Below are 57278 nucleotides of genomic sequence, written 5' to 3'. Positions count from 1 at the left end.
TGCTTGAGCAGAACCGAATAGGCCCCATAGGTCATGATGGCCACGAACATCAGCAAATCGCCAAGATTGAAGGCAAGGCGTGCCAGAACCTCAAGACTGCCGCTTGAGGCGATGGTGGCGACCCCGACCAGTGTCAGCGCGAACCCCGCCAGTTGAAGTCCGGTGGTGCGCAAGCCGAACAGCAGGAAGTTCAGCAAAAACACGATCAGCGGCATGGCGGCCTGAATGATCGCCACGTTGATCGCCGTCGTGTAAATCAGCGACGAATACATCAGGTTGTTGAAGACCGTAAAACCAATGGCCCCGAGCAGGGCCAGAAACCAGATATTGCGGCGGATCGCAGGCAGATCGCGTTTAAGATGCGGCAGGGCAAACAAATAGACAATTGCCATGGCTGCCGCCCAGCGCAGCGCTGTCAGCAGAAACGGTGAGACATGGCCGACGGCGAGTTTTCCCGCCACCGCATTGCCGCCCCAGAACAGGGCGGTAAGCAGAAGCAGGATGTAGGGCTGGCCGTAAAGCCACTGGAACGGGCGCATCGAATTACGAAGGGTTGTGCTGAAGGTGGCAGGGTTTTGCAGAACCCTTGATGTTTGAACCAGTTTGAGACTAATAACAACCGCAATCCGGCGGGTGGCAGGTGACCGCCCGGTTTCCCGAGCATTGCAGATGGTATTCCGCAGCCCTCCCGGGCTGGCGGGATCGGCTGGCGGACTGCACAGGCCGCCGGTTTGTAATTTCATGCAAAGGAGCAATGGCATGGGAAATGTGGTGGTCGTCGGCTCGCAATGGGGGGACGAAGGCAAGGGCAAGATCGTTGACTGGCTGTCGGAGCGTGCCGATGTGGTGGTGCGTTTCCAGGGCGGGCACAATGCCGGGCACACGCTGGTCATCGATGGCGTCAGCTACAAGCTCAGCCTCTTGCCCTCCGGCGTGGTGCGGCCCGGCAAGCTGGCCATCATCGGCAATGGTGTTGTGGTTGATCCCCATGCGCTTGTTGCCGAAATCGAGCGGCTCGGCCAGCAGGGGGTGGAGGTTACTCCGCAAAACCTGCGCATTGCCGAGAATGCCACCCTTATTTTGTCTCTGCACCGGGAACTCGACGGGCTGCGCGAGGATGCTGCATCGAACTCCGGCACCAAGATCGGAACAACCAGGCGCGGCATCGGGCCGGCTTATGAGGACAAGGTGGGACGGCGTGCCATTCGCATGCTCGATCTCGCCAACAAGGAAACCCTGCCGGCGAAGATCGACCGCCTGCTCACCCATCACAATGCATTGCGCCGAGGCCTTGGCCAGCCGGAGGTTTCCCATGAGACGATCTTTGAGGAGCTGACCGCAGTTTCGGATATGCTCGTGCCGTTCATCGAACCGGTGTGGCGCCTGCTCGACCAGATGAAGCGGAAGGGAAAGCGTATTCTGTTCGAGGGTGCGCAGGGAACGCTGCTCGACATCGACCACGGCACCTATCCGTTTGTTACCTCTTCAAACACCGTTGCCGGACAGGCGGCTGCCGGTTCCGGCATGGGGCCGGGTGCAGTCGGTTATGTGCTGGGGATTACCAAGGCCTATACGACGCGGGTCGGTGAAGGGCCTTTCCCCACCGAACAGGACAATGAGGTCGGACAGTTTCTGGGCGAGAAGGGGCATGAATTCGGCACGGTAACGGGACGCCAGCGGCGCTGTGGCTGGTTTGACGCGGTGCTGGTGCGGCAGGCAGTTGCCGCCAACGGCATTACCGGCATTGCGCTGACCAAGCTCGACGTGCTGGACGGTCTGGACGAAATCAAGGTCTGTATCGGCTATGAGCTTGATGGAAAACGCATTGATTATCTGCCTGCCTCCCAGGGGGCACAGGCAAGGGTGGTGCCGGTGTACGAAACGCTGGAAGGCTGGAAAGACACGACCGTGGGCGCACGCCATTGGGGCGATCTGCCCGCCCAGGCCGTCAAATATGTCCGCCAGATCGAGGAACTGATCGAGGCGCCGGTGGCGCTGCTTTCCACGAGTCCGGAGCGTGAAGACACCATACTTGTTCAAGACCCGTTTCACGACTAAAAGGGTGGCGGTACTCTACATATCCCGAAGAGGGCAGTGAGGCCGAATACCGGAGGAGATGCGGGAAAGCTTCATGGCTGACTATGTTTCGATTATCGCCAAGGCGGTTTCAGCGCTGGCTGAAAACACCGCAGCAAACCGGGAGGTAATCTACCAAAAGGCCCGCGATACGATCGACCGCAAGCTCAGGGCCATGGACCCGGCGCCTGCGGAAACTGCCATTGCTGCACAATTGCAGCAGCTGGAAGCCGCCATTAAGCATGTGGAAGCGGGCGAACAGGCAGCCGCTGCAGCCATTGCCCCGGCCAGCGAGGAAATTCCGGCCTCTCCTTCACCAGCTGAATCGCAGCCCGCTGTACCGACGGCGCCGCAGGCCGGATTGTCTTCGGTGCTTCCCGAAGCCGCCGACACACCAATCCTGATCGACGGGATCGGCGACAAGACGCTGCAGCACCTTGAAGAAGAGGGCATCACCAAGCTTAGCCAGATTGCCGCCATGTCTGACGGTGAACTGGCAGTGCTGACGGAAAAGATGGGCATTCCGGGGTTTGAGAAAACCCAGGAATGGAAAGAGCAGGCAACAGCGCTGCTGGCCGGCAATCCACCACGGTCCAAGACGGATCAGGAGCGGTTGCGCAAGATGCTCGATGAAGCGGAAGGATCCGCAGGTGAAGCCGCGCCAGCCGGTGCAGTTGAAACAGCCGTCACTGCAGCGCCGGCGGAAATGCCCGCGCCCCAACAAGATACAGCGCCGGTTTCGCAGCCAGAGCCGGCAACGGTACCGCAGGAACCGGCACCGCCGTCCATACCGCCTTCCCCGCCTTCTCCTGCCCAGCCGGATACGCCGCTGGAGCCAGCACCTGTACCCCCGCTCGAAACGGACGCAGTCCGCAATGTCCCCTACCCGCCGGGCGAACCGGAAATGCCTGCTGCACCGCCGCAGCCGGATATTGCCAGTGCTCCGCAAGCGCCGGCTGAACCCGCGCCGCGGGCACCTGAACCTGCCGTGCCATCCGGCATGGCCGACAGACCGGCAGATACAGGAAGTGTCCCTCAGCCCGATTACGTCTCACAACTGGACAATGATCCGGCGCTCGAAAGTGAACCGCCGGTTTCCCGCCCGGTGCCACCGCCCCGGCGCAAGGCTGGTGCCGGCAAGGTTCTTGGCTGGCTTTTAACCATCCTGCTGATTGGCGGTGCAGGGGCTGGCGCCTATTATTATCAGGATGAACTGAAAGAGGCCGGCAGCAAGGCGGTCAACGCCGTATCTTCGATAATCGCGGACGTCACCAAAGACGGGCCGGGCGATGCCGCCGAAGCGCCTGCCGGGGAACAGTCTGCCGGGGGCGAGACCGGGGAAAATGCGACGGGGGAAAGCGAGCCCGAGAAGGATACCTCACGGCTTGGTGATGGCGGTTCTTCCCAGTCGAGCGAACCGGCAGTGTCCGACCAGGAAACCCAGGATACACCGTCCGAACAGACAGCGGTCAGGGACGTAACACCGCCTGAAACGGAAGAGGCTCCGGTGGTGGAAACCGATGAGCCGATCCAGCTTGTCGAACCTGCCGATGGCGGCAATGCCGCTTCACAGGAAAACTCCGGAGAGCAGGCCGCTGAAACCGGCGAGGCGGCCAGTGAAAGTGGTGAGCAGCAAGCAGCTGCCAGCGACACTGCCGAGCAACCGGTCGTTCTGGCAGGTGAAAAGGCATTTCTCTACGAAGAGGGCTTCGGCACCAACGGGGCAAGCCGCGATGATGGTGCGGTTTCCTGGACACTGGCAAATGAGGCTCCCGAAGAGGGTGCCGCCCCAGAGGCGGTGATCAAGGGGGTGATGGAGGTTCCCGCGCGGGGGCTTCAACTTAACCTGACGATCAAGCGCAATGTTGATGCAGCGCTTCCCGCCAGCCATATCATCGAACTGTTCTTCACCGTTCCGCCAGGCTTTTCCGGCGGCAATATCGACCAGGTTTCCCGCTTCGTCATGAAGTCCACCGAACAGGCGCGGGGAGAAAGTCTTGTTGGCGTTCCGGCGCGCATTGATGCGGGTTTTTTCCTGATCGCGCTTAACAATCTCGAACAGGCCCAGCAGACCAATCTCGGCCTGCTGGAGACCGCGAACTGGATTGATGTGCCCATCACCTATCTGACCGGGCGGCGTGGTCTGGTCACGCTCGAAAAAGGTGCGACCGGCAAAAAGATCTTCTCCGAAGCGCTGGCGGACTGGCGCAACCGCTGAGCTTTTGCAGTCTGCCGCGTTCCCACTTGCGCCGCCATTTTCCTTCCTGTATCCAGTTGGGAACTCCAAGGGGTGCTCTTACGGGCTGAGACAGTGGACGCTGAACCCTTGATCCCGGACCATGAAGGCACTTGCTGCCGGCCAGTTTCGGGATCGGAAACCTGATCCGGGTAATGCCGGCGAAGGGATGGAGATTCCGGGACTGGCCAGTTTTCCATCGTCCCCTCTCCCAGCGTCGCTGAGTTTTCTTCCCAAACAGCATCCGGAATAATTGCGTCGGCGCGTGCCGCGGCACGGTTCGATATGGCCCGGGACAAAGCAATGGAACCACGGCGGTCTGCCTTGTTTAGCCTGTTGCACGCCTTGAGCGTGCTGGCGCTGCTGCTGGCTGTCTGGCAGGGAGCCAAGTGGTTTTTCGGGCCGCCGGACTTTCTGCTTCCCGGCCCGTCCACCGTTGCAGGCGTGATGTATCACCAGTTCCAATATGTTGGCGTCAATGCGCTGATCACCGTTCAGGAAATGGTATTGGGGCTTCTCGCCGGCAGTCTGCTCGGCATGGGGGTTGCCATTGCCCTGGCGGGGTTTCCGGTTCTCGACCGCTATCTGATGCCGGTTGTTGTAACGACGCAAACGCTGCCGGTCTTCGCCATTGCACCCATTCTGGTAATCTGGTTTGGCCTGGGGCTCGGGTCAAAGATCGTCATGGCTGCACTGATTATCTTCTTCCCGATCGCTTCCGCGTTTTATGATGGCCTGAAACAGACTCCGGCAAGATGGCTTGATCTCGGCCACAGCTGGGGAGCAAACCGGATGCAGCTCTTTTATCACATGCGGCTGCCTGCCGCCCTGCCGCCGCTCATGACCGGCCTTAAGGTTGCGGCCACCATCGCGCCCATCGGTGCGGTTGTCGGCGAATGGGCGGGCGCTGCAGGCGGGCTTGGATTTGTCATGCTGCAGGCCAATGCGCGCACCCAGATGGATGTGGTGTTTGCAGCCCTCATCGTGCTCGCCGTGTGCGCCTGGCTACTGCGCTTTGCGGTGGTGAAGCTGTCCGATCGACTTATCTGGTGGGCACGTCACGCCCATGACTGAATTTTTCAAAAACACGGAGTATTTTGAATGTTGAGAATGCTGGTTCTCTCACTGGCTCTGGTCAGTGCATCGCTGCCTGCACATGCGGCAGACAAGCTAACCGTCCTGCTTGACTGGTTCGTTAATCCCGATCATGCGGCGCTCGTTGTGGCAAAACAAAGAGGCATGTTCGACGAAGCCGGCCTTGACGTGGAACTGGTCCCGCCTGCCGATCCGAGCGCGCCGCCGCGCCTGGTTGCCGCCGGTCAGGCTGATCTTGCGATTTCCTATCAGCCGCAACTGCATGTGCAGGTCGATGAGGGACTGCCGCTGCTACGCGTCGGCACGCTTGCTGAGACGCCGCTCAACTCGCTGGTCGTGCTGCAGTCGTCCGGCATTGACGCCATCGCCGATCTGAAAGGCAAGACGGTCGGCTTTTCCGTCGGTGGGTTTGAGGATGCGGTGCTGGGCGCCATGCTGAAAACCGCCGGCCTGTCCCTTGACGATGTCAAACTGGTCAACATCAACTTTGCGCTTTCCCCCTCGCTGATTACCGGAAATGTGGATGCAGTGATCGGCGCCTTCCGCAATTTCGAACTCAACCAGCTCGATATCGAAGGCCATCCGGGAAAGGCGTTTTATCCGGAGGAAAACGGTGTCCCCGTTTATGATGAACTGATCCTGGTTGCCCACAAGGACCGGGTGTCGGACAATCGTCTGCGGCAGTTTCTCGATGTTGTCGAAGAAGCAACGCTTTGGCTTACCAACCATCCAGGCGAAGCATGGGCATTGTTCATCAAGGCCCATCCCGATCTCGACAATGAGCTTAACCGCCGTGCCTGGGCAGACACGTTGCCCCGGCTTGCCAAGCGGCCGGCTGCGCTCGATGCGGCGCGCTATGCGCGGTTTGGGCGTTTCATGAAAGCATCGGGGCTGGTCAAGAAAACCGTGGCAGTGGAGAAGCTGGCAATAGAGCTTGCACCCGCTCAATAAAGCGCAAAAAAGCCCGGCTGGTGGGCCGGGCTTTCATAACATTCAGGTGGCGGTCAGCCGGCGTGGTTTTCCAGCGCCACGCGGTTTTCGTCCGCCATGTCGCGGGCTGCCTGCTTCATCGCCTTCTGCACTTTCTCGAAAGCGCGGACCTCGATCTGGCGTACGCGTTCCCTTGAGATATCGAACTCGCCGGACAATTCCTCCAGCGTAATCGGATTTTCCTCAAGCCGGCGGGCAAGAAAGATGCGCTTTTCGCGGTCGGTCAGCACATCGAGCGCATCGGCAAGCATGTCGCGCCGGGCTTCCAGCTCGTCCTGCTTGACGAGGATTTGCTCGGCATTTTCGGTATCATCGACCAGCCAGTCCTGCCATTCGCCGCTTTCGCCCTCGCTTGCCTTGATTGGGGCGTTGAGGGAGGCATCGCCGCCAAGACGGCGGTTCATGGAAACCACCTCTTCTTCGCTGACGCTTAGCTGTGTGGCGATCTGCTTGACCTGATCGGGATTGAGGTCGCCATCATCCAGCGCCTGGATTTTGCTTTTGGCCTTGCGCAAGTTGAAGAACAGCCGCTTCTGGTTGGCGGTCGTGCCCATTTTGACCAGGCTCCAGGAGCGCAGCACGTATTCCTGGATCGACGCCTTGATCCACCACATGGCATAGGTGGCGAGGCGGAAACCGCGTTCGGGATCAAACTTCTTGACGGCCTGCATCAGCCCGACATTGCCTTCGGAAACGACCTCGCCGATGGGCAGGCCGTAGCCGCGATAGCCCATGGCGATCTTGGCAACGAGGCGCAGATGGCTGGTCACCAGCTTGTGGGCAGCCTCCGGGTCGTCATATTCGTGATAACGTTTGGCAAGCATGTACTCTTCGTCGGGTTCCAGCATGGGGAACTTGCGAATTTCCTGCATGTAGCGTGAAAGCCCGCTATCGCCGGAAGCGACGCTGGGCAAGGTTGTGGTTGTGGCCTGGGCCATGGATTGCACCCTCCGTCTTGTTGTTCCGGCTCCCGTTCCGGCAAGCCGTACGGACGTGAAATTCACCGTCCGTAATGTCTTTATATAGGAAAAGTTGCGGCGGTTTCATGAAATTTCGGTAATAAACGATAAAGAAATTGTAACCGTCAGAAAATATCGTTTTATAGCAATTGGTTATATGGTTTTCAAAGCGTTTTTAAGGGAGCGAAAATCGTCCGGAGCCGGGGCTTCAAAGCGCAGGTGTTTGCCGGTTGCCGGGTGTTCGAAGCCGAGGACGGCAGCGTGCAGCGCCTGGCGGCCAAACGCCTTTACCACCGTTTTCGCCGGTTCTGGCAGCGCATCTGCCTTGGTGGCAAAATGCTTGCCATATACCGGGTCGCCGACAAGCGGGTGGCCAAGATGGGCCATGTGCACCCGTATCTGATGGGTGCGGCCCGTTTCGAGGCGGCATTCAAGCAGGGCGGCGAGGGGACGGTCGTCTGCTTTTCGAATAAACGTCTCCAGCACCTTGTAGTGGGTGACGGCATGGCGGGCGCCGGGGGTTGCCGCTTCGACAATGGCGCGCTTTGTCCGGTTGTTGGGCGCGCGGCCAAGCGGCGCGTCGACCGTTCCGGCGTTTGAAGCGGGAATGTCCCAGACCAGGGCAAGATAGGCACGCTCCAGCGGTCCGCTCCTGCCGTGATCGGCAAATTGCGCGGCAAGGCCCGCCATTGCTTCCTCGGTCTTGGCTGCGACCATGACGCCCGAGGTGTCCTTGTCGAGGCGGTGAACGATGCCGGGGCGCTTGACGCCGCCAATGCCGGCAAGCGAACTGCCGCAATGGTGCAGCAAGGCGTTGACCAGCGTGCCGTCCGGATTGCCGATGCCCGGATGCACCACCATGCCCACCGGTTTGTTGACGACGATGAGGTGATCATCCTCATGAAGAATGTCGAGGGTGATCTTCTGGGGCCGGGGGGCTGCCGGCTCGGGCGGAGGGACAAGCACCGCATAGGTTTCACCGGCTGCCACCTTTTTCTTGCCCGCCGTGGAGGGCCTTTCCCTGAACATGACCATGCCGTCGCGGATCAGCGCCGCGACGCGGTTGCGCGAGACGTGCGGCGGCATCCGGCCTGCAAGCCAGGCATCGAGCCGGCCGCCGGCCTCGCTCTCCTCCACGGTGAAGGCTTTTATTTCCGGGTCGTCTGCGCTACCAGACATCGCACTTTACTTCCATGGCAGCAGATGCGGGCCGCAACTGGCAAGGCAGACCATCCATGAACGCACAGCCGGAATTCAACGATGAGGAAAAACCGCTCGATCCGGCAACGGAGCGGGTGCGGCGCAAGCTGGCGCGTGTCGGCGCAATCTTCATGGGCATCAACATCGTAGCGCTTATGGCGGTCCTCGGTGCGGTTGTCTACAAGCTCGGTGGCTATGGCGAGGAGGATGGCGGGCAAACCGGGGGATCGGAGCTTGGGCAGCATGCGGTGGCGGGGGGGCAGTCCCCATCGAGCCGGGTTTCGACGCCATGGTGGACATTCCCGACGGCGCAAGGCTTGTCTCGGTCTCCGAGACCGGCGGGCGGGCCGTGCTGCACCTGCAGCTTTCCGATGGCGGGGCGGAGGTGTGGTTCTTCGACCTTTCCACCCGGCAGGTGGCCGGCAAGCTGCGGTTGCGCTAAGGCTTCAATTTACTAGAGCGTGTCCGGTTTAAATTAAAGCAGTTTGCATGGATGGATTTTTCGTTTCCGGCAAGGAGAACACCGCAGCGCGGTGCCTTGCCACCTTGCGAGGATTTCGGCGAAGCCAGAACGCAAAAGACACCACAGCCGGGCACTTAACATCATGAATGTACCGGGTTTTCTGCAATCGTTTGAACCTTGTTCCTTGCCCTTCGGGCAGCGCCGGAAAATACTGACAGTGCCTGCACTGCGCCGCATTTTCCTCCTTGCCGAAGACCAAACTCCCGGCGCTCAAACGATTCCATTTAAGCCGGACACGCTCTAGTATCGGTTTGCGAGCACTTTCCCGGCGCAGCAGCGGCGATGACGGTGTGATGATTGGCAGGGGCTGGCAGGAGGGTGAACGGGATGCTGGGGTTGTCCAAAATGGGTCTGATGGCGACCTGTCATGTAATCGCCATCGACCGGGAGGCTGTGCTCGATCCGGGCAAGGGCGCAACCCCCAAAAGCGCGACAATGGGCGACAAGATGCGCCAGGCCAAGACCTTCCTGCGGCTGTTAAAGGCGCTGAAGGCCTGGGCCAAGACCCGCGGCGCTGATCAGGTACTGATCCATGTGACGACGGGCACCAAAGAAGGTGGGTTCAACACCCGAACCACCGGCCGCCTGCTCGCCAAGGCAGGCGCAACAGCAATCGGAGGCGGGTATGTGGCGTAAAACATATAAGTGACTTAATAACCATTAGATGCGCTGCTGTGAAGGAAATTTCTTGATGAATTTGAAGACATTAGGCATGTGGTTTTTTATATTATTATGTTGCTCGTTAATATTAATCTCTTATTTTTATAACAATAATTACTCTTTTGATATTTATATATTTTGGGTTGCCTTGATAGTGGTTATGTTAATCAACATTGGCATAAAAAAAAGTTGAGCGAAAATCAATAAAAATAATAAGCGTATGAAAAAATGATGGGGTTCAAATGACGCTTTCTGTAAAATCCTTCGACATAAGTTTTGGATTTAAATCTCCGGGTACAATCCCGGGCACGACAACTAGAACTGAATACGGGGTTATTTCGGGCAAAGCAACTGCGACGCTGACTGTGACCGCTAGTGCATTACCAATGGTTGGCACTGCTCTTGAGAAGGTGCCTTTGGCGAGGAACATAGAACTGACCGGCTTTGTAGCCGATCCGACGAAACTGTTTTCTGCTGACCCTCTTCACGGTGTTAGCTCAAAAAAACCTGGAATTAAAGTAGACGTTTTTACACACGGAACTGCGGGTGTATTGGTCGGCGGCAGCATCTCAACTGAGGGCGAAGTCGGGGTGAGAACAGGTGTTGGGACCACAGACTATAATGCTTATGTAGAATTCAATGCTGATTTTGACTTTTCTCCTGGTGCAAATCCGAATGCTGGCAAGTACTACTCAGTAGACGCCGACCCAAAAGGAATATTTCGGGAAGGGTTCTCCCCGGTTCAAGGGGTCGAAACCATTCACGGATTCGACAAGCATTACGGTTACGACCCTCGTGGAGCCGACCCGGTAAACTGGGGATATGACAGCCCCGCTGTCAACCCGGGCCGGGGAAATTTGCCCGGTGGAAAAGTAATCGATTCAAATATCGGGTCCGCTAAAGTCGGTCAGGACCCAGATGGCTATGGTTCTCCCATCGGCGAGCGCGGCAAGGACTATGATTCATCGGTTGGTCCTGGACGGGGAACATCGCCCGGCGGGAAAACCGTCACGCCTGAAGCGGTGTCAGCCCCTTCGCCGATCTCAGTTTCCGGACCGGACAGGGTCAAAGACAGTGCCAAGAGATATGGCATTTCATCGACGCAGGTTGATGCTGCGCGTAGGGACATCGATGTCAATGGCCCAGAGCAGAAGGTCGTGGATCTCACTCCTGCCCCTCTGATTGATGGCTGGTATATCAACTATGTGAACTATGGCATCACTCCCACGACATATGGTTTTACGGGTATTGTAGAGCCGGACGGTTCCACCCGGAGTGGCTTTGATGCTGCCAGGGATGCCATCGCAAGAGGCGGGACCGTTAAAGATGCGAAGAGGGCTGCCTACAATAGCGGACTGAATTCCAGTGACATCAAGGATGTCGTTCGGGTTGAAGCCGCGATAAGAGACGCCGTTTCCAGTCGCGGTGGCGAGGGCAATGGTTCCGCCCGAGGCGGCACAAGCGAAAGGAGCGCTGCCGAAGCCAATGCGGGCTATTCGGATACCAGTATGGGAGGCCGGGGCGCAATGTCAGTGCCCGTCCTGCTCGATCTCGATGGCGACGGGATATCGATCACGGAGCTTACGCAGTCCACGGTCTTTGTGGATACCGACAATGACGGTTTGCAGAACCGCACCGCCTGGGCGGGTGCGGGCGATGCGGTGCTGTTCTATGACCCAGACGGTCACAATACCATCATCGAAAGCCGTCAGTTCATTTTCACCGAATGGGACCCGACGGCACAAGGCGATCTTGAGGCGATCCGCAGCGTTTTCGATAGTAACGGTGACGGAAAGCTGACGGCAGCTGATGCGGCCTTTGCCGATTTCAAGCTGATGGCTGCCTGACTCCAATTGGGCTTCCTGGCCCAAATTTGCTGATACGACCCTAATTGGCCTGCTTGAGGCGGGCGGTTTCCTGCAGGGCGCGGACGCGGTCGGCCAGGGTGTTGCCTTCGTCCCCGCTCTTGTGTCCTTCCTTTTCGGCGCGTTTGAGAATGTCGTGGATCGGCGACTCCTCGCCTTCCATGGCTGCCGTCATGGCGGTCACCTGGGCTGCAAGGTCGTTGATGCGCTCGCGCAGAACGGCATTTTCCTTGCGTTCGTTCTCCCACTCGGCGCTGTCTTTCAGGTTGGCGTCCGACACGCGCTTTTCGAGCGCGTCGCGCTCCCTGGTGGCAGCCTTGAGCTGTTTGCGCAATTCGGTCTTTTCCTTGTTGAGGACGGTCATTGCCTTTGAGACGTTTTCATTGGAAGCGTCCGACAGGAGCGCTTCCATGCGCAGGGTAGCCTTGGCAAGGTCGGCCTCCAGTCTCGTGGCCTTCTTGCGTTCTTCCATCAGCATGCGGGTCAGTTCGTTGCTGGAATCGTCTTCGGATTGGGAGGAGGAGCGCAGCTGCTGGACGTTGCGCTCGGTGCTTTGAAGGCGGTCCTCCAATTCCTTGTTGAGTTTGCTGGCGCGGGCCAGCCGGTCCTCGGTGTCGCGATAGCGTTTTTCGGCCGATGCGATCTCGCTTTCGAGCCTGGCAATGCCGGCGCGCAGGGCATCGGCTTCCTCTTGCAGCTGTGCCTTCTCGGCTTCCACAGAGCTGGCCTTGTCGGAAAACTCATCAAGATTGGTCTGTTTGGCGACCAGTTCGATGCGGCGGGAGTCGGCTTCTGCCTTGGCATCGTGGAACTTGCGCTGCATTTCCTCGAACTCATGCGCCTTGGCGTCGAGCTTTGCACGGGTCTGTTCCAGTTCTTCGGCCGTCCGGCTCAGCTGCTCCTCACGCTGGTTGAGTTTGTTGCGCAAATCGGCGCTGCGCGATTCCAGTTCTTCCACCATGCGGATCTTTGCGCGGCTTTCCTCGGCGAGCTTTGCCAGTTCGTCCCGCTTGCGGTTGATTTCGATGACCTGCCGGTCTGCCTTGTCCTGCAGTTCCTCAATGGACATTTCGAGGCGCCGCGTGCTCATGGCAAATTCAGCACGCAACTGGTCCTTGTCAGCCTGCACCTCGTTGAGGGTGAGGGGAACCGAACTTTCGATGCGCCGTTTGGTCAGCACCACGGCCCGGTTCCAGATGGCGGGGGAAATCATGAGCGCGATCAGCGCAGAGGCCAGAAAGCCGAGAATGAAATAGAGGACACCTTCAAACACGTGTGCAGCCCTTAAACGGTTACGCGGGAACTTCGATCATGATGACATGAATGCCCGCCGCTTTCCACGTTAAGCCATCGTTAACCCTCAAAAATGACGTTTTTGGGTTAATTCCCAAGCCCGCAGGAGGACCGGAAAACAAGCGCCGAACGGCAACAAAAAAAGAGGCCCGCAGGCCTCTTTAAAGGTTTTCAGCGTGTGTTCCCTCAGAAAGGGTTGATCATCGGCCGGGTGGAAAGCTTCAGATAGCCGACATTGGCGCCAAGGCGCACCCCAAGACCGGTGCGGATCGGAACCAGGTGTACGCCACGATTGGTCAGGGCAGTAACCCCGACGCCGCCAACCAGATAGGCGGAACCCGAAACGCCGAAATAGCGCCGGTAAAGGGTCGGCACATCGGGCAGGTTATAGACCAGCATCATGGTACGGTTACCGTCAATGCCATAGTCCCAGCCAATCGAGGGTCCCTGCCAGAACACCTTGTGGTCGCCGGCATTCTTTGTGTAGAGCACGCCTTCGCCATAGCGCAGTCCGCCGATAAAGGCGCCGCCAGCCTCTTCACCGAGAATATAGCCGTTGGGCATGCCGCGTTCGGCGAAAGTGCGCTCAATGGCGGAGGCAAGTGCACCGGAGGTCTTGCCGAAGAAATTATGGCCGGCGTCAACGATCTCCTGTGCCGAGTAGTGCTGGCTGGCCTGGGCGTTGGCCGGTTTGGCATTTGCCAGCAAGACGGAAAATACAGCCACGAAAAACGCAACCTGCAGGATGAAACCGAGAATCCTGCGGCCGAGGGGTGCTGTGGCGGCATTTCCCGAGCCCGGCGCATTCCAGATAAGTTCTGACATGAAAAACTCCTTCCCGCGTTGAAGGGGTGTGCATTGCGGTTTGGTGAAAAAACTATGAACGCAATTGCTTGCCAGAAGGTGAATCAAATGTGGCAAAGCAATGAAGTTTGACGGCCGAAGGCCTGTTTGCGGGATTTCGGCGTGGGTGGCGGTGTTGAGATGCTTTAACGCAGCCGGTTCATTGTGTAACCCTAGGTCAGCATTCAACATGTGATTCGGGGCGGCCTCGCACGGATGCTGCGGTTTTGAATGCAGGACAATGGCCGGAACCTGGGGAAGGAACCGGTGATTGCCATCAATGGCGCTGTTGCAGCCTCCTCCGGGTTGAGCTGCCAAGCCGGATTGCCGATCAATGGGGCCTGCCCGTAACAGGGCAACAAGACGGGGAAACCAATGCCAGCCTTGCCAGACATATCCGCAATGGATCTTGCCGCACTTTTGTGCAGCCGCGTGTGCCATGACATCATTTCGCCGGTCGGAGCGATCGCCAACGGGCTTGAACTGCTGGATGATGACAGCGATGCCGAAACCAAGGAGATCGCAATGGGGCTGATCCGTTCCTCGGCCACCAACGCCTCGTCCAAACTGCAGTTTGCGCGTATCGCCTTTGGAGCGGCAGGTTCAGCCGGTGCCGACATCGATACCGGCGATGCCCAGGCCGTTGCCCAGGGATATTTCGCCAATGAAAAAAAGACCGAACTGGAATGGTCAGGTGAGCGGGCGCTGATGCGCAAGAACAAGGTGAAGCTGTTGCTTAACCTGCTGCTGGTTGCCTTGCATGCGATTCCCCGCGGCGGCAAGATTTCCGCGAGTTTTGAAGACCCGAACGGCAAGCCGAGCTTCAAGGTTGTCGCAAACGGTACCAATGCCCGCGTGCCGCCGGTATTCCTCGACCTGTTGAACGGTTCCCATGACGAACCGCTCGATGCCCATGGCGTTCAGCCGCTCTACACGCTGAAACTTGCCCAAAGCGAGGGCATGGAAGTCAGCGCCAGTCTGGACGGCGAAAATGTGGTGTTCGAAGCCAAGGCAGGCTGAAGAAAAGCCCGTTAAAAAAAGCAAAGCCGCCAGCCCCGAAGGGCTGACGGCCGCCATTGCGTTATGGTCATCGGATGTTCTGGGGCGTTATTATCCTCAGGCCTCCCGCAATCTCCAGTTTCTTGCCGTTCTTACGAAACGGAAGAAGATTGTGATGTGTATTTTGTCACACTGGAGGCTGCCCCGAAGCGCTGCTGCGTCTTTACTGCCCGTTAACGCTAAAGCATGCTGATCGTCCGGTTCAGCGGTGCCGGCAAGCCCGTTTACCGAATCTTTTTCCACCTTCGATAGGATGTGCCCCACCTGGCACTGCAGAAATGCGCGGGCGGGAAGCCGCTGCCGAGTATAGGTCAAGGAAGAATGCAATGAAGATTTTCATGATTGCCGACGATTCCCCGGTCATCCGCAAAGTTGCCAAGCGGATTATCGAGGACCTCGGTTTTGTTGTGGTTGAGGCTGCCGACGGTCTCCAGGCCCAGGCGATGTGCGCCGACAACATGCCGGACGGCATTCTGATCGATTGGGACATGCCGGGAATGGACGGCCTTGAGCTGGTTCAGTGGCTTGGCGCCTATCCCAAGGCGGACAAGCTGAAAATACTGTTTTGTACCAGCGAGGTGAACGTACCGTTGTTGACCCGGGCAAAGCGGGCCGGGGCCGGCGGATTTCTGCTGAAGCCGTTTAACCGGCAGATGATTGCAAAGAAGTTCGGTGAAGTGGGCCTGCTTGAAGAGCCACCGGTGGCAGCATAGAATCTGAGCAAAAAAAACCCGCCGTTACGGCGGGTTTTTTTTCGATTGCTTTTGCAGTTGTCAGACAGCTTCGGCCATTTCGCTGGTTTCGGGCTCGCGCAGCACATAGCCGCGGCCCCATACCGTTTCGATGTAGTTGAGGCCGCCTGCCGCTGCTGCAAGTTTCTTGCGCAGCTTGCAGATGAACACGTCAATGATCTTCAGTTCGGGCTCATCCATGCCGCCATAAAGATGGTTGAGGAACATTTCCTTGGTGAGCGTCGTTCCCTTGCGGAGGGAAAGAAGCTCCAGCATCTGGTATTCCTTGCCGGTGAGATGCACCCGGGTGCCGGCAACTTCCACGGTCTTCGCATCCAGGTTGACGACCAGGTCACCGGTGGTGATCACAGACTGGGCGTGGCCTTTCGAGCGGCGTACGATGGCATGAATGCGGGCGACCAGCTCGTCCTTGTGGAAGGGCTTGGTCATGTAATCGTCGGCGCCAAAGCCCAGTCCGCGGACCTTGTCTTCAATGCCGGCGAGGCCGGAAAGAATCAGAATGGGTGTCTTTACCTTGGAAAGACGGAGTGTGCGAAGCACCTCGTAACCGGACATGTCCGGCAGGTTGAGATCCAGCAATATGATGTCGTAGTCATATAGCTTGCCGAGATCGACGCCCTCTTCACCGAGATCGGTGGTGTACACGTTGAAACTTTCGGATTTAAGCATCAGCTCAATGCTCTGAGCCGTAGCGCTGTCATCCTCAATCAGCAGAACTCGCATTCTGGATCCCCTTCTTTAATGGCCGCATCCATCCGGTGTTCCAATCATTGCCTCGTCGCCGAAACACCGTACGCATCTGAATTGGTTTCAGAATACTGATGGCAAATGGTTAACAAAATGTGATTCTTTAGCGCAAGAGCAAAAGCCTGACTCCAGAAATAATTCTTAACCGACTGATTTTTAATGAAAAAATATTATGTTCAGAAATTAACAAGACACCTTAACAAATTGCTTCAGTGACAGTTTTCCAGAAGATCAAGCAAAAACGAATCTTTTTCACAGGTTTTTGGAGTGTGTTTTCGGGCGGGTTTACCGGCTCTTAAGAGAAGCGGTTTATGCTTAAAGGAGCGGGTAAACGATCCGTTATCGAAGATGGAACGAGCCGTGATTGCACAGTAGTCCGTATTGCGGGCTGTGGGGCAGCAAACATAGTGCCAGCCGGTGGTGTTTTGTACCGGTCAGGGCAGTTTGAGGGGATTTCAAGGAGTACTGAGTATGAAATCGCGCGACAACCTGCTTCGATTGAAGCATTTCCAGGTGCAGGAAAAGACACGCCAGCTTGCCCAGATCGACATGATGCTGGCCGAGTTCGAGCGCATGGCCGCCGATCTGCAGGCTCAGATCGATGTCGAGGAAAAGAAAGCCGGCATCACCGATGTTTCGCACTTTGCCTATCCGACCTTTGCCAAGGCAGCCAGAAGCCGGGTGGAGAACCTGGAAACCTCGATTCGCGAATTGAAGGAAAAGCGCAGCCCGGCGGAGGAGGCGCTCAAGGAGGCGGAGGAAGAATTGCGCAAGGCAGAGCTGAAGGAAGCGCGAGGCGGTGGCGCAGAGGCAGTTGATCCTGTCGTCGAAGACCAGATCGAGCGGCGCATGATGATCGGCTGATGGCTTGAATTCACCAATGGGTGCAAATCGGTACAAGGGCGGCTTTTAGCCGCCCTTTTTTGTGCTTCGTCCTCGCTGGCGGCGGGATGTTGTAATGAAGCACAAAATGCTTCAATGTCCACGGCGGAGGAAGCTTGAACCAACTTGCCATGTCCGCACTAGGGAGGATGTTTCATGGCTTCTGCAAAAAGCAAAGCTGCCGCCAAAAGCGGTTCAGCCAATCAAGCCGAGGGGCGCCGGCCACCGCCGCAGGCGCTTCAAAGTCAGCGGCTGGAAATCGCTGACATCGGGTACTCGGTTGCTGCCGGGTGGCGCGATTTTGTCCGCCGGCCGCTGTTGAGCGGTTTCTTCGGACTTTTCTACTGTCTTTTCGGCTTGGCCTTTCTGGCAGGGCTGTTATGGCTCGACCGGGTGTGGCTCATTCTGCCGCTGGCCGTCGGGTTTCCACTTGTCGCGCCGTTCGCTGCCGCAGGACTTTACGATATTTCGAGACGGCTGGAGCGCGGCGAGAAATTCGGCTGGCGTGATGTGTTCACCGTAATCTGGGCTCAGCGAAACCGGGAAATGGGGTGGATGGCCTTTGTCACCCTGTTCGTTTTCTGGTTCTGGCTGTATCAGGCGCGGCTTTTGCTGGCGATATTTCTGCAATCGCAATCCTTTTCCACGTTTGACCGGTTTGTCGAAGTTGTTGCCACGACCACCAATGGGTGGCTGTTTTTGGGCGTTGGTACTGTGGTTGGCGCCTTTTGGGCCAGCGTGCTGTTTACCGTTACGGTGATCTCCATGCCGCTTTTGCTCGACCGGCAGATCGATTTCGTGTCCGCCATGGTCCTTTCCGTCAAAACAGTATTTCAAAGTCCGGTGGTCATGCTCGGCTGGGGACTTGTGATCGCGGCACTGATGCTGGCCTCCATGATTCCGGCATTTGTCGGACTGATTGTGGTACTGCCGGTTTTGGGGCATGCGACCTGGCATCTTTACCGGCGGGCAATCAAGGCTACCAAATAAGGGACGGCCGGGATTGTGAATGTATCACTGCCTGTGGGCGAATGTGCCCGGTGGCGGTGTGCATGCAGAAAGTTGGAGCAGATGTAATCGATGATGAGGGTGCGGCCCTATCTGCTGCTTGCGGCGGCGATCTTCTTCGGTTTGGGGATTTCACTGCCGCTGGTGCGGTTTGAAAAGCTCTGGCTTTTTTCCGAAACGCCGTCGCTTCTGGGCCTCGTTTACGGGCTGTGGCAGGAGGGCAGCCTGTTTCTGGCGGTCATCGTCGGGCTGTTTTCCCTTTGCTTTCCGGTTGTCAAAATGGCGATCGCCTTCCGTGCGGCGATCAATGGCAATGCCTTGCCGAACTGGGCCGGAATGCTGTCAAAATGGTCGATGATGGACGTTCTGCTGGTGGCAATCGTGATTTTTGCGGCGAAGACCAGCGGACTTGCCACCGCAATCTCCCAGCCGGGAATCTGGTTTTATGCGCTGTCCGCCATCCTGCTTGCGGTTGCCAGTTTTGAAACGCAAAGCGCTGGCGGTAAACGCTGAATCTGAAAAGTTGCCTGGAAGAATCACCTGCCAAAATGCAGAAAAGGTCTTCCAGCTTTTGCTGAAAGACCCTTTCGCCCGCTCCGTAACCTGCAGAAAAGACGACCCCCATCCTTCTTTTCAGCAGTGTTGTGGAGCTATTCTTTTAGTGGCGGTAATCCTGAATGCGCGTCGTTCTCAATCCGGCCAGGCCATGATCGTCAAGGGAAGCCTGCCAATTGAGGAACTCTTCGACCGTCAGCGTATAGCGCTCACAAGCCTCCTCAAGCGACAACAGGCCACCGCGAACGGCTGCCACCACTTCCGCCTTGCGCCGGATAACCCAGCGGCGCGTATTGGTGGGGGGAAGATCGGCAATCGTCAGCGGACTTCCATCCGGCCCGATTACGTATTTCACCCTGGGTCTAACCTGATCGGTCATCGAATTACTCACTACTCACTACAAAAAGACCAATTCCTGCCGTGATCCTGCCACGACAGATTTAAATTTCAGCTAATGGCTTGGTTAGAATTGGGTAAGAAAGGTTTACAATCAGCAGGACTTCATACTGTCTTGCCCGGCGCAAAGACGGCCCTTGCTTCCATTGCGACCCGCCCGCCGGGAAGGGTAGCAGCCAGATCAATGCCGCCTTCGTGGTGATGTGTCGGGCCAATCGAGAAAGGCTCCAATCCCTCGATGGTATTGAGCGCGCGGAATTCGAATGACCGCAGGGCGCCGGGTGCGTGATGCGCCGCCAGCCCCATCAACAGGGTTGCCGTCAGCGGGGCGTGAAAGATGATGCCCCCATATCCCTCGACATCGCGGGCATAATCAGCGTCGTAATGGATGCGGTGGCCATTAAGTGTCAGTGCTGAATACCGGAAAAGCATGACAGGATCGGGCCGTATTTCACGTGCCGGCTTAGTGTTTTCTGAAACCGGCGGAATTGATGCTTGCTGTGCGGGCTTCTTCTGTCCGGATGCTTCTTCTCGATAGACGAGGGTCTGTGTTTCGCACACAAGCACTGTGCCATCCTGATGAACGTCGTGTCTGAGGGTGACGAAAATGAGCGGGCCGGTTTTGCCATGCTTTTCCTCGATGGCCTCGATCACAGTTCTTTTTTCGGCCGGCTTGCCTGCAACGGGTCTCGCTGCAAATTCAAGCTTTCCCGATGCCCACATGCGCCGCTTCAACGGCAGTTCAGGGATGAAAGTGCCTGGCGCTTCATGTCCGTCGCGTCCCAGCGCATCGGCTTCCGGGGCTTCATTGAAAAAGCACCAATGCCAGCCATTGGGCCAGCCATTGGGGCAGATTGCACCGGAACCTGCAGCGTGAAACAGCGCGGATGGGGACCGGTCGGTTTGAAGCCCGCGCAGCGTCGAGGCCAAATGGTCGATGCGGTTTGGCAACAGAATGTCGCTGACGGTTTTCGTTTTGCCGATATGGCTGGCGTATTCCGGCATGTCCCAGCCTTTCATGGTGCCTTGCTGCGGCAACCATAAATCAGCCACGTTTGGCGGTACAAGGCTTGCGGGCCGCACACGTTAATCTTCAGGCGTAGTTAAAGGGGCAAAAATGCGTTTGTTGATGACAGGCGGCCTGATGGCTGCGGGGATGATTGTCCTTTCCATGCTTTCACCAGCACTTTCCCAGGCCAATGCTGCAGCAGCTTGCGGCCGGGCAAGCTGGTATGCACTCCACTCAAAGACAGCCTCAGGGGAAATGATGAACCCGTCGGCGATGACGGCAGCCCATCCCAGCTACCGCTTCGGTACGAAGCTCAAGGTCACCAATCAGCGCAATGGCCGCAGCGTCATTGTGCGGATCAACGACCGGGGACCGTTTGTGAAGGGGCGCATTGTCGATGTCTCCAGGGCGGCAGCCGGCAAACTTGGCATGATCCGTTCAGGTCATGCGCCGGTCTGCGTGCAGCCGGTGAGCTGATTTACCGTTCCCGCTACCAGCAAGGCAGTGTTTTACAATCGGATAGCAAAGCCCTATATCAGGCCTGATGTTGGACGGTGCGGCCTTTAACTGCGCATGATCTGGACGAAACCGATGCTGAACTCACTTGATCTGCCAGGACGGCCGGAAGATACCCGCGTGGTTGTTGCCATGTCGGGCGGCGTGGATTCTTCCGTTGTTGCCGGCATTCTTGCCCGCCAGGGCTATGATGTCGTCGGCATGACCCTGCAGCTTTACGACCATGGCGAAGCGGTGCACCGCAAGGGTGCGTGCTGTGCCGGACAGGACATTCACGATGCCAAGCGGGTCGCTGAAACGCTCGGCATTCCCCATTATGTGCTCGACTATGAACAGCGCTTCAAGGAAGCGGTGATCGACCCGTTTGCAAAATCCTATATCGATGGCGAGACGCCGGTGCCCTGCATCGCCTGCAACCAGACGGTCAAGTTTGCCGACCTGCTGGCAACGGCTAGGGATCTGGGCGCGGCGGCGCTTGCGACCGGTCATTATATCGACTCGCGGCTGATCGATCCTGAAACCGGACGGCGCGCCCTGTACCGGCCGGCCGATGAAAGCCGCGACCAGAGCTATTTCCTGTTTGCCACTACCCAGGAGCAGGTTGATTACCTGCGCTTTCCGCTGGGTGGTCTGCCGAAGGCCGAAACGCGGGAGATCGCCCGCGGACTGGGCCTGACCATCGCCGACAAGCCGGACAGCCAGGACATCTGCTTCGTTCCGAAGGGCAAATATTCCGACATCATCGCGAAGCTTCAGCCGGAAGCGAGCGAGGCGGGCGATATCGTCCATCTCGATGGGAGGGTGCTTGGCCGCCATGACGGGATCATTCATTATACCGTCGGCCAGCGGCGCGGCATTGGCATTGCCGCCGGAGAACCGCTCTATGTGATCCATCTCGACCGCGAAACCAAACGCGTTGTGGTCGGCCCGCGGGAAGCGCTGTCCACCTGGCGGCTGGAACTGCGCGACGTCAACTGGCTTGGCGATGGCCCGCTTTCTGCAATCCCTGAAGATGGCTTGCCGATCTTTGCCAAGGTGCGTTCGACCCGGCCGCCGGCAGAGGCCCGGCTGCATGTTGGCGACGGCGTGGTGGCGGTCGATCTTTGCGAGGGCGAAACCGGCGTTGCGCCGGGTCAGGCCTGTGTTTTCTATGAAGACGACAATCCGAATGGCCGTGTCCTTGGTGGCGGGTTCATCCGCCGTTCCGAACGGGCGCAGGAGGCAGAGCGCCAGCTACAGGCGCTGACCGGCGAGGCGCAGGGCGCCCGGGTGGCGGGTTGATCCGTATCCAAAGCTTCTGCTTGTCCCCGAAACGGTCTTCAGAAAAGAGAAATGGTCTGCTTCGCGAAGTGTTGAAACGCTTGACAGGGCAGGGGGCGGTTTTTTATATGCGCGGGCGTTTGCCGGGCTTTGCCCGCGCACCCATCCGGACATGTGGCTTTCGTAACCCTGTGCTTTCCGCAGGTTATCGGTGCCAGTGTTTGGGGCCAGTGTTTTGGGCCCGATGTTCAGGGTGCCGGTTTCCGGATCAAACGGCCTGATGGCGGAGTAGCTCAGTAGGTTAGAGCAGAGGAATCATAATCCTTGTGTCGGGAGTTCGAATCTCTCCTCCGCTACCAATCCCCCCAAATAAGCCATTGATTTTACGGACAAATCCGTGTCAGTGTGGCGCGGCGGCGCCTTTGGCACAGATCGGCGATAGCTTTGGCACAAAAAATCAGGATTTCTAACGCCTGAAGGCGCCGCATGGCCATCAAATGCTGGCGGTCTGCAGCCTCACACACGTTCCAGGAACGCTTCCCTGAAGCTCTCGGCCTGCTTTGTGGCTTACATATTTTATGTTGTAAGCTTGGGAAGCTGGTGTTGAGTTACGGCTGGCCGCCTGGACCGGACATAGGACGCGCCCCATTTTGGCTGGTCGAAGTCACCGGCAAATATGGTGAGACCGTCGCGACGGCCGACAAGACAATGTGCATCCGCCACGCGCCAACACGCGATCAAGGAGGGCTGATTGCAAAATTTCGCTCTTTTCCAGCCAGCCATGACACCCCATTGCGCAGATTATCGTCAATTATCCATCGTTGAATTCATGGCGGTATTGTTCCGGTAAACCTCAATAATTAAGGTAAATAATAGATTACGCGAGTGATACCAGCATTGCTTGTCTACAATCTGCATCTGTTCTTCTAAGCTGTACCGAATTGTTCTTTTTAATTCCACGCCACAGAAAGGCTTTGGGGAATTATGGGCGGCATGGAGCAAGAGGAGTTCAGGCAAGTGGGAGTGGAAGATGACCGGATCGATATTTCTAGGTTCCAGTTCATATGCAGTCAATGAACAGGAAGGTACGCTAACCGTTACCATTGAGCGCACCGGCGATTTGAGCGGGCCGGTCACTGTACAGTATGCGACCAATCCCGATAGCGCGTCCCAGGCACTCGATTTTCTCGATGCCGATGGATCGGTAACGATACCAGCCGGAGTGAACCAGGCAACCATCGTTGTTTCCATTGTCGATGATGCGCTTTCGGAGCCAACAGAGAATTTCAATTTCTCCCTGATCAGCGTATCAAGCGGCGCGCTGCTGTTTCCGCGAACCGCAAATATCCGGATACTGGACGACGAAAACCCCGTCACCGACCCCGTCGACCCGCCACAGGTCAGCGATTTCGATGTGACTACCCAAAGCATTGTCACCGACCTGTCCAGTCCGTTGAACATGGAGTGGCTGCCTGGTAGCGCAAATCAGGCACTGGTTGCAGAGCAAGGGGGACGGATCAAGCTGGTCGATACCCAGACCGGATCGGTTGAGGCGACCCTGCTGGATATTTCGCTACAGACCAATCACAATGCCGATCGCGGATTGATGGATATCGCCATTCATCCCGACTTCGACAACAATCCCTACATCTATCTGTTTCACGTAGTCGATCCGCCGGAGAGCGATGGCGCGAGCGGAAATGCCGGGCTGAACGGATCGGGTAACCGGTACGCCCATGTGGTCCGCTACGAAATGGACACCAGCGGCGCCCAGCCGGTCATTGACGAAACCACCAAGACAATTCTGGTCGGTGGCGCTGGGCAATCCTTGTCCGATATCGCCGGCAATGGCGCGTTGAATTACACCCAAGTTCAACATGAGAACGAACCGGCATCCGATGTGGACCCGGTGACCGGCGAATACAAGCAGGACTACATCAAGGTGGATAGCCAGTCCCATGCGGGCGGTGCCCTGGCGTTTGGCCCCGATGGCGCATTGTACATTTCCACCGGGGATGGCGTGTCCTTTGACTTCGCCGACGCGCGTGCGGATTCGGTGCAATCGGTTGATGCACTGGCAGGAAAAATTCTGCGGGTGGATCCGCTTACCGGCGACGGCCTGGCGGACAATCCGTTCGTGCAGCCAGGCGATGATCTGTCACTTAATTCCTCAAAAGTCTTCCAGATGGGATTGCGTAATCCCTATGTGATCACCTTTGCTGAAGATGGCCGCCTGTTCATCAGCGAGACCGGGTGGTTTTCTTCCGAGGAGATCAACCAGGGAGCGGCAGGAGCGAATTTCGGATGGCCGTACTTTGAGGGCGGCGACAGCGGCATTCTCGAAAGAACACCGGTTTACGAAAACCTGCCGAACGCGGCAGCCTTCTACACGGCGGTGGATAGTGACGATATCGACATCACCGCTGCATATCGTGCTTTCTCGCATCTGGAAGCGGATCCGGGTTACTCCATGGATGCAATCGTAGGCTCGAGCAGCGTTTACACCGGAGACCAGTACCCGAACCTGTTTGAGGACGATTATTTCTTCCTGGATATTGTCGACAGAGATCTGTTTTCCGTCGATATCAATGACCGTACCCAATTGAACTATGTCACAACCCTGGGTCCAAGCGATTTCTACGTCAATTTCGTTCAGGGGCCGGACGGTTACATGTATGGCGTGCATTATTCCGGTTCCGTCGATCGTATTGAGATTGTCGATCCAAATCCGGCAAACTCAGCGCCCTTCGTTACAAATCCGATTGAAGCGCAGATTGCCACCACTGGTGATGATTTCGGCTTTCAGGTTCCGGCAAATGCCTTTGTCGACCCCGATAGCGACACGCTTCAATACACAGCGGCACTGAGCGACGGTTCGGCACTGCCGGCCTGGCTTTCCTTCGATGGCACGACGGGCGCATTTTCCGGTACGCCGGGATTGGCCGATCAGGGAAGTTTCGCCATCTCGGTTGCGGCTTTCGATCCTGAGGGCCTTAGTGCCGCTGACGTGTTCCAGCTTCAGGTGGCCGAGCCGAATTCAGCCCCGGTGCTGACCAATCCCGCAGTACGACAGATTGCGACGGGCGGTGAAGCATTCACCTATGCGTTGCCAGCAGACATGTTTGTCGATGATGATGCATTCACACGTTCAGCAACGCAATGGGACGGCAGCGCGTTGCCGGGCTGGCTGGGTTTCGATCCGCAAACAGGAACCTTTACCGGTTCACCAACCAATGGCGATGCCGGGATGCTGATCGTAACCGTGAGCGCAACGGACTCCATCGGCCAGACTTCCAGCGACAGTTTCCTGATCACTGTGCTTGAAGGCGAGCCGGAGCCGGACGCGCCGGTATTGGATAATCCGATTGCCGATCTGACCACGACCGAAGAGGCCCCGTTCAGCTATACGATTCCCGCCAACACGTTCAGCGATCCCAATGGTGATGCGCTCACCTATTCGGTAACCAACGCGGACGGAAGTGCACTTGCGGCGTGGCTCTCGTTCGACGCGGCCAGCCGCACCCTGTCGGGCACACCGGATGATCCCGAAGTGGGTACGGAAAATCTGCGCGTAACCGCAACAGATCCCGGCGGACTTTTTGCAAGCGACAATTTCGATCTGACAACCACCGCGGTGAACGATGCTCCGGTCGTGGCAAGTCCGGTTGCCGATCAATCCGCACAGGAAGGCAGCGCCTATTCCTTCTTGCTGCCGGCAGGCACATTCACCGATGCTGATGATGCAAGTCTGACACTGTCAGCAAGTCAGGCCGATGGCAGCGCCCTCCCCGCTTGGCTGAGTTTCAACCCGGCAACCGGCGCGTTTTCGGGAACTCCGGGCGCTGGGGACACGGGAGCGGTCGATATCCGGGTAACCGCAACGGATAGCGGTGGACTTGCGGCCAGTGACGACTTCGTACTGACAGTTGGCGCCGGGACCGGCGAGACCCTGTATCAGAACGTGCCCGGTGTGACCCAATATCTAACGGGCACCACGGAAAACGACATTTTCGTAATCGATGCTCCTGCCGCCGGGTTTGGCTGGGACACCACCCAGGACGGCACGGGGATAGTCGTTTGGGGGGCTGGAAGCCACGATATCCTGACCAATTTCGAAGCAATCCGCTTCAACGACATTACGATTCCGCTGGTTCAAACCGGCAATGTCTATTCCGATGTTCCCGGCGTCACCCAGTTTCTGACCGGCCAGAGTGCGGACGATACATTTGTTATCGATGGCAATTCCGCAGATTACGGCTTTGATGCAACCCAAGATACGCTAGGCGTGGTTGTCTGGACGGACGGGGGAGATCACGACATTCTCTATGACTTCGAAAATCTCCAGTTCAACGATACGACGATCGTGCTTGCGGATTTCGATCTGTAATCACGATCCGGTTGCAGCCCTGATCAGCGGTTTCGTGTCCTCACGCGTTCATTCAGCCGGGCTGTTCACCTGCCGGGGATGCAGCCGTCCGGGCCGACCAGAACAGTGACAGGAGGGCCAAGTGCAATCGAGCGTTTTTTCAGTGTCTTGAAGGTGCCCATGGCGCCATCATGGAGGAAAGACAGGGCTTCAGGAAACAGGATTTCAAATTTCCAGTTGCCCTTACCCCAAACCCTGGGTCTGGCTGACCCAGATCGTGTTTCCGGGTTTCAGGTCATTAACGCCCCGTTTGGTTATTCTGGCGCTGCTCAGCTTCGGCATTCGCCCTCCATGTCAGTTTCGCCCGGTTGCCATGCCGCCTTTGTGCAGGCAGATAAGGCCGGGTGGATCAATTTCGGGAGCACGGCATGGCGGGACCGCTCGCAGGGTTGAAGATCATCGAAATGGCAGGGCTGGGACCTTGTCCCCTGGCCGGCCAGTTGCTTGCCGACATGGGAGCCGATGTCATTGTTGTCGACCGCAAGGGCAGCAAGGGGGATTCAGCCGACATAAACCGCCGTTCGAAGCGCTCGGTTGCGCTCGATCTCAAACAGCCCGAGGCCGTCGAAGCGCTGCTGAAGATCATCGCCGATGCTGACATTCTGATCGAGGGGTTCAGGCCCGGCGTGATGGAGCGGCTGGGACTGGGGCCGCAGGAGTGCCATGGCCGCAATCCGGGCCTGATCTACGGGCGGATGACCGGCTGGGGACAGGACGGGCCGCTGGCCCACACGGCCGGGCACGACATCAATTACCTGTCGATTACCGGTGTGCTGGCTGCCATCGGACTGAAGGACAGGCCGCCCATCCCGCCGCTCAACCTGGCCGCCGATTATGCCGGCGGCACGATGTTCCTGCTGTTCGGCGTGCTGGCAGCGCTTCATGAGCGGGGGAGCTCAAAGAAAGGCCAGGTGATTGATGTGGCGATGTCGGATTGTGCGCCGCTGCTGACCGGGCTCATTCAAACAATGATACATCACGGCCAGTGGCGGGAGGAACGCCAGTCCAATCTGCTTGATGGCGGGGCGCCGTTCTATCGCTGCTATGAAACGAGCGACGGCAAGCATGTGTCACTGGGGGCGCTGGAACCGCAATTCTTCGCTGAATTCGTACGCATCGCAGGCGTTGAGGCAAGCGATTGCGCCTCGCAATATGATGCCGCCACGTGGCCTGAGAAACATGCCCGATACGAAGCGCTGTTTAAAACCCGGACCCGGGATGAATGGTCAGCGCTTTTTGACGGCAGCGATGCCTGTGTCGCGCCGGTGCTGACGGCCAGTGAGGCGCCCGGCCACCCCCACAACATGGCGCGCTGTGTCTTTGCAGACCCTGGCGGCGTTGTGCAGGCTGCTCCTTCGCCCAGATTTTCAAGGACACCGGCGCGCGAACCCGCAGATGCGGCAATGCCTGGTGCCGATACGGCTACAGTGCTTCAGGAAGCAGGGCTGTCGGGTACTGAAATCGACACCCTGACCGGCAAGACTTCAGGCTGAGGACCATGCAGGCATTGGCGAGCCGTCCCTGCTTGCACAATGGGTGAACGTGATTTAAGCGGTGCGGCAATCCTTCCGGCACTGCTGGCGCCACCGATATCGGAGTATGTCAATGTCCACCCTTATCGCTCCTTCCATTCTGTCGTCGGACTTTTCGCGCCTTGGCGAAGAAATCGAGGACGTGGTCGAAGCCGGTGCCGACTGGATCCACATCGACGTGATGGACGGTCATTTCGTGCCCAACATCACGTTTGGCCCGCCGGTGATCAAGGCGGTGCGTGACAGGACGGACAAGGTCTTCGACTGTCATTTGATGATCGAACCGGCCGATCCCTTTCTTTCCGCCTTTGCCGATGCGGGCTGTGACATCATTACCGTGCACGCCGAAGCAACGAAGCATCTCGACCGTTCCCTGCAGGCAATCCGCGACCTTGGCAAAAAGGCAGGTGTGTCGCTCAACCCGTCGACACCCGAAAGCGTTATCGAATACGTCCTCGACCGGCTCGACCTTATCCTGCTGATGACTGTCAATCCCGGCTTTGGCGGGCAGAAATTCATTCCGTCCGTGGTGAACAAGGTTTCCCGTATCAAGGCGATGGTGGGTGAGCGTCCCATTCACATTGAAATCGATGGCGGGGTTACTCCGGATACCGCGCCCTTGGTGGCAAAGGCGGGGGCAGATGTGCTGGTCGCCGGTTCTGCCGTCTTCAAGGGTGGAACCAGGGATGCCTATCGCGCAAATATCTCGGCTATCCGCAAAGCGGCTGGTGGATAAGTCTGCAGACGGGCCATTTGGGCGGGTTGACGGAAAACCGTTTTACTGCCGCGGCGTTGCGAAGAACCACCTTGTTCCAAATGAAGCTTGCGGGAAACGCCGATTTCTTGCATTGCGGCTGGTGACGCCATATTGCTGCAGGACAAAACCGTCCCCGTTATCCCTTTCAGGTTTCCCGCCTTTTTAACATGTCATTCCACCGTCTGACCCATCTGCAGAAACTTGAAGCGGAGAGCATCCACATCATGCGGGAAGTGGTGGCGGAGGCTGAAAATCCCGTCATGCTTTATTCGATCGGCAAGGACAGCGCCGTCATGCTGCATCTTGCCATGAAGGCGTTTTATCCCGGCAAGCCTCCATTCCCGCTTTTGCATGTGGATACGACCTGGAAATTCAAGGAGATGATCCACTTCAGGGACGATATCGTGGCAAGGCTTGGCCTGAAGCTGATCGTTCACATCAATGAGGATGGCGTAAAACAGGGCATCGGCCCCTTCAGCCACGGCTCGGCGACCCACACCGATGTCATGAAGACCGAGGCGCTGAAGCAGGCGCTGGACAAGCACAAATTCGATGTTGCCTTTGGCGGCGCCCGGCGGGACGAGGAAAAATCCCGCGCCAAGGAACGCATTTTCTCCTTCCGCAGTGCAGACCATCGCTGGGACCCGAAAAACCAGCGGCCGGAATTGTGGAAGATCTACAACACGCGCAAGGCGCCGGGAGAATCGATCCGCGTCTTTCCCTTGTCGAACTGGACCGAGCTCGACATCTGGCAGTACATCCACCTGGAGAAAATCCCGCTGGTACCGCTCTATTTTTCCGCCGAGCGGCCGGTGGTCGAGCGTGACGGCACGCTGATCATGGTCGATGACGAGCGCATGCCCCTCAAGCCCGGCGAGAAACCGCAGATGAAGAAGGTGCGCTTCCGCACGCTCGGCTGCTACCCGCTGACGGGAGCGATCGAGAGCGAAGCGCAAACACTTACCGAGATCATCCAGGAAATGCTGCTGACGACCACCTCTGAACGCCAGGGTCGGGTAATCGATCATGACCAGGCTGCTTCGATGGAAAAGAAGAAGCAGGAGGGCTACTTCTGATGGCCCACAAGTCTGATTTGATCGCCAGCGATATCGAGGCCTATCTGAAGGCGCATGAGGAAAAGACCCTGCTGCGCTTTATTACCTGCGGAAGCGTTGACGATGGAAAGTCGACGCTGATCGGCCGCATGCTGTATGAATCAAAGATGATCTTCGAGGACCAGTTGACGGCGCTTGAAAGCGACTCGAAGAAAATGGGTACCCAGGGCGATGCGATGGATTTCGCCTTGCTGGTGGACGGACTGGCATCGGAGCGCGAACAGGGCATCACCATCGATGTCGCCTACCGGTATTTTTCAACCGACAAGCGCAAGTTCATTGTCGCCGACACGCCGGGCCATGAGCAATATACCAGAAACATGGCAACGGGGGCCTCAACGGCAGACCTTGCCGTCATCCTGATCGATGCGCGCAAAGGCGTACTGACCCAGACCCGGCGTCATTCCTACATCGTCTCGCTGCTGGGTATTTCCAATGTGGTGCTGGCGGTCAACAAGATGGACATGGTTGATTACAGCAAGGATGTGTTTGACGGCATTGTCGGTGACTACAAGGCATTTGCAATGCAGTTGGGCAGCGGCGGGGGTGCGCCATTCGATATTACCGCGATACCGATGTCCGCCCTGAAGGGCGATAATGTGGTCGAGGCCAGTGCCGAGATGGGCTGGTATGAAGGCCCCGCACTGCTGCCGCATCTTGAAGCCGTTCCCGTTCAGGCGGCGGAAATCAAAAAGCCGTTCCGCATGCCGGTACAATGGGTCAACCGGCCCAATCTGGATTTCAGGGGTTTCAGCGGCCAGGTCTCGTCCGGTTCGGTCCGCGTTGGCGACAAGATCAGGGCGCTGCCGTCGGCGATTGTAAGTACGGTCAAATCCATCGTTACCCATGACGGAGAACTTGAAGCGGCGATTGCCGGCCAGTCGGTGACACTGTGCCTGTCGGATGAAATCGACATTTCCCGTGGCGATGTGATCTGCGAGGCGCAAAGCCCGGCCCAGGCGGCAAACCAGTTCGAGGCAACGATCCTGTGGATGTCGGAAGAGCCGATGCTGCCGGGACGAACCTATGCGATCAAGAGCGGCGCGCAGACGGCGCGTGCCACGATCACTGCGCCAAAATACAAGATCAATGTGAATACGATCGAAAAACTGCCGGCAACCAAGCTGGAGTTGAACGAGATCGGCGAGTGCAACATCGCCATCGACAAGAAGCTGGTGTTCGACCCTTACGAGGAAAACCGGGATACCGGCAGCTTCGTTCTCATCGACCGGCTGACCAATGCGACGGTGGGCATGGGACTGCTGCGGTTTGCGCTCAGGCGGTCCTCCAACATTCACTGGCAGGCCACCGACGTCTCCAAGACTGCACGGGCGCAGATGAAAACCCAGAAACCTGCCGTGCTTTGGTTTACCGGGTTGTCGGGTTCAGGCAAGTCCACCATTGCCAATGTGGTTGAAAAGAAGCTGGCGGCAATGGGCAAGCACACCTATCTGCTCGATGGGGACAATGTTCGCCACGGCCTCAACAAGGATCTCGGCTTTACCGATGCCGACCGGGTGGAGAACATCCGCCGGGTAACGGAGGTCGCAAAGCTTATGGCCGATGCGGGCCTGATCACGCTTGTTTCCTTCATCTCGCCATTCAGGTCCGAGCGCCAGATGGCGCGCATGGCGATGGCCGAAGGTGAATTTGTGGAAGTTTTTGTCGACACGCCCCTGGAGGTGGCAGAGGAGCGGGACGTCAAAGGTCTCTACAAGAAAGCGCGGGCCGGGGAGATCAAGAACTTCACCGGCATCGACTCCCCTTATGAGCCGCCGAAAAATGCGGAAATTGCGGTCAATACCGTCGAAAACACTGCGGAGGAAGCCGCCGATGTCATTCTCGATTATCTTGAAAAGCACGAATTTCTGACTTGAGGGCCGGTAACCATATATGGCGATTGTTGCCAGTCGGCGTGCCTTTGGATAGACATGCAAGCGGAAATTGCCGAAATATGCATAGCTTACATATGCGCGGCTGAAACATAGGGGCTGGAATATGTGGCCGGTGATATGCGGGCCGCTACGGTGTGAGGTGGAAACATGAAACCATTGCTTATTCTCGTGGGTGCGGACAAGGGCGGCGTCGGCAAGACGACAACATCCCGTGCCCTGCTGGATTTTCTGGCGCGCAAAAACGTGCTGGCGCGTGCCTTCGACACGGAAAACCCGCGCGGTACGCTGCACCGCTTCTACCCCAACATCACCGAGATCATCGATCTTGAGGAAGTTCGCGACCAGATGAAGGTGCTCGACACCATGCAGGAAGCGGCGGTGAAGGTGTCGGTAGTGGATCTGAAAGCCGGCAGCATGTCGCGGGCGCTCGAAACCTTCGAGAATATCGGCGTACTGGAAGCAGCACGCGGTGGCGATTTCGACATGGCGCTGTTTCACGTCGTCGGCCCGTCCATTGCCTCGCTCGACGAGATGGGTGAAATCGCTCAGTATACCAAGGGCCTTTCCTACATCGTTGCGCGCAACTTCATCAACGAAACCAATTTCTTCGAGTGGGACGAGAAGACGTTCAAGAAATATTTCGCCGGCCTTTCAAATGCCCGCGAAATCGAAATACCCAAGCTCAACGAAATGGCCTATGAGCAGGTGGATCTGGCTGGGGTTACGTTCACCGACTTCATCAACAACCGCAAGCCGAATGGCCGTGAGGCGAACTATTCCTTCGTGCTGCGCGGCTATGTCCGCAAATGGATCAGTGATCTGAACACCGAGTTCGAGAAGCTCGATGTGATCAAGGCGTTGATGTCACCGCAGGCTTCAGCCGAGGAAGAAACCCTGGCCGGTGATGACGACGCATAAGCTGCGCTGACCGGCCGGCACTGATCCGGTTTCCGTCTCGGGAGGGATATCATCCCAAGGTCGCTAGCCATTGTCTGTTCCGATGAGCCGCGCAACGGCAAGACACTGCTGGCGCGCATTCTTGCCGACGCGCTGTCGCTTGCCGGCGAGGAACGGCTGCGTGTCTTCGATACCGATTTTCCCGATGGCGGGCTGGCGGGGTATTTTCCTGCCAGCAGCCGGATTGTCGATTTTTCCCGCACCGGCGATCAGGTACTTATTTTCGATACCATCGTCGGTGAACCCGAACATGATTATGTGATCGATCTGCAGGCCAATTTGCTGAAGCCTTTCTTCAAGGTCTACAGTGACATCGCCTTCGATGAAGGCGCCAGTGCCGCAGGCATCGCGGTTTCCGTTTATTTTCTGCTGGATCGCACGCTGACATCTGTAAAGGCAGCAGCCCAGATCAGCCAGCTGGCCGGCGGTGCATCCTTCGTACCGGTGCGCAATGAGGCGATCGGCAACATCCTTGCCGTTCCCGAAGGGGCACGGCGTTATGGAGCGGTCCGCAAGAACCGCGAGATCATGCTTCCCCGCCTGTCCGTTGATGCGCTCAACCTGATCGATGATCCCCAGTTCTCGTTTTCCGGCTTTGTTGCACGCAATGGCGAAGGCTATCCACTGGAACTGAAAATCGAACTGTTTCAATTCCTCGAAACCATCTATAACCAGCGCCGTGTCGACGAGGCCGGCGGGCCCGTCACCCTGTGAAACCTTCCGCAGAATCCGGTCCTGTATGCCATCGAATGTTCAACTGACGGGCCTTGCCCAGGAGCTTGCCGAACTTGAGCGGCAGGGCAGGCCGATCCGTGTCGGGCTGGTTGGCCTTGGCGAGATGGGCACCGACATCTTCACCGGCATTGCCCAAATGGATGGCATCGAAATCGGAACGGTTTTCGAGCGCACTGCCGGGCGGGCATCGCAGGCAGCCCGTATTGCTTATGGTGATGATGAGCGCATTGGCAAAGCTGAAAGCCACGATGCTGCATCCGCTGTCATGGAAAGCGGGCGTATCGCAGTTACTTCCGATCTCGATCTGGCCTTGTCCCACGGGCTGATCGATGTGGTCATCGATGCGACCGGGGTGCCGGAAGCCGGCGCCGATATTGGCGTGCGCACCATTGCTGCCGGCAAGCACCTTATCATGATGAATGTTGAATGTGATGTCTGTATCGGCCCCTATCTGAAACATGAAGCAGACAAGGCCGGTGTGATCTATACGCTTGGTGCTGGCGATGAACCTTCCTCGACGATGGAGATTATCGAGTTCGTTACCGCGATGGGCCACGAAGTGGTTTGCGCGGGCAAGGGCAAGAACAATCCGCTGAATTTCGACGCCGTGCCGGATGATTATCAGGAGGAGGCGGATCGGCGGAACATGAATGTCCGCATGCTGGTCGAATTCGTTGACGGCTCCAAGACAATGGTGGAAATGGCGGCTATCGCCAATGCTACCGGCCTGGTGCCGGACATTCCGGGCATGCACGGGCCGCGCGCCACTGTAGCTGAACTGGCAACCACCCTGATCCCGGAAGCCGATGGCGGCGTGCTGTCGAAACCCGGCTGCGTCGACTATTCCATTGGAAAGGGCGTCTCACCGGGAATTTTTGTCATCGTCAAGGCAACGCACCCGCGCATCCATGAGCGCTTCGCGGACCTTAAAATGGGTGAGGGGCCATATTATGCCTTCCACCGGCCTTACCATCTGACGTCGCTGGAAGTTCCGCTGACAGCTGCCCGCGTGATGCTGCATGGCCGTCCCGACATGATACCGCTGCCCAAGCCGGTTGCCGAGGTGTGCGCGGTAGCCAAACGGGATTTAAAGCCCGGCGAGATGATCGATGCGGTCGGTCAGTATTGCTACCGCTCGTGGACCATGACGGTCGCCGAAGCTAAAACAGCACAAGCATGGCCCTGCGGGGTGCTGGAAAAGGCACAGGTGATAGAGCCGGTCGCCAGGGGCGAATTGCTGACCCGGCGCAATATCGCAATTCGCGAGGATACCGCGATTGCACGTCTTCGCGCAAAGCAGGATCTGCTCGTCGATACAGCCTAGAGGTGGGTCCTAAACCAGGATAGCCTGCTGAGATCCATATCCAGCAAGCTCGCCTTTCTCCAGAGGAGAACGCTCTTTCAAAGAAAGGACACGTTTGTTTGTACTTTGACCGCGAAAGGTCTAAGTAACCGGTAAATGACAGCGAAAACCGGCCCGGCAGCGTCCAGCCAGGTTCCGTTTTGAGCCAATTGCATTTCGGGCAGGTGGCATTTGAGTAATCGACCCAACACTCCCTTGCTGGACAAGGTCCGCATTCCGGCGGATTTGCGCCAGCTCAACGAAGAAGAATTGCCGCAACTGGCCGACGAGTTGCGAACGGAAACCATCGATGCGGTTTCGGTGACCGGCGGGCATCTGGGCGCCGGACTCGGCGTTGTCGAGTTGACTGTGGCGCTGCATTATATCTTTGATACGCCGCAGGACCGGCTGATCTGGGATGTTGGCCATCAGTGTTATCCGCACAAAATCCTCACCGGCCGCCGCGACCGCATCCGCACCCTGCGCAAGGAAGATGGCCTGTCCGGTTTCACCAAGCGGGATGAAAGCGAATACGATCCGTTTGGCGCTGCCCACTCGTCCACGTCCATTTCCGCCGGCCTCGGCATGGCTGTGGCGCGCGAACTGAAGGGCGGGGACAACAATGTGATCGCGGTAATCGGCGATGGAGCGATGTCGGCGGGCATGGCCTATGAGGCGCTGAACAATGCCGGTGCCATGGATGCGCGGCTGATTGTCATTCTCAACGACAACGACATGTCGATTGCACCGCCAACCGGTGCGATGAGCGCCTATCTGGCGCGCCTTGCTTCCGGCCGCACCTATATGGGCATGCGTGAGCTTGGCAAGAAACTGACAGCCTATCTCGGCAAGACAGTCGATCGCGCGATCACCCGGGCGGTGGAACATGCGCGCGGCTATGTCACCGGCGGAACGCTGTTTGAGGAGATGGGATTTTATCACATCGGCCCGATCGACGGGCATGACTTGTCAACGCTGGTTCCGGTGTTGCGCAACGTGCGTGACAACGCGAAAGGCCCGGTCCTTATCCATACGGTGACCCGCAAGGGAAAAGGCTACCCGCCGGCAGAAGCTGCGGCCGACAAGTATCATGGCGTGTCGAAATTCGACGTCATCACCGGTGCACAGTCCAAACCGCCTGCCAATGCGCCAAGCTATACCAAGGTTTTCGGCCAGGCGCTGGTGCGCGAAGGAGAAGATGACGACCGGATCGTCGGCATCACTGCTGCCATGCCGGACGGGACGGGGATCGACATTTTCAGCAAGTCGTTTCCCGAGCGCACTTTCGATGTTGGCATTGCCGAACAGCATGCCGTGACCTTTGCGGCGGGGCTGGCAAGCGAGGGTTTCAAGCCGTTCTGCGCGATCTATTCGACCTTCCTGCAGCGCGCCTATGACCAGGTGGTGCACGATGTTGCCATCCAGAAACTGCCAGTGCGCTTTCCCATCGACCGGGCAGGTTATGTTGGGGCTGACGGTGCAACCCATTGCGGTGCCTTCGACACGACCTTTCTGTCGACCCTGCCGGGCTTTGTGGTCATGGCAGCGGGCGATGAGGCGGAACTGGTCCACATGGTACGCACGGCGGCTGAATGGGATGAGGGGCCGATTTCCTTCCGCTATCCGCGCGGTAATGGCGTCGGTGTTGAATTGCCCGAACGCGGGAATATCCTCGAGATCGGCAAGGGGCGCGTGTTGCGTGAAGGCAGCAAGGTGGCGCTGCTGTCTTTCGGTGCACGGCTAAGCGATTGTCTGTTGGCCGCCGAAAGCCTGGCACAGGCGGGCCTTCCCACGACGGTTGCCGATGCGCGTTTTGCCAAACCGCTGGATACCGAACTTGTCGGGCGCCTGGCGCGTGAGCACGAGGTGCTGATTACCGTGGAGGAAGGTTCCATTGGCGGTTTTTCGGCGCAGGTACTCGCCTTTCTTTCGAAGACCGGGCAACTTGAAAACGGATTGAAGCTGCGCCCGCTCTTCCTGCCGGATGTCTTTAGCGATCAGGCGTCCCCTGAAGCCATGTATGCCCGTGCCGGCCTTGACCGCGACGGTATCGTTCGTGCGGTGTTCGAAGCGCTGGGCCGCGATGATGCAGAAAGTGTTCTGAGGGCCTGAGTGCGGAACGGTTCCGCTTACGGTTTTATCAGCGCTTTGAGATCAAAGTTCGCGTCGGCAGCCTGTTGCGGCGTCACCGTTCTGCCGAGTTCGAGGATTTTCTTGCCGAACATATACGCACGAGGGTCGTTGATCGCATCGACGGCGAGAAAATCCCCGCCTGAGAAATACCAGACCGATTGCCCGCCATCATGGCTGCCGGGGCGTGTCACCGTCTTGTCGAAACCGGCATTCAGCCCTGCAATCTGCAGCTTCATGTCATACTGGTCCGACCAGAACCATGGCACCGGCACGTAAGGCTCCTCACTGCCAGCAATTACTCTGGCTGCATGTTCAGCCTGGTCAATTGCGTTTTGTACCGATTCCAGCCGGGTGCGTGTACCGCGAAATGCAAAACAGGCAACATCACCGGCTGCGTGGATATCGGGGTGGGAAGAACAGGTGAATTCATCCAGTTCGATGCCGTTGCCGCAAACCAGTCCCGCCTGGCGGGCCAGGTCATCTTTCGGCGTAACCCCGATTCCGACCACTACGAGATCGGCTTTGATTGATGTGCCATTGGCGAGTACGGCATGGCTGACCATGCCCTCGTCACCCTCAAGCCTGTCGAGGGCGGTACTTTCCAGAATTTGTACGCCCCTTGTTTCGTGAACGGATCGCACGAATGCTGCGGTCTCGGCAGAGGCAACGCGCTTCAGGATGCGGTCGGCCATTTCGATGACATGCACCTTCAGGCCGCGGGTTGCGAATACGGCTGCTGCTTCGAGGCCGATATAGCCGCCGCCGATGACCAGCGCAGTGGCACCTTCTTTCATGACACCGGATATGCGGTCGGCATCGGCCAGGCTGCGCAGGGTAAAGACATTGCCAAGCTCGCCGCCAATGGCCGCCGGCAGGATACGGGGCGTTGCGCCCGTGGCGATCAGCAGCTTGTCGAAAGAAATTGTTTCGCTGCCGGCAAGGACCTGTTTTTCAGCCGTATCGATTGCCGTCACGGTTGTGCCGGTGCGGCATTCAATGCGGTTTTCTTCAAACCAATCGGCAGGGCGCAGCAATAGCCGTTCAGCCTCCATCTCACCGGTCATGTATTTTTTTGAAAGCGGCGGGCGCTGATAGGGAAGACTCTCCTCTTCACCGATCATCAGGATTTCGGCGTCGCCGTCCAATTCGCGCAGTTTTGCGGCGAAGGCGACAGCAGCCTGTCCGGCGCCGATGGTGACAGCTTTCATGGCCATGAAACAAGGTTTCCCGTATTGGCGCTGGTCAGTTCGCGTGGCTCTGTTTATTTTCAACGTCCAAGAAATGCCATGACTGAAAACGACATGAAAGTTCTTTCCACACCGCAGAGCGGCCGGAAACCTGAATATCAGTCGGACAGGGGATAATCTGCCATGCAGCCAAGCCGGATAGCGGTTTCACCGGACCGCAAAACCCTTACCGTTCGCTTCGAAGCACAAGGCGGCAAGAGCGAGGAACATGTTCTGGAGGCTGAGCTGCTCCGCGTGCGATCGCCTTCGGCCGAGGTTCAGGGGCATTCACCGGAACAGCGCATCCTGGTTCATGGCAAGCGCGACGTGGGCATCATGAAAATTCATCCGATCGGAAACTATGCCATCCGGATCGAGTTCGACGATCTGCACAATACCGGTATTTTCACCTGGCCGTTCCTGCTGGAACTGGGACGTAACCGGCAGGCAGAGTGGAAAGCCTATGAAGCCGAACTTTCGAAGGCGGGAAAGAGCAGGGAAGCGGTGCGGCTGAAATAGGCTTATGCTTTCGTGCGGTTCCAGTCGGCCAGGAAGGCGTCCACATCGAAAGCCTTGAGAAAATCACTGCGCACCCGCTGCCACTGAAAGCGAATGGAGTTTGTGACGATTTCGATATCGAACTTCTTCAATTCATCGTCGATGGGCGCCCAGCGAATCAGCGCCCTGGGGCTTTCCTTGAAAGCGCCTTCTGCGGCCATGGCATAGTTCCAGTCGACCAGAACGAGACGATCCTTGAACGCATCGATCAGGGGAGCGGTGTCACCGGTAAATTCGGCGTCCTGAAAGCGCTCGATGATGGCGTGTGAATAAAACTTCTCTGCAATTGATGCTGCTTCCTGGGCATCGCCGGTACGGGCATAGACCTGGGCTGCCATGAAGATGGAAAGATCGGAAAGACAGGCGGCATAAATCTGCCATTTGCCGATGTTGAGGGACTCGATGAAGATGTCGTCCTCGAACATTGCAGGATACTTCATGCCCATTCTTGTCTTCACGTAACCGTAGAGGGTTTTCTGGGCGATGAAGGCGGCTCTTGCGGACAGAAACTCGCCGAATGCCCTTGAACTGTTGACCGGCTCAAGCCGTTTCCAGGGTGATAATCTACCCCTAACCATTTCAAAAAATTGGTGAATTTTCTCCACAGCGCGTCATTTCCAGCTTTTCGGCATTATACCAAGGTGGCACGGGATAAAGTGATAAACCATTTGTTAATCACCGGTTTATTGTGCATTTTTCGAAGCAGATCACGCAATTGAGGAGAATTGCGTTGTCGCATGCCCTCTTATTTGCGGTGTGGCTGCAAAGCTGATCCGCAGGGCGGGGGAATATCAACCGGACCCGGCGATGGCAACCGTCATTCAATCCGGGTCTAAACTGGGGAGGTAGATTTGGCTGACAATTCTGCTCAAAACCGTGCGGAGCACTGGCGAAAAACCCGGAACCTGACCATTCTCATTCTGGTTCTGTGGGCAATTTTCGGCATCATCATTCCGTATAACGCCGACGTCCTCAATTCCATGTCATTCCTCGGATTCCCGCTGGGATACTGGTTTTGTGTGCAAGGCTCACTCATCGCCTTCGTCTTGATGATCTGGTTCCAGAACTGGCGCCAGGATACCATCGATGACGAACACGGCGTAAGCGAATAGGGAGGAATCGTAATGGAAGGCGGTTTCACCAAGAACCTAGGGAAGGTCTATGGTCTTTATACCATCGGCTTTCTTGTCTTTTTCGCGCTGATGGCACTGCTTGAAAGAATGGGCGCCAGTCCCGAAACCATCGGGATCGGGTTCCTGCTCTTCACCATCGGCATCTATGCCCTGATCGGCTGGCTGTCGCGTACCGCGGAAGTGGATGCGTATTATGTCGCTGGCCGTGAAGTGCCGGCTGTCTACAACGGCATGGCGACGGCGGCGGACTGGATGTCCGGTGCATCGTTCGTGGCGCTTGCAGGCGGCGTTTACTTCGGCGGTTATCCGTATCTCGGCTTCATCGTCGGCTGGACGGGCGGTTATGTGCTCGTCAACTCGCTGATGGCGCCATATCTGCGGAAATTCGGCTGCTACACCGTGCCGGACTTTATCGGTACACGCTACGGCGGCAATCTCGCACGGCTTTGTGCGGTGATCGTGCTGGTGGTTGCCTCGTTCACTTATGTGACGGCGCAGATCAACGCGACGGGAACGATTGCAGCACGTACGCTGGGTGTTCCCTTCGAAGTGGGTGTTTATCTCGGCCTGCTCGGCATCTTCATCTGCTCCATGCTGGGTGGCATGCGCGGCGTGACCTGGACCCAGGTGGCCCAGTATATCGTGCTGATCATCGCCTACCTGCTGCCGCTGATCTGGATGTCCAACAAGCTGGGCTACGGCATCATTCCGCACTTCTCATACGGTGAAGGCGTACAGCGCATTGCCGAACTGGAAGCCCAGTACGGTCTTGCACCGGCTGCGGAAAACGTTGCAGGCGTCAGGGTCCTGACCACACCTCAGAACTCACCGGCTGGTGGCGGATGGGGCATGGTCACGCTGGCAATTGCCATGATGACCGGTACAGCTTCCCTGCCGCACATTCTGATGCGCTACTTCACGACTCCGTCGGTGCGGGCAGCCAGAAAATCGGTTGCATGGTCGCTGTTCTTCATCCTGATGCTGTACCTTTCGGCTCCGGCTCTGGCTACGCTGACCAAGGTCAACCTGCTTGATCCCAACCTGCCGACTTCCGTCATTGGCAAGACCATTGAGGAAGTTACCAACATCGAATGGGTTCAGCGCTGGTCCGAAGTGGGCATGCTGGCCGTGGCGGATCAATCCGGCGACGGTATCGTTCAGTTGAACGAGTTCTTCATGCGTCCTGACATCGTGGTTCTGGCAACGCCGGAAATCGCGGGTCTGCCATATGTCATCTCCGGCCTTGTTGCCGCTGGTGGCCTGGCTGCTGCCATGTCGACGGCTGACGGACTGCTGCTGGCGATTGCCAACGCACTGTCGCATGATCTGTACTACTCGATCATCGATCCGAAAGCCGATACGCGCAAGCGGCTGATTGTTGCACGCGTTCTGCTGATCTTCATCGGTCTTGCAGCGGCGTTCATCGCATCCCTGAAACTGACGGGTATCCTCGGTGCCGTGGCGTGGGCCTTCTGCTTCGCCAATTCCGGCCTGTTCTTCCCGCTGGTTCTCGGTGTGTGGTGGAAACGTGCCAATGCCGCTGGTGCGGTTGCCGGCATGGTGGTCGGCTTCGGCGTCGGCGCCTGGTATCTGTATCAGGTGTTTGCCGGTGGCATGGAGCCCTGGATGGGCATCGATCACCTGCGCTTCGGCATTATCGGCATGCCGGCCAGCCTGATCGCCATGATCGTGGTATCGCTCCTGACCCCTGCACCTTCGCAGGAAATCCAGGACATGGTCGACGAGGTTCGCATCCCGACCGGGAAAACGATCCTTGGCTCGCACTAAGCGATCCTGACAAACAAAAGAGGGCGGGGTTTCGGCTCCGCCCTTTTTCTTTGCGCCAATTTTGGCTATGGCGTTTGCCAGTTTTTCCGAGGTGAGGAATGGATACGTTTCCGATCGAGGCCCTTCCGCTCTGGGCGGTAGTAATTGACTACATCCTCGGGCTCGTCATGTGGACGTTGATCGGGCGCGCTGCAATGCGGCTGTTCATGGCTGATGACAGTCCGTTCTTTTTCATGCGCTTTTTCGTGAGGGTCACCGATCCCGTCATAAACGCATTCAAATGGGTAACCCCGCCGTTCCTGATCGACGTGCTCAAACCGCTCTATGTCGCCTGGTTTTTCTTCATGGCGCGGTTTTATCTGATGCCCTGGCTGCTTGGTTATTCGGTGATGGGCATGCTGTCCTTCCCGCTTGAAAGCGAGGCTGCCTACTACATCTGGAAAATCTTCACCCCTGGCTGGTAAGCGTCCTGCGCGTCGGGGCGGTCTTGCATCTGCTGTTTTCAAAGTCTGGTCAGGTTACCGCCGGGTCTTCGGCAAGGCGCAAAAAGCGCAGCAGTGCAGGACACTGTCAGCTTTTTGCGACGCGGTTCGAGGGCCCGGGAACCAGGTTCAGGCGATTGCAGCTAACCAAGACACGCTCTAAAGGTTCCGCCATGACCAAGGCGCTGATGTTTCAGGGAACCGGATCGGATGTAGGCAAGACGGTGCTCGTTGCCGGGCTTTGCCGTGCGCTGAAGAACCGTGGTATTTCGGTTGTGCCCTTCAAGCCGCAGAACATGTCGAACAACGCAGCCGTGGCGGAAGTGGAAGCAGACGGAAGCGGCGGTGGCGAAATGGGCCGTGCCCAATGGCTGCAGGCGCTGGCCTGCGGCGTGCCGCCATCGGTGCACATGAACCCGGTATTGCTCAAGCCGCAATCGGAAACCGGTAGCCAGATTGTCGTTCAGGGCAGGGTCATCGGCAGTGCCCGCGCCCGGGACTATGGGGCAATGAAGCCAAAACTGCTCGATGCGGTGATGGACAGCTATGCCCGCCTTGTCACACGTGCCGACATCGTGCTGGTGGAAGGGCGGGGTCTCCTGCCGAAATCAACCTGCGGGCAGGCGATATCGCCAATATGGGGTTTGCCGAGCGCGCCGGCGTGCCGGTGGTCCTGGTCGGGGACATCGACCGGGGAGGGGTGATAGCTTCCATCGCAGGAACGCACACCATCCTGCCGGCAGAAGACCGCCAACGCATTGAAGGCTACCTCATCAACAAGTTTCGCGGCGACGTTTCGCTGTTTCATGACGGGCTTGAAGCGATTACCCGCTTTACCGGCTGGCCCTCCTTCGGGGTGCTTCCACATCTTGACTGTGTGCGGCGCCTGCCGGCGGAAGACAGCGTGGCTCTCGACCGGCTCACAAACAGTGGGGGTGGTGAGGTCAAGATCGTCGTGCCTGTACTCGGCAAGATTGCCAATTTCGACGATCTCGATCCATTGGCAGCCGAAGCGGGCGTGTCTGTCGTATATCTCAAAAAAGGTGATCCCTTTCCTCAGGATGCCGCGCTCGTCATTCTGCCCGGTTCGAAGTCGACCATCGCAGACCGAATCGAGTTTGCCGAGAACGGTTGGGATGAAGGACTTCATGCCCATGTGCGCCGCGGCGGGCAGGTTATCGGCATTTGTGGCGGTTATCAGATGCTGGGGCGCAAAATCGCCGATCCCGATGGCGTTGAAGGCAGCGTGGGCGAGACCGACGGGCTGGGCCTGCTGGATGTCGAGACCGTACTTGCGGGCAGAAAGACCGTGCGCAACATTGACCCGCAGCTTGCCGAAAACGGCCTTCTGCTCTCCGGCTATGAAATCCACATGGGCCACACCACGGGCCCGGACTGTGCCCGCCCGATGATCCTGACCGCAAACGGGCCGGATGGAGCGGTTTCTGCCGATGGCAGGGTGATGGGTTGTTATCTGCACGGCATGTTTTCCTCTGATGCCTATCGGCGTCATCTGCTTGGCGGGTTCGGTGTCGAGGCAGGGGGCAACTACCGGCAGATGGTTGAAGATTCACTCGATGAACTGGCGGTAGCGATGGAACGCCATCTGGATGTCGAAGGGATTTTGACGGTGGCGGCAGCGGTACGGAATTGATGCGGGCCCAGTGCGGATTTGATGCGGGCAATGTCGCAAATCGATTGACGCTGCCGCCTTCAGCGCGCTAATCATGAAAGACCAACCGGTTCCCGTACATAGCCAAAGGCTACGGGATCAAAAGGGAACAGGATGGAGTGGACCCAATCCGGGCATTCCAAACCTGGCCGACCCCGCGACTGTATTGCGGTAAGGGTGTTTCGAAAGCCACTGGGAAACTGCGGCATGCCGCAACCCGGGAAGGTGAGACAACCGCCAGAACCGTGAGCCAGGAGACCTGCCTGTTGGACCGGCAGTAGCGTTATGCGCCTGCTTATTTCAAATGGAGCAACACGGAGGTTGTCATGCTCAATACACAAACTGCCACGCTTTCCCTTTCCGCGTCACAACGGATGGTAACGGCAGCTTTTGCCGCCCTGTTCGGCGGGTTTCTGCTTTATGGCGCGGCGTTCGCCAATTCCGACATGCTGCACAATGCAGCTCACGATACGCGCCACGCTATCGTCGCTCCCTGCCACTGAGCGAACCCATGCTGGTTAGATTTCTGCTGGCCGCGATTTTCGCGGGCATGGCTGCGGGCATATTTGCTACAGCCGTGCAATCATGGCGCGTCGTTCCCTTGATTCTCGAAGCTGAACGCTACGAGGATGCCGGGGATACGGGTGCTGGACATACCCATTCACAAGGTGAAGCTTCCGGTGAGGAAGCTTCAACCGGCGAGACCGCCATGGCCGAAGCCGAAGAGCCCTGGGCGCCGGAAGACGGTACCGAGCGCACATTCTATACCGCACTTGCCAATGTTGTGGTGGGCGTTGCCTATTCGCTTTTGCTGACGGCCGCCGTTCTTGCCCTCAACCAGTCGATCACGCCGGCAAGCGGCCTGTTGTGGGGCGCCGCGGGGTTTGTGATTTTTGTACTGGCGCCGAATTTCGGCCTGCCGCCCGAGCTGCCGGGAATGCCGGCGGGTGATCTCACAGATCGCCAGATCTGGTGGCTGGTAACGGTGATCTGTACTGCGGGGGGACTTTATCTTCTGGCCTTCCGCCGTGCTCTTCCGCTGATGTTGCTGGCCTTAGTGCTGATTGTCGCGCCTCATCTATGGGGTGCACCGCAACCAATCGAGCATGAGTCGGCGGTGCCGGCAAACCTTGCCGCCGAGTTCGTGGTTTCCACCATTGTAGCTTCGGCGCTGTTCTGGCTCTTTCTGGGCGGACTGCTTGGCTATCTGTTTCAGCGGGCGGCGAAACAGGAATCGGCAAGCGCCTGATCATGACGGCGAGCAACACCCCGCCACAAACGACGTTGATCCTCGGTGGCGCGCGCTCCGGCAAAAGCCGCGTCGCCGAGCAACAGGTTCTGGCAACCGGCCTGACGCCGTTTTATCTGGCGACGGGCAGGGCGCTGGACGAGGAGATGCGCGAACGCATCGACAAGCATCGCGAGCGGCGCGGCAAGGCCTGGGAAACCGTGGAAGAACCCCTGGCGCTGGCCGATGCGGTGTTGCAGACGGCGCTGCCGGGCAGGGTTTTGCTGGTCGATTGCCTGACGCTGTGGGTCACCAACCTGATGATGGCCGATGCGGATGTGCTGCGTGAATGCGAAAGCCTGATTGCGGCTCTCGACAGCATCCGGGCGCCAGTTTTCTTCGTCAGCAACGAGGTCGGGCTGGGCATTGTGCCCGAGGACGCCATGGCGCGGCAGTTCCGCGATCTGGCCGGCACCGTCAACCAGCAAATGGCCAGGCGGTGTGAAATGGTCTGGTTCGTTGCCGCCGGGCTGCCACTGAAACTCAAACCGCAGGCATGAGCCTGCTGATGCAAAAACCTTGAAGGGCAAACCATGTCCATAGCAGACAGCCAGAAAATACCCGCAACGGTGATCACCGGATTTTTGGGCGCCGGCAAGACCACGCTGATCCGCAATCTGCTGGCAACGGCCAATGGAAAGCGCATCGCGCTCATCATCAACGAGTTTGGCGATCTGGGAGTCGATGGCGAGGTTTTGAAGGGTTGCGGCGAGGAAACCTGCTCGGAAGACGATATCGTCGAACTTACCAATGGCTGCATCTGCTGTACGGTGGCCGACGATTTCATCCCGACCATGACCGCCCTGCTCGAACGCGACCGCAAGCCCGATCACATCGTCATCGAGACGTCCGGTCTTGCCCTGCCGCAACCGCTGGTGAGCGCCTTCAACTGGCCGGAAATCCGTGAGCAGGTGACGGTGGATGGCGTGGTGACGGTGGTCGACAGCCGGGCGGTGGCAGATGGCCGTTTTGCCAGCGACATCGACAAGGTCAATGCCCAGCGGGCCGAAGACGAGGCGCTGGATCACGAAAGCCCGCTGGAGGAGCTTTTCGAGGATCAGATCACCTGTGCCGACATGATCATTCTCAACAAGGCCGATCTGGTGGAGGCTGACGCTCTCGACCGGTTGCAGGGCGAGGTGAAAGACGGAATCAAGCGGGCGGTGAAGGTGGTGCGGGCATCGAACGGTTCCCTGCCGGCTTCCGTCCTCCTGGGCCTTGGTTCAGGCACCGAATCGGATATTCACAACCGCAAGTCCCAGCACGAGTTGGAGCATGATGCCTTTCATGCCGAACATGGAGAGGGCGCCGGGCACGATCATCACCACGATCACGATGATTTTGAAAGCTTTGTCACCTCCTTGCCGCCGGTGGCCAGTCACACGGGTGTTGCGGCAGCCCTTGCACCGTTGATCGAGGCACATGACGTTTTGCGGCTGAAGGGCTTTCTGGCGATCGAGGGAAAACCAATGCGGCTGGTGGTTCAGGCCGTCGGCAACCGGATCGATACCTATTTCGACCGGGAGTGGCGCGAGGGAGAGGTTCGTGAAGGCCGGCTGGTAGTGATCGGCTTTGAGGGGCTCGATCAGCAAGCCATCGGTGAAGCGGTGAAAGCCGCACTTACATAGGTAAAAGCAATGCACCTCCTGCTGGCTCAGAAAGGCGCGATCCAGGAAGGCGAAGAAGCCGTCGATCTGGGGCAGACGCCGGGCGAGATCGTCTTCCTTTCGGCGGCGGATACCGAGCTTGCCAGTCTTGCAGATGCGGCCGCAGCGCAGGAGATGACCGGGTTAAGGCTTGCCAACTGGATGCAGCTTACCCATCCGCTTTCGATTGATGTCTATGCCCGCGAGATCATAGCCGGGGCAAAGCTGGTGGTGGTTCGGCTGCTCGGGGGACGGCGCTACTGGGAATATGGCGTTGAGTCCCTGTCGTCGGTTGCACGGGAAAACGGCGTTCAACTTGCCTTTCTGCCAGGTGATGACAAGCCCGATCCGGAACTCATTGCCGCTTCCACGATCGAAGCCAACGACCTGGAGCGCCTGTGGGCCTACCTGCTGGAAGGCGGAGCGGAAAACAGCGCCGGCTTTCTTGTTTATTGCCGGTATTTGACGGGCAGCGCAGAAGCCCCGCCCGAAGCTGTTCCCCTGCTCAAGGCCGGTCTTTGGCACCCCGATACCGGTGTTGCCGGTCTGGAAGCGATCCGCGACCATTGGAAAAGGGGACAACCTGTTGCAGCAATCTGCTTTTACCGGGCACTGGTGCAGTCCGGCGGGTTGCAGCCGGTCAAGATGCTGGTGCGGGCGCTTGAAGCGCGCGGTCTCAATGCCCTTCCGGTTTTTGTCTCATCGCTCAAGGATGCCGTAAGCCAGGAAACGGTAAGGCATGTGTTCAGCGAAGCGCCACCCTCGGTCGTGCTTGCTTCCACGGGTTTTGCGGTTTCCTCGCCATCGGGCGGCCCGACGGGCACAGTATTGGATGAAACCGGCGCGGTGGTGTTGCAGATCGTGCTTTCGGGCGGTTCGCTTGAAGCCTGGCGGCAATCGGACCAGGGACTTTCCGCACGCGACCTTGCGATGAATGTGGCATTGCCGGAAGTCGACGGGCGGGTGCTTTCGCGCGCCATTGCCTTCAAGTCGGCCAGCCGGTTCGACGAGCGGGTGGAAACCAACATCGTCCGCCACGAGGGGGAAGCAACGCGCATCGGCTTTGTTGCCGATCTTGCCGCCAATTGGGCTAGGCTGCGCAGCAAGGAGGCGGCACAGCGCAAAATTGCCGTCGTGCTTGCCAACTACCCCAACCGGGACGGGCGTCTGGGAAACGGCGTCGGTCTCGACACGCCGGCCGGCACGATAAACGTGCTCAAGGCACTTGCGGCAGCGGGATATTCGACTGGCGACCTGCCTGCTGATGGTGATGCCCTGATGCGCCACCTGCAGGAGGGGCCGACCAATGCAGGCAATGACGGGCGAGAAATCCGTGTCGTGCTTGCACTTGGGGATTATGAAGCATTCTTTGCCGACCTGCCGGACAAACTTCGCGGCGAAATCTCCGAACGCTGGGGCGAACCGGAGCGCGATCCCTATTTCGTGGCAGAACGCGGCGGATTTGCCCTTCCGCTATCGGTCAACGGCAATGTTTCCATCGGTATTCAGCCGGCCCGCGGCTACAACATCGACCCGACGGAAACCTATCATTCGCCCGATCTCGTTCCGCCGCATGGCTATTTTGCCTTCTATTGCTGGTTACGGGGCGAATTCGGTGCTGACGCGATTGTCCATATGGGCAAGCACGGCAATCTGGAATGGCTGCCAGGAAAAGCGCTGGCGCTATCAGATGCCTGCTATCCGGAGGCTGTTCTCGGACCCTTGCCGCATCTTTATCCCTTCATCGTCAACGATCCGGGCGAGGGCAGTCAGGCCAAACGGCGGACCTCCGCCGTTATCATCGATCATTTGACGCCGCCCCTGACGCGGGCGGAAAGTTACGGGCCGCTGCGTGACCTCGAAGCGCTGGTCGATGAATATTATGACGCCGCAGGAAGCGATCCCCGCCGCTTGCGGCTGTTGAAAAAACAGATTCTGGAATTGATCGCCGATACCGGCCTTGATGTAGATGCCGGTATTGCCCAGAGCGATGGCGAAGAGGTGAAGCTGGAAAAGCTGGACGGCTATCTGTGCGAATTGAAGGAAATGCAGATTCGCGACGGGCTGCACATCTTTGGCGAAGCGCCCACAGACCGTTTGTTGACCGATCTGGCGGTGGCGCTTGTGCGTGTGCCGCGGGGCGACGGGCAGGGGGAGAATGCCAGTTTGCACCGGGCGATAGCGGCGGATCTGTTTGCTTCTTCCCCTGCTAAGCTTGGCAAGGGAGGGGAAAATACCGCCCCCCCGACCCTTCGGCAAGCTCAGGATGAGGATGCGGGTTTTGATCCCCTCGGCTGCGACATGGCAAAGCCCTGGGAGGGGCCGAAACCGGAAGTACTGGCACAGGTTTGCGATGCCCCCTGGCGCAGTCAGGGAGACACGGTGGAGCGCATCGAACTGTTGGCTGCAAGGCTGGTTTGCGGCGAGACGCAATGTGCAGCGCACTGGCGCAACACGGCTGCTGTGCTCGCCTATGTTCAGGACCGTGTGGTGCCGGGCATTGTAGCCTGTGGGGAGGGTGAGATTGGAGGCCTTCTGACCGGCCTGGGTGGCGGTTTCGTCAAGCCGGGCCCTTCCGGCGCGCCGTCGCGGGGGCGCAATGATGTGCTGCCGACGGGCCGCAACTTTTTTTCGGTCGACAGCCGCGCCGTGCCGACCCAGGCTGCCTGGCAGTTGGGGAAGAAATCGGCAGAACTGCTGGTTATCCGCTACCGGCAGGATCATGGCGAATGGCCGGCATCCTTCGGCCTTTCGGCCTGGGGTACCTCCAACATGCGAACCGGTGGCGACGACATTGCCCAGGCACTGGCGCTGATCGGGGCAAAGCCGGTCTGGGACAATCTTTCGCGCCGGGTGACGGGATACGAGATTGTCACTCTTGCAGAGTTGGGCCGTCCGCGGGTTGATGTGACGCTACGGATTTCGGGGTTTTTCCGGGACGCGTTCCCTGCCCAGATCGAACTGTTCGACAAGGCTGTCCGCACTGCGGGGATGCTCGACGAAAGCGAGCGGGACAATCCCATTGCCGCCCGGATGAAAAAGGAGGCGGCAGGTCTGGAGGCGGAAGGGCTGCCGGCAGATGAAGCACGTCATCAGGCGGGCTACCGCATTTTCGGTTCCAAGCCCGGCGCCTATGGGGCAGGGCTGCAGGCACTGATCGACGAGAAGGGCTGGCAGGAGCGTGGCGATCTTGCCAGGGCATATCTTGCCTGGGGCGGCTATGCCTATGGGGCGAAGGATGCAGGTACCGAGCGGCGCGAACGGTTTGCCGAGCGGTTGGGCGCAGTTGAGGCTGTTATCCACAATCAGGACAACCGCGAACACGACCTGTTGGATTCTGATGATTACTACCAGTTTGAGGGCGGCATGACGGCGGCGGTTGAACTGGCCTCCGGCAAGCGCCCGAAGATTTACCACAACGACCACTCAAGGCCCGAACGCCCGGTGGTGCGGGCGCTTGAAGAAGAGATCGCCCGGGTTGTGCGGGCCCGTGCCGTCAATCCGAAATGGATCGAGGGCGTTATGCGCCATGGCTACAAGGGGGCGTTTGAAATGGTGGCGACGGTGGACTACCTGTTCGCCTTTTCGGCAACGACCGGCGCGGTCGCCAACCACCATTTCGAACTGGTCTATGAGGCCTATCTTGCCGACGATACGGTTAGGGAGTTTCTTGAACAATCCAATCCCGCCGGATTGAAGGAAATGGCAGAGCGGTTTCTGGAAGCTGAAGAGCGCGGCTTGTGGATACCGCGCTCCAATTCAGCGAAGTTTCTTCTTGAAGCTACTGCGGGCCGGGAGGAAGCGGCAAGATGAGTATCAAACCCCTGTTCGATAGCTTTCGTGACTATCTTTCTCTACGCGATGAACCTGTTGCGCGCGAATGGCTGGACGGCTTCGACTGGTGTCTTTCCGAACGCAATCTTGCACCAAGACATGTTACGGCAAGCCGCCATCTTGATGCTGCTGCCGATCATGCCGGTCGGGCAGAGGGCGCGCTGCTGGCAAGGTTCAGCGAGTTTGCCGGTCAACTGCACTGGAAGCAGATGTATACGGCGGAGGATTTCGGGCAGGATTTTCTCGACAACTACGCTCATGTGGAACTCATTGGCCCGGAGGGCCATTTCATGAGTGAGGAGATCGCCGCGGGACTTGTCGTTTACGGGCCGGGCCTCGACTATCCCGAACACTGGCATGTGGCGGAGGAAATCTACATCCCGCTTACCCATGACGGTTTGTGGAGTGCTGATGGCGCACCGCTCGCTCCCAGGAAAGCGGGCAGTTTCATTTTCCACGAGTCGAACATGCGGCATGCTATAAGGGCTGGCAGCGCGACGCTGGTCGCCTTGTGGGTGTGGCGTAACGGCGATCTTCGCCAGAAGGCAGATTACTGAGGAGCAGGCATGGCTGAAAAATCCGACAAGTTGAAGAACATGAGCGAGGAGGAACTGGACGCCCGCCATGCCGAGAAGATGAAAAAGAAGAAGGCGGCGCGCGACAAGATCATTGCCACCAAGACCGTCGAGAAGGGATTGGTGATCGTCCATACCGGCAAGGGAAAGGGCAAGTCGACGGCGGCCTTCGGCATGATCTTCCGGGCCATCGGCAATGACATGCGGGTGGGCGTTGTTCAGTTCGTCAAGGGCAAGTGGGGCACGGGCGAGCGCAAGGTATTGGAAGCCTTTCCCGATCAGGTGGAGATGGCCACCATGGGCGAGGGCTTTACCTGGGAAACGCAGGACCGCCAGCGCGACATCACCGCCGCGCGTCAGGCCTGGGACAAGGCCAAGGCGATGATCATGGACGAGAAGCTCGACATGGTACTGCTTGACGAATTGAACATCGTGCTGCGCTACGACTATCTGGATGTGGAAGAGGTGATCGGGTTCTTGAAGGACAAGCCGGAGATGAAGCATGTCATCATCACCGGCCGAAACGCCAAGGAAGAACTCATCGAATTTGCCGATCTGGTCACGGAGATGGAGATGATAAAACATCCCTTCCGCTCCGGTGTGAAAGCACAGGTGGGCGTGGAGTTCTAAGCCGATCACACTGTGAACTGCGGCAGGAAGCTGCATTGTAATTGCTGGCGCGCTCCGGCATGGTCTTCGCATTGAAAACTCACCGGGGAATCAAGCGCCATGGCCGAGACCTTTGTCGAAAAGTTCAGCCGGTTCATGGGCAACAATCCCTCGCTCGGCAAGGTGGCAGACGACCTGCAACTGACGTCGGAACTGATCCTGCTTGTCCGGATGATTTTTGCCGACGGTGAGTTGAAACCGGAAGAGCTTGATGCCTTCAAGCGCATCTGCGGCAATGCCTTCAACCTCAAGGAAGAGGATATTCCCGGGGTCCTGCAGTATCTGAAGGATTTCGGCTACGAGACGACGGCCTGGGATGCTGCTGCGATGTTTGCCGGGCACGATATCGAGCGAAAAAGAGCACTGCTGGTGCACCTGCTTCGCATCGCGAAATCCGATGGCCACCTCGACAGCAGCGAGGCAGAGCTGATCCGAAAGACGGCCGGTGTTCTCGGCCTGACGCCAGAGGATATCTCCGCTGCCAACAACTGATGGCAGTTTTGGTCTGTTGTCTACCATTGCGTCGCAATTGGGCCCGCCGCAGTCGGGAATCCGTTTGACCTTGCCATGGGTGGCCGTTAGGTTGCCGCCAATGACGGTGCCTCGTTTTCGCAAGGCGGAACGAAGGGGCTGAAACCGATTCTGGTGCGGTTGACCCAAACAGGGAACCAAGTCCGGAACTGTCAGAGCTCGAATGGTCCGCCTTTAATGGCGGCTTTTTCCTGTTTCCCGCAGAAGTCCGGTTTCTTATCTCAGCCGTCGATGATGAACAGGCGGGAGCAAACCATGCGTGCAGTTTTTTTTCTGATCCTGACAATTGGATGGGTTGGCCAGGCCCATGCCCATCTTGGCCATGTGGGTGAATTGGCCGGGCACAGCCATTGGGTGGCAGTGGGTGCTGCTGTTGGTGCTGCGGCGATTGCCGCGTGGCTTGGAAAGCGCAAGCTCGATGCCGAGGAAGCCGAGGCAGAGCAGGCAGCCGAAGAAGCCGGTGAACCGGCAGGCGCGGAAGCATGACGCAGTTGCCCGATGCCCGATCCACGGTCGCCAGCCTTCCTGCCGATACCGGCATCATGATCTGCGGCCATGGCAGCCGCAACCAGAATGCTGCAAAGGAATTCGCGACGCTGTCGCAGGCGCTCAAGGCGCGCTATCCGCAGGTGCCGATTGAGTATGGCTATCTCGAGTTCTGCAATCCGGTCATTCACGCCGGCCTCGACAGGCTGAAGGAAAAGGGCGTCAAACGGGTGCTTGCCGTGCCCGGCATGCTTTTTGCCGCAGGCCATGCAAAAAATGACATTCCTTCCGTGCTCAACACCTATGCAGCCCAGAATCCGGAAATGACCATCCAGTATGGCCGGGAGCTGGGCGTGGATCTGAAGATGATCCGCGCGGCAGGCGAGCGGATCGAGGAAGCGATTGCAGCTGCCGGACCAGGCGTTGCGCGTCATGAAACCCTGCTGATGGTGGTGGGGCGCGGGGCGTCTGATCCCGATGCCAATTCCAATGTTGCCAAGGTGATGCGCATGTTGTGGGAGGGCATGGGTTTCGGCTGGGGGGAAACCTGCTATTCCGGCGTGACCTTTCCGCTGGTTGAGCCGGGACTCGAACATGCGGCAAGGCTCGGCTACAAGCGGATTATCGTTTTTCCCTATTTTCTGTTCACCGGTGTGCTGGTGAAACGCATTTACAGCTATGCTGATACGGTTGCAGCGCGCCACCCGGATATCGAATTCGTCAAGGCGGGTTATCTCAACGACCATCCACTGGTAATCGACACGTTCGAGGACAGGCTGGTCGAAATCCTCGATGGTTCGGCTGTCATGAACTGCCAGATGTGCAAATACCGCGAACAGGTTCTGGGCTTTGAAGCGGATGTTGGCCAGGCCCAGGAAAGCCACCATCATCACGTGGAAGGCATCGGCGGCGGGCTGGAGAACTGCCCCTGCAACGGCGATTGCGATGCATCCTGCCGGGATGAAGCGTTTTGCAAACAGCACGGCCTGCCCTGGACGCCGCTGCATACGCACGATCATGACCATGATGGCCACGCACATGACCATCACCATCACAACCATGGCCACGATCACAGCCAAGGGCACGGGCATGACGGTCATCACCACCATCCCTATCCCCATGCCGATCATCCCCACGGGCCCCGTTCGATGAAACCGAAATAATATGCCGCTCGATTATCTCCGCGATCCGGCCGAGATTTACAGGCTCTCTTTCGAGACCATCGAAGGGGAAGTGGATCTGTCCGCCCATTCTGCTGCCATGCAACGTGTCGCGGTCCGGCTGATTCATGCTTGCGGCATGACCGGTGTTGTCGATGATCTTGCCTATTCCGAAGGAGCAGCGGAGGCGGGTGTTGCCGCGCTTCAAAACAATTGTCCGGTCTACTGCGACGTGGAGATGGTGAAGGCCGGCATTATTGAGCGAAACCTGCCGGGGGCATCGCGCCTTGTGTGCACCCTCAACGATCCGCGCGCCGGCTTTCATGGCAAGGCGGCAAAGAATACGCGCACTGCTTCGGCGGTGGATTTGTGGGATGATCTTGACGGGTCGATCTGCGTTATCGGAAATGCGCCAACGGCCCTTTTCCGCCTGTTGGAACGCCTTGACGAAGGGGCGGGCCTTCCGGCGCTTGTCGTGGGACTGCCGGTGGGCTTTGTCGGTGCGGTTGAATCGAAGGAGGAACTGGCGAAAAACCCGCGCGGGACACACTTCATCACCGTGCAAGGCAGACGCGGCGGCAGCGCCATGGCATCATCGGTTGTCAATGCACTTGCCTATCTTGCCACGGGCAAATCCTGAGGCTGTGATGTCCAGACCCTGGCTCTCCATAATAGGCATAGGCGAGGATGGCATGGACGGCCTGTCTGCGGAGGCTCGCAGCCTGGTTGAGAAAGCCGAGATCATCATCGGCGGCGACCGTCACCACAAGCTGGCGGATAATGTGACCGCAAGGCGCGTTGCATGGCCGTCGCCATTTGATGCCATGATCGACGAGATCAGGCGCCACAAGGGCAGGCGGATCGTCATACTGGTGACCGGAGACCCGCTCTGGTATTCGGTGGGCGCGCGTATTTTGAAGAGTATTCCGGCGGCGCAGGTGCAGTTTTTCCCGCAACTTTCGGCTTTTCAGTGGGCGGCCTGCCGGATGGGCTGGAGCCTTGCCGATGTGGAGACGGTTACCGTCCATGGCCGGGCAGCAGAGCAGATCATCCCGCATTTTGCCCCAGGTGTCCGGCTGCTGGTGCTGACCCGCGACGGCGACAGCCCGAAGGAAGTCGCCGCTTTTCTGAAACGGCGAGGTTTTTCGCAAAGTCCCATGAGTGTTCTTGCCAGTCTCGGCGGACCGAAGGAAAAGCGCATTGATGGCATCGCGGCGAACTGGCGGCGCAAGGCACCCGATTTTCACGTGCTGGCCATCGAATGTGTGGCCGATGCCGGTGTTGAAGCCTTCTCGCGCACGGGTGGCCTGCCGGACAGTGCTTTCGAGCATGACGGCCAGTTGACCAAACGCGCGGTACGGGCGGCAACGCTTTCCGCCCTGCAGCCATATCCCGACGCGCTGTTGTGGGATGTCGGGGCGGGCTGCGGTTCTGTCTCGATCGAATGGATGCGGGCAGCGCGCGGGGCAAGTGCCATTGCCATCGAGCCTGATGTGGCGCGCTGCGAAATGATCAACAAAAACCGGCTGACCCTGGGTGTACCGAAACTGCAGATCGTTTCGGGCGAAGCGCCGGAAGCGCTCCGGGGCCTGCCCGCTCCCGATGCGGTGTTCATCGGTGGCGGGCTGTCAAAGAAGGACGTATTCGAAACCGCATGGCGGGCTCTCAGGCCTGGCGGCAGGCTGGCCGCCAATGCGGTGACGCTTGAGAGCGAAGCACGGCTGGTTGTGCTTGCGGGAAAACATGGCGGGACGCTGGAGCGGATTGCGGCGAGCGAAGCGGTTCCGGTTGGCCGTTATCGCGCAATGAAACCCCATATGACGGTAACCCAGTGGACGGTCATCAAGGGAGCGGTGACCAAGCCATGAAGTGCCGCAACAAAAAGGGCGTTTTATACGGTATTGGCGTGGGGCCCGGCGATCCGGAACTGATTACGCTGAAAGCCCATCGCATTGTGTCCAGCGCAAAAGTCGTTGCCTATCCGGCTCCCGATGATGGCGACAGCTTCGCCCGTTCCATCGTTTCGGGATTCCTGACGGAGCAGCAGACGGAGATTCCGATTGTCATTCCGATGCGCGTGGAGCGTTTTCCCGCGGCTGCCATTTACGATGCGGCAGCAGAAGACATCGCCGGTCATCTGGCAGCCGGCAGCGATGTAGTCGTGCTGTGTGAGGGCGATCCGTTTTTCTACGGATCGTTCATGTATCTCTTCGAGCGGCTGTCGGACCGTTTCACCTGCGAAATTGTTCCTGGTGTTTCCTCGCTGATGGCATCAGCGGCGGCCTTGCAGCGCCCGCTTGCCGCCCGCAATGACGTGCTGACGGTCTTGCCCGGCCCCTTGCCGGATGAGGTCTTGCAGGCCCAGATCGAGGCAAGCGATGCGGTCGCGATCATCAAGGTCGGCAGGCATTTTTCCCGTATCAGGGCGCTGATCGAGCGCATGGGACTAATTGCCCAGGCGGGCTATCTTGAGCGGGTGACGCTTGAAAACCAGCAGGTTCTGCCGCTCGATGAATGCGATGCAGGCAAGGCGCCGTATTTTTCCATGATCCTGATTTACAAGGGCGCGGAAAACTGGGTGGTGCGGCAAGCTATTCCCGTTCAATCCCTGGCGGAGGATGCCTGAGCGCCATGAGCCGCCCCAACCTTGATAATCCGCTGATTGCCGTTCTTTCGGAAACCGGTTTGGCTGTTGCAGAGAAAATTGCCGGCTGTATGGGCGGCCAGACGGTTGCGCCGGAAGGGCGGGCTGATGGCGCATCGCAGCATGCCGAGCGCATCGGCGATGCCATTGCCGAAGCATTCAGCGCCGGGCGTCCGGTTATCGGCATCATGGCGGCAGGATCGCTCATCAGAATTCTGGCGCCGCATCTGTCCGACAAGCAGAAGGAGCCGCCGGTAATTGCCGTCGCCGAGGACGGCAGTTCGGCTGTACCGCTGCTGGGCGGGCACCGTGGCGCCAACGATCTTGCGCGAAAGATTGCTGTTGCCTTGCAGGGCCATGCGGCGATCACCACGGCGGGTGATCTTCGATTTGGCATTGCCCTGGATGCACCGCCTGATGGCTGGGCACTTGCCGATCCGCAAAACGCCAAACCCGTTATGGCGGCTTTGCTGGCGGGCGAGCAGGCGCGGCTTGCCGGTGCGTGTTCCTGGCTCGAAAAGGCCGATCTGCCGGTTTCAGATGAAGGCAGCGTGCAGCTGATCGCCAGCGACAGGCCGCAGGCCTGCGGACCGCTCGATTTGCATTATGTGCCAAAGACGTGCGTTCTCGGTATGGGCTGTGAGCGGGGATGCGACCGGCAGGAGGCCATCGCATTGGCGGTTGAAACCCTTGGGATTTCCAATGTGGCGCCACAAGCCGTGGCGATGGTTGCCTCCATCGATGTTAAGGCGGACGAAGCAGCCATTCAT

At 58.2% G+C, this 57278-nt stretch carries 52 protein-coding genes, 1 tRNA gene, 1 pseudogene and 1 riboswitch (2 of these 55 only partly in view); of the genes and pseudogenes, 43 read left to right on the top strand and 11 right to left on the bottom strand.

Translation table 11 applies throughout. The annotated features are described in order from the left end of the window. A protein-coding gene (locus BVL55_RS12760) for a DMT family transporter (RefSeq protein ID WP_075997219.1) crosses the window boundary here: on the bottom strand, nucleotides 1-539 show its 5' portion. It extends 370 nt beyond the left edge of the window; 539 of the gene's 909 nt are visible here — the first part of the coding sequence; the start codon lies at nucleotides 537-539; its stop codon lies off the left edge, out of view. A 220-nt stretch (nucleotides 540-759) separates the two neighbouring features. On the opposite strand from BVL55_RS12760, the gene BVL55_RS12755 reads away from it, so the two are divergent. The 4 genes from BVL55_RS12755 (at nucleotide 760) to BVL55_RS12740 (ending at nucleotide 6358) form a co-directional block, all read left to right on the top strand. After that, nucleotides 760-2058 carry an adenylosuccinate synthase gene (locus BVL55_RS12755; protein ID WP_075997218.1) on the top strand — a complete coding sequence of 433 codons (1299 nt, stop codon included), beginning with the start codon at nucleotides 760-762 and terminating at the stop codon, nucleotides 2056-2058. Nucleotides 2059-2131: 73 nt separating this feature from the next. Next, complete coding sequence (locus BVL55_RS12750) at nucleotides 2132-4294, top strand: hypothetical protein (protein WP_156892545.1); 2163 nt, start codon at nucleotides 2132-2134, stop codon at nucleotides 4292-4294. A 342-nt stretch (nucleotides 4295-4636) separates the two neighbouring features. After that, a complete protein-coding gene (locus tag BVL55_RS12745; RefSeq protein WP_162841507.1) occupies nucleotides 4637-5386 on the top strand; it encodes an ABC transporter permease in 750 nt (249 codons plus the stop codon). A gap of 27 nt (nucleotides 5387-5413) precedes the next feature. Next, the gene (locus BVL55_RS12740; protein WP_075997216.1) at nucleotides 5414-6358 is read left to right on the top strand and encodes an ABC transporter substrate-binding protein; all 945 of its coding nucleotides are present in this window, start codon (nucleotides 5414-5416) and stop codon (nucleotides 6356-6358) included. Nucleotides 6359-6411: 53 nt separating this feature from the next. Here BVL55_RS12740 and rpoH read toward each other — a convergent pair whose 3' ends face one another. Next, the gene (gene rpoH, locus BVL55_RS12735; RefSeq protein WP_075997215.1) at nucleotides 6412-7335 is read right to left on the bottom strand and encodes an RNA polymerase sigma factor RpoH; all 924 of its coding nucleotides are present in this window, start codon (nucleotides 7333-7335) and stop codon (nucleotides 6412-6414) included. A 174-nt stretch (nucleotides 7336-7509) separates the two neighbouring features. Next, nucleotides 7510-8535, bottom strand: coding sequence for an RluA family pseudouridine synthase (locus BVL55_RS12730; RefSeq protein WP_075997214.1), 1026 nt, complete (start codon nucleotides 8533-8535; stop codon nucleotides 7510-7512). Nucleotides 8536-8845: 310 nt separating this feature from the next. Between BVL55_RS12730 and BVL55_RS16620 the strand changes: the two genes are divergently transcribed. From BVL55_RS16620 to BVL55_RS16615, 3 genes are all read left to right on the top strand, one after another. Then, nucleotides 8846-8998, top strand: a complete 153-nt coding sequence (locus tag BVL55_RS16620; protein ID WP_156892543.1) for a hypothetical protein — start codon at nucleotides 8846-8848, stop codon at nucleotides 8996-8998. A gap of 408 nt (nucleotides 8999-9406) precedes the next feature. After that, entirely contained in the window at nucleotides 9407-9715 is a 309-nt protein-coding gene (locus BVL55_RS12725) for a hypothetical protein (protein ID WP_075997213.1), read from the top strand. A gap of 266 nt (nucleotides 9716-9981) precedes the next feature. Continuing rightward, complete coding sequence (locus BVL55_RS16615; protein WP_156892542.1) at nucleotides 9982-11586, top strand: hypothetical protein; 1605 nt, start codon at nucleotides 9982-9984, stop codon at nucleotides 11584-11586. A 40-nt stretch (nucleotides 11587-11626) separates the two neighbouring features. Here BVL55_RS16615 and BVL55_RS12715 read toward each other — a convergent pair whose 3' ends face one another. Further along, nucleotides 11627-12877 (bottom strand): coiled-coil domain-containing protein, encoded by a 1251-nt coding sequence (locus BVL55_RS12715; protein ID WP_075997211.1) that lies wholly within the window; start codon nucleotides 12875-12877, stop codon nucleotides 11627-11629. 206 nt (nucleotides 12878-13083) lie between these two features. Next, nucleotides 13084-13722, bottom strand: coding sequence for a DUF1134 domain-containing protein (locus BVL55_RS12710; RefSeq protein WP_083649527.1), 639 nt, complete (start codon nucleotides 13720-13722; stop codon nucleotides 13084-13086). A 393-nt stretch (nucleotides 13723-14115) separates the two neighbouring features. On the opposite strand from BVL55_RS12710, the gene chpT reads away from it, so the two are divergent. Together chpT and BVL55_RS12695 are read left to right on the top strand one after the other, a co-directional pair. Continuing rightward, nucleotides 14116-14760 (top strand): histidine phosphotransferase ChpT, encoded by a 645-nt coding sequence (chpT, locus tag BVL55_RS12705; protein WP_075997210.1) that lies wholly within the window; start codon nucleotides 14116-14118, stop codon nucleotides 14758-14760. 365 nt (nucleotides 14761-15125) lie between these two features. Beyond that, entirely contained in the window at nucleotides 15126-15512 is a 387-nt protein-coding gene (locus tag BVL55_RS12695; RefSeq protein WP_075997208.1) for a response regulator, read from the top strand. A 60-nt stretch (nucleotides 15513-15572) separates the two neighbouring features. On the opposite strand, the gene ctrA is transcribed toward BVL55_RS12695, so the two are convergent. After that, entirely contained in the window at nucleotides 15573-16274 is a 702-nt protein-coding gene (gene ctrA, locus BVL55_RS12690) for a response regulator transcription factor CtrA (RefSeq protein WP_075997207.1), read from the bottom strand. A 495-nt stretch (nucleotides 16275-16769) separates the two neighbouring features. Between ctrA and BVL55_RS12685 the strand changes: the two genes are divergently transcribed. From BVL55_RS12685 to BVL55_RS12675, 3 genes are all read left to right on the top strand, one after another. Next, complete coding sequence (locus BVL55_RS12685) at nucleotides 16770-17162, top strand: flagellar export protein FliJ (RefSeq protein WP_075997206.1); 393 nt, start codon at nucleotides 16770-16772, stop codon at nucleotides 17160-17162. Between the two features lie 174 nt (nucleotides 17163-17336). Then, complete coding sequence (locus BVL55_RS12680; protein ID WP_083649526.1) at nucleotides 17337-18170, top strand: DUF2189 domain-containing protein; 834 nt, start codon at nucleotides 17337-17339, stop codon at nucleotides 18168-18170. A 90-nt stretch (nucleotides 18171-18260) separates the two neighbouring features. Continuing rightward, the gene (locus BVL55_RS12675) at nucleotides 18261-18701 is read left to right on the top strand and encodes a paraquat-inducible protein A (RefSeq protein ID WP_075997205.1); all 441 of its coding nucleotides are present in this window, start codon (nucleotides 18261-18263) and stop codon (nucleotides 18699-18701) included. Between the two features lie 145 nt (nucleotides 18702-18846). On the opposite strand, the gene sciP is transcribed toward BVL55_RS12675, so the two are convergent. Then, entirely contained in the window at nucleotides 18847-19122 is a 276-nt protein-coding gene (gene sciP / locus BVL55_RS12670) for a CtrA inhibitor SciP (protein WP_075997204.1), read from the bottom strand. A gap of 122 nt (nucleotides 19123-19244) precedes the next feature. Then, a complete protein-coding gene (locus BVL55_RS12665; protein ID WP_075997203.1) occupies nucleotides 19245-20159 on the bottom strand; it encodes an HTD2 family dehydratase in 915 nt (304 codons plus the stop codon). Between the two features lie 124 nt (nucleotides 20160-20283). Between BVL55_RS12665 and BVL55_RS12660 the strand changes: the two genes are divergently transcribed. From BVL55_RS12660 to BVL55_RS12620, 9 genes are all read left to right on the top strand, one after another. Further along, nucleotides 20284-20625 carry a septal ring lytic transglycosylase RlpA family protein gene (locus tag BVL55_RS12660; RefSeq protein WP_244530508.1) on the top strand — a complete coding sequence of 114 codons (342 nt, stop codon included), beginning with the start codon at nucleotides 20284-20286 and terminating at the stop codon, nucleotides 20623-20625. Between the two features lie 114 nt (nucleotides 20626-20739). Continuing rightward, nucleotides 20740-21945: a tRNA 2-thiouridine(34) synthase MnmA gene (gene mnmA / locus BVL55_RS12655; RefSeq protein ID WP_205410798.1), complete on the top strand. Its 1206-nt coding sequence runs from the start codon at nucleotides 20740-20742 to the stop codon at nucleotides 21943-21945. A gap of 261 nt (nucleotides 21946-22206) precedes the next feature. After that, nucleotides 22207-22283, top strand: a tRNA-Met gene (locus BVL55_RS12650). 671 nt (nucleotides 22284-22954) lie between these two features. Continuing rightward, entirely contained in the window at nucleotides 22955-26311 is a 3357-nt protein-coding gene (locus tag BVL55_RS12645; RefSeq protein ID WP_075997201.1) for a putative Ig domain-containing protein, read from the top strand. A gap of 407 nt (nucleotides 26312-26718) precedes the next feature. Further along, nucleotides 26719-27843: a CaiB/BaiF CoA transferase family protein gene (locus tag BVL55_RS12640; protein WP_075997200.1), complete on the top strand. Its 1125-nt coding sequence runs from the start codon at nucleotides 26719-26721 to the stop codon at nucleotides 27841-27843. 106 nt (nucleotides 27844-27949) lie between these two features. Continuing rightward, nucleotides 27950-28618, top strand: coding sequence for a ribulose-phosphate 3-epimerase (rpe, locus tag BVL55_RS12635; RefSeq protein ID WP_075997199.1), 669 nt, complete (start codon nucleotides 27950-27952; stop codon nucleotides 28616-28618). A gap of 188 nt (nucleotides 28619-28806) precedes the next feature. Further along, nucleotides 28807-29715 (top strand): sulfate adenylyltransferase subunit CysD, encoded by a 909-nt coding sequence (gene cysD, locus BVL55_RS12630; protein ID WP_205410797.1) that lies wholly within the window; start codon nucleotides 28807-28809, stop codon nucleotides 29713-29715. After that, on the top strand, nucleotides 29715-31631 hold the full coding sequence (gene cysN / locus BVL55_RS12625; RefSeq protein ID WP_075997198.1) for a sulfate adenylyltransferase subunit CysN: 1917 nt from the start codon (nucleotides 29715-29717) through the stop codon (nucleotides 31629-31631). Before cysD ends, cysN begins: the two co-directional genes overlap by 1 nt. Nucleotides 31632-31796: 165 nt before the next feature. Next, the gene (locus tag BVL55_RS12620) at nucleotides 31797-32567 is read left to right on the top strand and encodes a hypothetical protein (RefSeq protein WP_075997197.1); all 771 of its coding nucleotides are present in this window, start codon (nucleotides 31797-31799) and stop codon (nucleotides 32565-32567) included. Between the two features lie 63 nt (nucleotides 32568-32630). On the opposite strand, the gene BVL55_RS12615 is transcribed toward BVL55_RS12620, so the two are convergent. Further along, nucleotides 32631-32858 (bottom strand): hypothetical protein, encoded by a 228-nt coding sequence (locus BVL55_RS12615; RefSeq protein WP_075997196.1) that lies wholly within the window; start codon nucleotides 32856-32858, stop codon nucleotides 32631-32633. Nucleotides 32859-32864: 6 nt separating this feature from the next. Between BVL55_RS12615 and BVL55_RS12610 the strand changes: the two genes are divergently transcribed. The 3 genes from BVL55_RS12610 to dxs all read left to right on the top strand — a co-directional run bounded on the left by BVL55_RS12610 (nucleotide 32865) and on the right by dxs (nucleotide 36795). Next, on the top strand, nucleotides 32865-33320 hold the full coding sequence (locus BVL55_RS12610; RefSeq protein WP_075997195.1) for a hypothetical protein: 456 nt from the start codon (nucleotides 32865-32867) through the stop codon (nucleotides 33318-33320). A gap of 25 nt (nucleotides 33321-33345) precedes the next feature. After that, on the top strand, nucleotides 33346-34665 hold the full coding sequence (locus BVL55_RS12605) for an NAD(P)H-dependent oxidoreductase (RefSeq protein ID WP_075997194.1): 1320 nt from the start codon (nucleotides 33346-33348) through the stop codon (nucleotides 34663-34665). 210 nt (nucleotides 34666-34875) lie between these two features. Then, on the top strand, nucleotides 34876-36795 hold the full coding sequence (gene dxs / locus BVL55_RS12600) for a 1-deoxy-D-xylulose-5-phosphate synthase (protein WP_075997193.1): 1920 nt from the start codon (nucleotides 34876-34878) through the stop codon (nucleotides 36793-36795). A gap of 17 nt (nucleotides 36796-36812) precedes the next feature. Here dxs and BVL55_RS12595 read toward each other — a convergent pair whose 3' ends face one another. Next, complete coding sequence (locus BVL55_RS12595) at nucleotides 36813-38030, bottom strand: NAD(P)/FAD-dependent oxidoreductase (RefSeq protein ID WP_075997192.1); 1218 nt, start codon at nucleotides 38028-38030, stop codon at nucleotides 36813-36815. Between the two features lie 156 nt (nucleotides 38031-38186). Between BVL55_RS12595 and BVL55_RS12590 the strand changes: the two genes are divergently transcribed. Further along, on the top strand, nucleotides 38187-38561 hold the full coding sequence (locus tag BVL55_RS12590) for a gamma-butyrobetaine hydroxylase family protein (protein WP_075997191.1): 375 nt from the start codon (nucleotides 38187-38189) through the stop codon (nucleotides 38559-38561). A 2-nt stretch (nucleotides 38562-38563) separates the two neighbouring features. Here BVL55_RS12590 and BVL55_RS12585 read toward each other — a convergent pair whose 3' ends face one another. Then, nucleotides 38564-39178: a hypothetical protein gene (locus tag BVL55_RS12585; protein ID WP_075998141.1), complete on the bottom strand. Its 615-nt coding sequence runs from the start codon at nucleotides 39176-39178 to the stop codon at nucleotides 38564-38566. A gap of 273 nt (nucleotides 39179-39451) precedes the next feature. Here BVL55_RS12585 and BVL55_RS12580 point away from each other — a divergent pair, with 273 nt between their 5' ends. From BVL55_RS12580 to cobJ, 18 genes and pseudogenes are all read left to right on the top strand, one after another. Continuing rightward, a complete protein-coding gene (locus BVL55_RS12580) occupies nucleotides 39452-39712 on the top strand; it encodes a DUF4212 domain-containing protein (RefSeq protein ID WP_075997190.1) in 261 nt (86 codons plus the stop codon). A 12-nt stretch (nucleotides 39713-39724) separates the two neighbouring features. Beyond that, entirely contained in the window at nucleotides 39725-41521 is a 1797-nt protein-coding gene (locus BVL55_RS12575; RefSeq protein ID WP_075997189.1) for a sodium:solute symporter family protein, read from the top strand. Between the two features lie 98 nt (nucleotides 41522-41619). Then, a complete protein-coding gene (locus tag BVL55_RS12570; RefSeq protein WP_075997188.1) occupies nucleotides 41620-41985 on the top strand; it encodes a YggT family protein in 366 nt (121 codons plus the stop codon). Nucleotides 41986-42176: 191 nt separating this feature from the next. Next, nucleotides 42177-43657 (top strand): annotated as a pseudogene (locus BVL55_RS12565) (cobyric acid synthase). 69 nt (nucleotides 43658-43726) lie between these two features. Beyond that, nucleotides 43727-43956, top strand: a riboswitch (cobalamin riboswitch). Nucleotides 43957-44001: 45 nt separating this feature from the next. Beyond that, nucleotides 44002-44178, top strand: coding sequence for a CbtB domain-containing protein (locus tag BVL55_RS12560; RefSeq protein ID WP_075997187.1), 177 nt, complete (start codon nucleotides 44002-44004; stop codon nucleotides 44176-44178). 8 nt (nucleotides 44179-44186) lie between these two features. Then, the gene (locus BVL55_RS12555; RefSeq protein WP_075997186.1) at nucleotides 44187-44924 is read left to right on the top strand and encodes a CbtA family protein; all 738 of its coding nucleotides are present in this window, start codon (nucleotides 44187-44189) and stop codon (nucleotides 44922-44924) included. Nucleotides 44925-44926: 2 nt separating this feature from the next. Continuing rightward, nucleotides 44927-45463: a bifunctional adenosylcobinamide kinase/adenosylcobinamide-phosphate guanylyltransferase gene (gene cobU, locus BVL55_RS12550; RefSeq protein WP_075997185.1), complete on the top strand. Its 537-nt coding sequence runs from the start codon at nucleotides 44927-44929 to the stop codon at nucleotides 45461-45463. Between the two features lie 33 nt (nucleotides 45464-45496). Further along, nucleotides 45497-46591, top strand: coding sequence for a cobalamin biosynthesis protein CobW (cobW, locus tag BVL55_RS12545; RefSeq protein ID WP_075997184.1), 1095 nt, complete (start codon nucleotides 45497-45499; stop codon nucleotides 46589-46591). 9 nt (nucleotides 46592-46600) lie between these two features. Further along, entirely contained in the window at nucleotides 46601-50422 is a 3822-nt protein-coding gene (gene cobN / locus BVL55_RS12540) for a cobaltochelatase subunit CobN (protein WP_075997183.1), read from the top strand. Continuing rightward, nucleotides 50419-51000 carry a dimethylsulfonioproprionate lyase family protein gene (locus tag BVL55_RS12535; protein ID WP_075997182.1) on the top strand — a complete coding sequence of 194 codons (582 nt, stop codon included), beginning with the start codon at nucleotides 50419-50421 and terminating at the stop codon, nucleotides 50998-51000. Before cobN ends, BVL55_RS12535 begins: the two co-directional genes overlap by 4 nt. A gap of 9 nt (nucleotides 51001-51009) precedes the next feature. Continuing rightward, the gene (gene cobO, locus BVL55_RS12530) at nucleotides 51010-51648 is read left to right on the top strand and encodes a cob(I)yrinic acid a,c-diamide adenosyltransferase (protein ID WP_075997181.1); all 639 of its coding nucleotides are present in this window, start codon (nucleotides 51010-51012) and stop codon (nucleotides 51646-51648) included. A 99-nt stretch (nucleotides 51649-51747) separates the two neighbouring features. Further along, entirely contained in the window at nucleotides 51748-52179 is a 432-nt protein-coding gene (locus tag BVL55_RS12525) for a tellurite resistance TerB family protein (protein WP_075997180.1), read from the top strand. Nucleotides 52180-52473: 294 nt separating this feature from the next. Then, on the top strand, nucleotides 52474-52704 hold the full coding sequence (locus BVL55_RS12520) for a DUF6732 family protein (RefSeq protein WP_075998140.1): 231 nt from the start codon (nucleotides 52474-52476) through the stop codon (nucleotides 52702-52704). Next, entirely contained in the window at nucleotides 52701-53867 is a 1167-nt protein-coding gene (locus BVL55_RS12515; RefSeq protein WP_075997179.1) for a sirohydrochlorin chelatase, read from the top strand. Before BVL55_RS12520 ends, BVL55_RS12515 begins: the two co-directional genes overlap by 4 nt. Before the next feature lies 1 nt (nucleotide 53868). Then, nucleotides 53869-54504: a precorrin-8X methylmutase gene (locus tag BVL55_RS12510; protein WP_075997178.1), complete on the top strand. Its 636-nt coding sequence runs from the start codon at nucleotides 53869-53871 to the stop codon at nucleotides 54502-54504. Between the two features lie 7 nt (nucleotides 54505-54511). After that, entirely contained in the window at nucleotides 54512-55732 is a 1221-nt protein-coding gene (gene cbiE / locus BVL55_RS12505; protein ID WP_075997177.1) for a precorrin-6y C5,15-methyltransferase (decarboxylating) subunit CbiE, read from the top strand. Next, entirely contained in the window at nucleotides 55729-56490 is a 762-nt protein-coding gene (gene cobI / locus BVL55_RS12500; RefSeq protein WP_075997176.1) for a precorrin-2 C(20)-methyltransferase, read from the top strand. Before cbiE ends, cobI begins: the two co-directional genes overlap by 4 nt. Nucleotides 56491-56495: 5 nt before the next feature. After that, a protein-coding gene (gene cobJ / locus BVL55_RS12495) for a precorrin-3B C(17)-methyltransferase (protein WP_075997175.1) crosses the window boundary here: on the top strand, nucleotides 56496-57278 show its start. Its footprint extends 1050 nt past the window's final position; 783 of the gene's 1833 nt are visible here — the first part of the coding sequence; it begins with the start codon at nucleotides 56496-56498; the stop codon falls past the right edge of the window.

The sequence above is a fragment of the Salaquimonas pukyongi genome (assembly GCF_001953055.1).
Classification (GTDB): Bacteria; Pseudomonadota; Alphaproteobacteria; order Rhizobiales; family Rhizobiaceae; genus Salaquimonas; species Salaquimonas pukyongi.
The sequence above is the reverse complement of the archived record's forward strand: the minus strand, read 5'-3'. Positions and strand labels throughout refer to the sequence as shown.

Excerpts from the sequence above, each read along its gene's own strand:
- BVL55_RS12755 (WP_075997218.1), top strand. The coding sequence starts at position 760 with ATGGGAAATGTGGTGGTCGTCGGCTCGCAATGGGGGGACGAAGGCAAG.
- BVL55_RS12750 (WP_156892545.1), top strand. The coding sequence starts at position 2,132 with ATGGCTGACTATGTTTCGATTATCGCCAAGGCGGTTTCAGCGCTGGCT.
- BVL55_RS12740 (WP_075997216.1), top strand. The coding sequence starts at position 5,414 with ATGTTGAGAATGCTGGTTCTCTCACTGGCTCTGGTCAGTGCATCGCTG.
- rpoH (WP_075997215.1), bottom strand. The coding sequence starts at position 7,335 with ATGGCCCAGGCCACAACCACAACCTTGCCCAGCGTCGCTTCCGGCGAT.
- BVL55_RS12730 (WP_075997214.1), bottom strand. The coding sequence starts at position 8,535 with ATGTCTGGTAGCGCAGACGACCCGGAAATAAAAGCCTTCACCGTGGAG.
- BVL55_RS16620 (WP_156892543.1), top strand. The coding sequence starts at position 8,846 with ATGGTGGACATTCCCGACGGCGCAAGGCTTGTCTCGGTCTCCGAGACC.
- BVL55_RS12725 (WP_075997213.1), top strand. The coding sequence starts at position 9,407 with ATGCTGGGGTTGTCCAAAATGGGTCTGATGGCGACCTGTCATGTAATC.
- BVL55_RS16615 (WP_156892542.1), top strand. The coding sequence starts at position 9,982 with ATGACGCTTTCTGTAAAATCCTTCGACATAAGTTTTGGATTTAAATCT.
- BVL55_RS12710 (WP_083649527.1), bottom strand. The coding sequence starts at position 13,722 with ATGTCAGAACTTATCTGGAATGCGCCGGGCTCGGGAAATGCCGCCACA.
- chpT (WP_075997210.1), top strand. The coding sequence starts at position 14,116 with ATGCCAGCCTTGCCAGACATATCCGCAATGGATCTTGCCGCACTTTTG.
- BVL55_RS12695 (WP_075997208.1), top strand. The coding sequence starts at position 15,126 with ATGAAGATTTTCATGATTGCCGACGATTCCCCGGTCATCCGCAAAGTT.
- ctrA (WP_075997207.1), bottom strand. The coding sequence starts at position 16,274 with ATGCGAGTTCTGCTGATTGAGGATGACAGCGCTACGGCTCAGAGCATT.
- BVL55_RS12685 (WP_075997206.1), top strand. The coding sequence starts at position 16,770 with ATGAAATCGCGCGACAACCTGCTTCGATTGAAGCATTTCCAGGTGCAG.
- BVL55_RS12680 (WP_083649526.1), top strand. The coding sequence starts at position 17,337 with ATGGCTTCTGCAAAAAGCAAAGCTGCCGCCAAAAGCGGTTCAGCCAAT.
- BVL55_RS12675 (WP_075997205.1), top strand. The coding sequence starts at position 18,261 with ATGATGAGGGTGCGGCCCTATCTGCTGCTTGCGGCGGCGATCTTCTTC.
- sciP (WP_075997204.1), bottom strand. The coding sequence starts at position 19,122 with ATGACCGATCAGGTTAGACCCAGGGTGAAATACGTAATCGGGCCGGAT.
- BVL55_RS12665 (WP_075997203.1), bottom strand. The coding sequence starts at position 20,159 with ATGAAAGGCTGGGACATGCCGGAATACGCCAGCCATATCGGCAAAACG.
- BVL55_RS12660 (WP_244530508.1), top strand. The coding sequence starts at position 20,284 with ATGGCTGCGGGGATGATTGTCCTTTCCATGCTTTCACCAGCACTTTCC.
- mnmA (WP_205410798.1), top strand. The coding sequence starts at position 20,740 with ATGCTGAACTCACTTGATCTGCCAGGACGGCCGGAAGATACCCGCGTG.
- BVL55_RS12645 (WP_075997201.1), top strand. The coding sequence starts at position 22,955 with ATGACCGGATCGATATTTCTAGGTTCCAGTTCATATGCAGTCAATGAA.
- BVL55_RS12640 (WP_075997200.1), top strand. The coding sequence starts at position 26,719 with ATGGCGGGACCGCTCGCAGGGTTGAAGATCATCGAAATGGCAGGGCTG.
- rpe (WP_075997199.1), top strand. The coding sequence starts at position 27,950 with ATGTCAATGTCCACCCTTATCGCTCCTTCCATTCTGTCGTCGGACTTT.
- cysD (WP_205410797.1), top strand. The coding sequence starts at position 28,807 with ATGTCATTCCACCGTCTGACCCATCTGCAGAAACTTGAAGCGGAGAGC.
- cysN (WP_075997198.1), top strand. The coding sequence starts at position 29,715 with ATGGCCCACAAGTCTGATTTGATCGCCAGCGATATCGAGGCCTATCTG.
- BVL55_RS12620 (WP_075997197.1), top strand. The coding sequence starts at position 31,797 with ATGAAACCATTGCTTATTCTCGTGGGTGCGGACAAGGGCGGCGTCGGC.
- BVL55_RS12615 (WP_075997196.1), bottom strand. The coding sequence starts at position 32,858 with ATGTTCGGGTTCACCGACGATGGTATCGAAAATAAGTACCTGATCGCC.
- BVL55_RS12605 (WP_075997194.1), top strand. The coding sequence starts at position 33,346 with ATGCCATCGAATGTTCAACTGACGGGCCTTGCCCAGGAGCTTGCCGAA.
- BVL55_RS12595 (WP_075997192.1), bottom strand. The coding sequence starts at position 38,030 with ATGGCCATGAAAGCTGTCACCATCGGCGCCGGACAGGCTGCTGTCGCC.
- BVL55_RS12590 (WP_075997191.1), top strand. The coding sequence starts at position 38,187 with ATGCAGCCAAGCCGGATAGCGGTTTCACCGGACCGCAAAACCCTTACC.
- BVL55_RS12585 (WP_075998141.1), bottom strand. The coding sequence starts at position 39,178 with ATGGTTAGGGGTAGATTATCACCCTGGAAACGGCTTGAGCCGGTCAAC.
- BVL55_RS12575 (WP_075997189.1), top strand. The coding sequence starts at position 39,725 with ATGGAAGGCGGTTTCACCAAGAACCTAGGGAAGGTCTATGGTCTTTAT.
- BVL55_RS12570 (WP_075997188.1), top strand. The coding sequence starts at position 41,620 with ATGGATACGTTTCCGATCGAGGCCCTTCCGCTCTGGGCGGTAGTAATT.
- BVL55_RS12560 (WP_075997187.1), top strand. The coding sequence starts at position 44,002 with ATGCTCAATACACAAACTGCCACGCTTTCCCTTTCCGCGTCACAACGG.
- BVL55_RS12555 (WP_075997186.1), top strand. The coding sequence starts at position 44,187 with ATGCTGGTTAGATTTCTGCTGGCCGCGATTTTCGCGGGCATGGCTGCG.
- cobU (WP_075997185.1), top strand. The coding sequence starts at position 44,927 with ATGACGGCGAGCAACACCCCGCCACAAACGACGTTGATCCTCGGTGGC.
- cobW (WP_075997184.1), top strand. The coding sequence starts at position 45,497 with ATGTCCATAGCAGACAGCCAGAAAATACCCGCAACGGTGATCACCGGA.
- cobN (WP_075997183.1), top strand. The coding sequence starts at position 46,601 with ATGCACCTCCTGCTGGCTCAGAAAGGCGCGATCCAGGAAGGCGAAGAA.
- BVL55_RS12535 (WP_075997182.1), top strand. The coding sequence starts at position 50,419 with ATGAGTATCAAACCCCTGTTCGATAGCTTTCGTGACTATCTTTCTCTA.
- cobO (WP_075997181.1), top strand. The coding sequence starts at position 51,010 with ATGGCTGAAAAATCCGACAAGTTGAAGAACATGAGCGAGGAGGAACTG.
- BVL55_RS12525 (WP_075997180.1), top strand. The coding sequence starts at position 51,748 with ATGGCCGAGACCTTTGTCGAAAAGTTCAGCCGGTTCATGGGCAACAAT.
- BVL55_RS12520 (WP_075998140.1), top strand. The coding sequence starts at position 52,474 with ATGCGTGCAGTTTTTTTTCTGATCCTGACAATTGGATGGGTTGGCCAG.
- BVL55_RS12515 (WP_075997179.1), top strand. The coding sequence starts at position 52,701 with ATGACGCAGTTGCCCGATGCCCGATCCACGGTCGCCAGCCTTCCTGCC.
- BVL55_RS12510 (WP_075997178.1), top strand. The coding sequence starts at position 53,869 with ATGCCGCTCGATTATCTCCGCGATCCGGCCGAGATTTACAGGCTCTCT.
- cbiE (WP_075997177.1), top strand. The coding sequence starts at position 54,512 with ATGTCCAGACCCTGGCTCTCCATAATAGGCATAGGCGAGGATGGCATG.
- cobI (WP_075997176.1), top strand. The coding sequence starts at position 55,729 with ATGAAGTGCCGCAACAAAAAGGGCGTTTTATACGGTATTGGCGTGGGG.